The sequence below is a fragment of the Mesorhizobium sp. B3-1-6 genome (assembly GCF_006439555.1).
GTDB lineage: Bacteria > Pseudomonadota > Alphaproteobacteria > Rhizobiales > Rhizobiaceae > Mesorhizobium.
In genome coordinates this window covers 111,541-167,500 of record NZ_VFTM01000011.1, presented here as the reverse complement: position 1 = coordinate 167,500, position 55,960 = coordinate 111,541, and the positions used below count along the sequence as shown (strand labels likewise).

Here is a 55,960-nt window from a genome sequence, read left to right as displayed (position 1 = left end):
CTTATTGGATTGAACGGGCAGCGGAGCGGTTCCAGGAAATAGCTCCTCCTTATAGACCGTACCCGAAACCGACACTGGTGGTCAGGTAGAGTATACCAAGGCGCTTGAGAGAACTATGCTGAAGGAACTCGGCAAATTGCACGCGTAACTTCGGAAGAAGCGTGACCCTTTTCTGCGCAAGCAGAGGAGGGTGGCACAGACCAGGGGGTAGCGACTGTTTATCAAAAACACAGGGCTCTGCGAAGCCGCAAGGCGACGTATAGGGTCTGACGCCTGCCCGGTGCTGGAAGGTTAAGAGGAGGGGTGCAAGCTCTGAATCGAAGCCCCAGTAAACGGCGGCCGTAACTATAACGGTCCTAAGGTAGCGAAATTCCTTGTCGGGTAAGTTCCGACCTGCACGAATGGCGTAACGACTTCCCCGCTGTCTCCAGCATAGACTCAGTGAAATTGAATTCCCCGTGAAGATGCGGGGTTCCTGCGGTTAGACGGAAAGACCCCGTGCACCTTTACTATAGCTTTACATTGGCATTCGTAGTGGCATGTGTAGGATAGGTGGTAGGCTTTGAAACCTGGGCGCCAGCTCAGGTGGAGCCACCCTTGAAATACCACCCTTATTACTATGGATGTCTAACCGCGGCCCGTTATCCGGGTCCGGGACAATGTATGGTGGGTAGTTTGACTGGGGCGGTCGCCTCCTAAAGAGTAACGGAGGCGCGCGATGGTGGGCTCAGAACGGTCGGAAATCGTTCGCTGAGTGCAATGGCATAAGCCTGCCTGACTGCGAGACTGACAAGTCGAGCAGAGACGAAAGTCGGTCATAGTGATCCGGTGGTCCCGCGTGGAAGGGCCATCGCTCAACGGATAAAAGGTACGCCGGGGATAACAGGCTGATGACCCCCAAGAGTCCATATCGACGGGGTTGTTTGGCACCTCGATGTCGACTCATCGCATCCTGGGGCTGGAGCAGGTCCCAAGGGTATGGCTGTTCGCCATTTAAAGCGGTACGTGAGTTGGGTTCAGAACGTCGTGAGACAGTTCGGTCCCTATCTGCCGTGGGTGTAGGAATATTGAAAGGATCTGTCCCTAGTACGAGAGGACCGGGATGGACGGATCTCTGGTGGACCTGTTGTGGCGCCAGCCGCATTGCAGGGTAGCTATATCCGGACGGGATAACCGCTGAAGGCATCTAAGCGGGAAACCCACCTTGAAACGAGTATTCCCTGAGAACCGTGGAAGACGACCACGTTGATAGGCCGGGTGTGGAAGAGCGGCAACGCTTGAAGCTTACCGGTACTAATAGTTCGATAGGCTTGATCGTTCTCATTACTTATATCCATCAAGGCGCAATCCGAAGGATTGTCGCCGGCACAGAAAACAGCTTCTCGATTTGAACGTGCGTTTTGCCGACCTGGTGGTTATGGCGGAGCGGCTGCACCCGATCCCATTCCGAACTCGGCCGTGAAACGCTCCAGCGCTGATGGTACTTCGTCTCAAGACGCGGGAGAGTAGGTCGCTGCCAGGTCTGCCAAGCGCACGTTCATCTCAACATCCGGATCAAACAAATCCGGATGAAAGACAATCTTCTCCTTACGATTTTTAGGCCCGCCAAACGGGATCATGGGCCGCGCAAGCGGCCCTTTCATTTGGTGGTCTCTTGATTCCGGTAAGTTAAACCTTACCTCAAAGGACGCAAGCAGACGCTTGCTCGTAGGTGACGCGGGGTGGAGCAGCCCGGTAGCTCGTCAGGCTCATAACCTGAAGGTCACAGGTTCAAATCCTGTCCCCGCAACCAAACGCAAAACGGCCCGCTCAACGCGGGCCGTTTTGCGTTGGACTGGCACGTAGTCACCGATTCGGCACTCGTTGTGAGGCACATTCCTGCTTGCCGCTGACAAACGAGGTATTTGCGCGCTGTTGTCATCGAGCGCTGGATCTGTCCCGGCTGTAAGTAAGCGATAACGCCAACGTACTTTCCTGCCGGTGCCAAGACACCGAAATGCCATTTACTAGCCCTCAACCAACGACTTCGATGTCGACGGCGAATGCCTCGCCTTTGTGAGTTCTGTGGCGTCGTGATCCGTCAAGAGTTGACAAGAATCCTCGTCTGGCTGTCCCAAAGCATCGGGCAAGCGTAGCCGATCAGCGATCATCGGCGTACCGTCACACGATCAAATTGTCGCCGCTCATTTTCTAAGCCCGCTTGCGCATCGACGCCTGGTGGACCAGCGACGACCAGCTGTTGGAGGAGGCGAGGTGGCAATAGATCATCGCCAGCGCGCCGGATCTGCGGAGGTCGAGGAAAGCCTCGTCGCCAAGCTTGTTCAGCGCAACCTCGTCGATGGTTTGGAAATCGGTGAGATTCAGGGTCTCGCCGCCTTCCAGCGTCACCTTGCTCTGCCGCGCCGCGAACAGGCCGTGCGCGTCGATCTTCTCGACCATGGCGCGGGTGGCGTTGAAATCGTTCTGGAACTGGCTGCAAAAGGCGAGCGCCTGCTTGGTCGCTTCGGTCGGCTCGGTGCCGTTGAAGAACAAAGCGAGCTTGCCGCCATCGTCTCGGAAGGGAGCGGCGAGTTGATCGACGACGCGGTCGCTGGCTCGGTCGATGCAGAGTGTCAGCCGGCCCGTTGTCGCCGACTCATCCGCCAGGATGAAGGGATAGCGCCGCACATAGGCCGGGATGTAGTGGGGTTCGGTCCAGCGGCCGTCGTGATCGACGAACAGGTTCTCGTTCTGGCGCAGGCCAGTGATGATCACCGGCGCCTTGGCCGGGCCTATGAAGACGATCGGATAGGAGCGCATGGCGCCCGGCATTTCTGAGGCCGCCACGGGGATGGAATGCGCCGCGCGGGCAAAGCCGAAATCGGCGCGCGCGATCAGCCCGAGCGAGCCATGGCGTATCGGGTTGAGCGCTTCGGGATTGCTATAAAACACCGGCAGCGCATTGCCGGAGCCGGCTAGCACCGGCGCCTTCTCGGTCTTCGCTTCAGCCATGTTCAGCCTCCTCCAAAAAGCCATGCAATAGCGCAGCTATAAAGGGTTTAGGCCAGCACAAGGGCTGGCGCAACGGCTTCCCGGCACGCTATGAACAGCATGGCGCGCCGGTATTGGCGGCAACCGGTAGTGATTGAAGGTGGACGGGAATGGCATCGGCTACGCAATTCGAGCAGGCGGTCGGGCAGACATTCGTCGTCGAGGCAGGCGGGCAGATGGTCGCGCTGGAGCTCGCTTCAGTAAAACGCGTCGCCAACAGTCCGCGCGCCGGCGGCGGCTTCTCGGCGCTGTTCAAAGGGCCGCGCGAAATGCTTTTGCCCCAGGCGACCTATCGCTTTGTCGGCAGCGAGATCACGCATGACATCTTCATCGTGCCCATCTCCGGCGACCAGGCGGGCTATATCTACGAAGCGGTCTTCAACTGAGATCGGCCGGGCGTGGTCGACTATGTCACAATCCCCAAAGTGCTGGACAAAGCGACCTGTCGCGCGTTGTGCTCGGAAATTCGCGCAGCCACCGGCGAGGCTGCCGGCCTGCTCGGCCGTTCCGATCAGAAGCCGCAATGGTCGCAGGTGCGTCGGACCAGACGTGCCGAAGTTTCGCTTGCCGCGCAGGCGCTGATAGAGCGTCTGCTGGAGCAGCAAAAAACGGTGCTCGAACGGCATTTCGCAATCGCGCTGGGCGCGTTTGAGAAACCGCAGTTCCTCCACTACCAAGAGGGCGATTTCTTCGTGCCGCACCAGGACGGCAACACGCCGATCATTCGCGACGAGTCGCGCTTCCGGAAGATTTCGATGGTGATCTTTCTCAACGGCCAGTCCGACGAGCCTTCGCCGGAGGACTATTCCGGCGGTTCGCTGGTCCTGCACGGACCTTACAGCGGTCCGGAGCTGCGCGTCGCGATGCCGGCATTGCCGGGGTCGGTGGTCGCGTTTCGCTCGGAAACGACGCACGAAGTGACGCCGGTTACGCGCAACGAACGCTTCACCATCGTCTCCTGGTATCGCGGTGCGTGATGGTTGCGGCGCTCACGGGGCCGGACGCAGCATCAGGTCGTAAACGCCCTTGTCTTCGGCCACGGTGAAGCCCAGCCGCAGGTAAAGCCGCATGGCCGGGTTGTGCTTCTCGACATGGATCGAGACCGCCTTGCCGATGGCTGCGGCTTCGTCGATGAGGTCGCTGAGCAGGGCCGAGCCGAAGCCCTTGCCGCGAAACGCCGGCAGGAAGGCGATGTCGATGATGCGGTGCTCGCCTGCCCAGCGCTCGATATAGAGCCGTCCGATATCGCTGCCGGCACGCGTGACCACCAACCAGTCGGCATCGGGGTAGTATTTGCGGTAATGCGCGTGCTGCGCCTGGAACTGCATGTCGAGAAACGCGGCCTTCTGCGCCTCGGCCCAGGATGTCACGGCCAGCTCTTCGAGGCGGGTCGAGGCATAGAGGTGCAACAGAAACGGCAGATCGGCATCCGTTGACCCGCGGAATGTGAGCCCAGCACCCGCCGCGCGCATCCAGCCGGCCGCCCCGCGAAAATGGTTCATCGGCAAATCAGGGGCGTGGTGGGAAGACGCCCTGAAGCGCGATGCAGAAATAGCAGGTGAGATAGGGTTGCATGTTGTTGTGCGGCTGGTCGCCGCCGACTGGTCGCACCGCCTGATCGTTGAGCGGCGTCAACGTGGCTGTCGCCGAGTAAGATTGCCCTGGATTCGTGCGCGCATAGGATCGTGTCGCACTTGGAGCCGCCAGATTGGCTGGATTGATATTCCCCATCAGCGTGTGCCCGTGCTGCGGCATCTCCGATATCAGCAACTGCACCGTCTCCGATCCGCCCTGCTCACCGAGATCGTGCAGCGACAGCCCCGGTCCCTGCCCCGGATGCATCGGCGCGCGGCCCTGCAAATCGGGCAAGCCAAAGTTGGACTTGCCATTGCCGCCATAGGTCGTGCCGAGCAATGAGAACAGCGCGGTGTTCTGCGATATTGGCAGCAGTTGACCGTCGCACCATGCCCAGCCCTTGGGCGCGAAGTTGAACGGAAAGATGCGGATTTCGGCGACGAACGGATCGGCCATGACGTCCTCTTCAAGTCGGCGACGGGAAGATACCGAACAGCGAGATGATGAAATTGATGCAAAGATACGGCTGGAAGTTGGTATGCGGCAGACCGCCGCCGGTCTGCCCGGCGGTCTGCGGGGACATCGGCGTCGTCGCCGGCGCTTCACGGTAGATCTGCGAGGCGCCAACCTGCCCGGTCACATTGCCGGTGGGCGTATTCGCCGCTGCGTTGTTCAACGAGGCGACAAACGGGTGCGTGTGTGAGGGGATCTGTTGGGTCGTCAGCGTGACTTCCTCCACGCCCCCGGTCTCGGCAAGGATGAAACTGTCGCCCTGATGCAGCGGCAGCCGGCCCCTCAGGTCGGGCAATGCGAAGGTGCTCTCGCCGTCGCCGCCATAAGTGGTGCCGATCAGGTTGAACAGGGTTTCATACTCCGAGATCGGCAAGAGCTGTCCTTCGCAGAACATCCAGCCGGCAGGATTGAAATTGCCGGCAAACATTCTCACTTCGCCAACATAGGGTTGTGCCATAATTGCGTTTCCTCAGGTCGGCGACGGGAAAATGCCCTGCAGGGCGATGCAGAAGCTCAGTGTCAGGAACGGCTGCATATTGATATGCGCCTGGCTGCCGCCGACCAAGGCCAGCGTACCGGGGTCCATCGTCGTAGTGGGGTTCGCTGGCGGCGTATAGACGTTGGCGACCGTTGCCAGCAGGTTGCCGGCGGGAGCCGGCACATCGGCATTGGCCGTGGTGGCCATCTCGGCATGGCTATGGACCGGCAGTTCCGAGATCGAAAGCGTGTGCGCCTGCTCGCCGCCCCGTTCGCCCAGCACATGACTGCCGCCGACATGGATGGGGACGCGCCCGCGATAGTCGGGCAGGGCGAAATTCACCCGGCCGTCGCCGCCGAAAGTGGTGCCCAGCAACGAGAACAGCGGCTGGTTCTGGTTGATCGGGAGCAATTGCCCATTGCAAAGCGCCCAGCCTTTCGGAGGGAAGGCAAAAGACATGATTCTGATTTCGGAAAGAAATGGTTCCGCCATCGCACCCCTCCTTGCTGTAAGCATACATTAGCGCAGTGCGATTACATTACGCAACGGCAATAAGGCGTGTAATAAAAAAATCTTTTAACTTCACTTTTACTAAAGTTACGCCCAGCGGCGAAAATGCCACCATCAAGGCACATGCAAGGCAGGACTTAGGGCGCCACTACCGGCGGAAGCGTCGGCAAGCTGTTGACGAAGGTGATGGTCCCGCTGCCACCCGTCGTATCGACCGTTTGCACGCCGGTGTTGTCATCCTGGATGACGCCGAGCGCCGTGCTCTGGCCCGAACCATTCCGCGACAGGTTGAGGTGCGTGCTGGCGTTGAAATTGCTCAACGAAACATCGACCGCATAGTTGGGTGAATGGGTCAGCGTGTTCTTGCTGCCCGCGCCGCCGGTGCCCGAACCGATGACGACATTGGTCGTGCTGGTGTCGGTGGCTGTGGCGCCATTGTCGACCAGCAGCGCGGCAAACGGGAATGAGCTCGTTGGCGACGTCACGCTGTTGCCGTAGATCGTGGCATTCAACGTGGCGCTGCCATCGTTGTTCTGGAGATGGATGCCGTTGTTGCCGACGCCGGTGATGGTGTTGTTTTGGATCAGGGTCGTCATCGTGCCAGCGCCGGCCACGCGCACGAAAATGCCATCCGAATTGGAGTTCACCTTGGCCGGGCCGATCTGGTTGCTGGCGATCGTGCCGGCCATGGTGCCGTTGTCCTGACCCTTGGCGACGAAGATGCCGACGGTATCGAAGGCATTGGCGCCACCGTCGGTCAGAACGTTGTGCGAGATATCGAAGGTGGTCGTCGCAGCGGAGGCAAGGCCGCCCGAGCCGCTGCGGATATCGACCGCCGTGCCGCCGCCGGGGATGATCGCCTGGCCGTTGTGGAACGTGTTGCTGCGCACCACGGCATCCATAGTGCAATTGTTGTTGGCAAGGAACGCGATGAAGTCGGCGCGCGTGCCGGCGAAGGTGCTGTTGGTCAGCGTGTAGTTGGCGGTCGCGCTGTTGTAGACCTGTCCGCGAACATTGTCGTTGCCTCCCGTCGCATCGATCAGGCCGAACTGGATGTTGTCCATGGTCAGCCGGGTCAGCGTGCCGCTGGTGTTGTAGAGGTCGACGTTCTGGTTGTAGCCGCCCGATATGCTGGAGTTGGTGATCGAAGAGGTGCCGAGCAGGTTGTCGAAGCGGATCGAGCCTTCTTCGCGGTCGCCGGCATTGTTGTTGCCGTTGACGCCGTTGATGGTCATGCCGGTCATCGTGAAGTTGGTGACGGTGTTGCCGTAGACGGCGAAGTTCGAGAAGTCGTTCAGCTGCATGTTGGCGAACGATACTCCGGAGGTATTCCTCAGGAAGATGCCGGTGCCGGCACTTCCGCTCACGGTCTGACCGCCGGCGTCTGTGCCGGTCAGGATATCGGCGCCGGTCTTGCTGGAAATCGTGCCGCCCGAGCCGGCCGAGCCGGTGCCGGTTACGGTCAGCCCGCCGCTAGAGCCGGTGCCGTCGAGCACGATGCCGGCGGCGGTGCCGCCGCTCGAGGAGATGCTCTGGAACTTCAGGCCGGAGGCGCCAATCGTCGTGCTGACGACATTGAGCGCGGTCGCCTGGCCCGAATTGATGGTGCTGCCGGAGGCGGTCGCGCTGACCGTGCCGCCGCCGGTCGCGTTGAAGCCGATCGAGTTGCTGCTCGAGGTGTCGATGGTCAGGGCGCCGGTGAAGCTGATGGTCGAGCCGGTGTTGGCGTTGAGGAAAACGCCGTCGCTCGAGCCGGTCGAGGAAACCGCGCCGCTGAGTGTCACCGTGCCGCCAGTGCGGTTCTGGATATCGATCGTGCGGCCGCCGCTGGTCTTGGTGATCGAGCCGCCATAGGTGACGGTTGCCGTGCCGCCGGAGCCCAGGAAGGCGACGCCCGACGCGCCGGTCAGCGAACCGGTGCCCAGGTTCACCGTGCCGGTGACATTGGTAAGCGCGACGTTGTTGGTGCCGCCGCCGGAGGTGGTCGAGGTGAAATTGATGCCGGCCGCGATGCCGTTGAGGTTGACCGCTTGGGCGGCAGTCGTGCTGATCGAGCCGGTGGTGACATTGAGCGCGCCGCCGTTGGTCGCCGTAAAGGCCGTGTTGGCGCTGCCCGTCATGAGGGCGAGGTTGGCGAAACTGACGGTCGAGGCCAGGCCGCCATTGTTGATCGACACACCTGTGCCCGCGGCGTTGAAATTGACCGCGCCGCTGAAGTTGACCGTATTTACGCCGGTCGCGCCGGAGATGACGATGCCGCTGCCGCCAATGGTCGACGTAACCGTGCCGGCAAAGCCGAAGCTGCCGCCGGTGCGGTTGGTGATGCTCACGGCGGTGCCGGCGACGTTGGCGATCGAGCTCGCGCTGTCGAAGGTGAAGGCCGCACTGCCACCGACGACGGACACGCCGCTGCCGCCTGTCGTGTCGACATTGGTGCCGGTGACCGTTCCGGAGGCTGCGCCAAACTTGATGGCAGTGCCGCCAGCACCGGTAGACAAGAGGGAGAGATTGGTCAGCGTCGTGGTGCCGGCAGCGCCGGTGCCGAAGTCGATATCGGTGGCCGTGACGTTCCTGATCGTCATGTTGCTGATCGTGGCGTTCGCCGTGCCGGAGCCGCTGATGCCGATCGCGGCATTGGCGCCTGTGCCGTCGTTGCCATTTATCGTAAAGCCGTCGATGATGTTGCCGTTGCCGGCCAGGGTGACGATGCTGCTGCCATCCGCGCTCGTCAGCGTCGCCGCGCCGTTTGGCGTCTGGTCGACGATCGAGATGTTGTTGCTGGCCAGCTGGATCGTCGACGGCACCGTCAGCGCCAGATCGATGTTGCCGTTGCCGAAGCCGCGCACCTGCTCGTTGGCCGCGAGTGCCAGCGTGTCGTTCCCGTTGCTGCCCGCCGCCGTGATGACGCCGCCGTCGTTGACCAGCACGATGATGTCGGTTGAAACCGCCGCCGCTTCCGCAGTGGTCAGCGTCGCCAGATTGTTCTGGTCCTTGCCGCTGCCGTCGCCCGTGGCGCTGGCGCCGACGAAGTAGATCCTGCCGACGCCGAAGCCGAGGCCGGGACTGGCGGCGAAGTTGACATCCTGGAAGTCGTAGGTGCCGGAGACCGGCGCGCTGGAGGCGTCGATGCCGACATTGGCGCTGATGGTCGAGGCTTGGTCAATCGCCTGCTCGCCGTCGCCATAGATGAAGTTGAGGTTGCTCGCCGAACTGAGGAAGACGCCAGTGTTGACACCGGCGATGCTCGAACTCGCGCCGTTCGGGTCGGTGTCGCCGAGACGCACGGTCTGGCCGCCGGTGGCGCCGCGCAGATCGACGCCGATCGAGGTCCCGGCCGCGGCCGCATTGGTGACGTCGAAATCGTTGGCGGTAACGGCGGCATTGATCGTTGCGCCGTTGAGATCGAAGGCCACGGCGGCGCTGTTGTTCAAGCCGATATCGAGGTCGTTGAAGGACAGCGCCGCGCCCAACGTGGCGGATACATCGACACCACGCGACGTGATGCCCTGCAGGTTGACCGTGCCGAGCGCGATCGTGCCGCCGCCCGACGAGGCTATGTTGGCAAGCGAAACGCCGCTCGCGGCGCCGTTGGCCGAGACGGTCGAAAAATTCAGCGATGTGGCGCCCACCGTCACGCCGCTGAGGTTCAGCGCGGTTCCCGAGGTCGTGGCGATGGTGTTGGCGCTACCGCCGGTGCCGACATTGACCGTCCCGCCGCCCGTGGCCGTGAAGCCGGCGCCGCTTGTGGCGGTGATCGCCAGCCCGCCATTGGTGAAGTTGACCGTGCCGTTGGTGTTGCCGGTCAGGCTGACCGCGTCGTTGGTGCCGGAGCTGATCTGCTTGCTGGCGCCGGAGAAGGTGATGGTGGCCGCCGTGCCGTTGTTGATGTTGGCAACGACGATGTGGCCGCCATTGGTGGCGGAACCGTCCGTCAGATTGCCCGACAGCGTCACCGAACCGCCGGTCAGTTCCTGGACCGAGACCGCCGCGCCGTTGCCGTTGGAGGCGATATTGCCGGCATAAGAGATCGTCGCATTCCCGCCGCTCTGGTCGGTGGCCGAGCCGACATTGAAGGCGGCGCCCGAGCCGGTGTTGGTCAGCGTGCCGTTGCCGAGATCGAGCGAGCCCGCCACCTGCTGCAGGTTGATGCCGTTGGCCGCGCCCGAGAAACTGGCGTTGACCGAGGTGAAGCCGCCGCCGAGGGTGGCCGAAGTGATGTCGACGGCGGTTCCGTTCGAGGTACTGACGCTGCGCGTGCCGGCACCCGTCACATTGACCGTGGTGGCGGCCGGCGGGGCGCTGCTTGCGACGCGGAAGCCGCTGCCCGTGGATGTGGTGATGCCCAGCGTGCCGTCGAAGGTGATGGTGGTGGCGCTGGCGGCGTTCTCGATGTTCACGCCACGGCCGGCCGAGGCCGAATTGTCGATCGTGGTATTGCCGAAGATGTAAGTGCCGCTCGAATTGAGAACCTCGATGCCGGCGCCGCCTGAACCGGCGACGTTGACGGCGTCGAGATCGACATTGCCGCCGCTGGCGCCGCTGATCAGCACGCCCTGGGCGGCCGCATTGGTCGAGGTGACGCTGTTGAAATGGACGCCGCCAGCGCCGATCGCGCCCTGCAGCGACAGCGCCGTCTGGCCGGTCGCGTTGATCGTCGTCGAGCCCGCATTGGCGACCGTGAGCAGGTTCAGGCCCGAGAAATCGAGGCCGGTATCGGCCGAGGTGGTGATGTCGAGGCCGCCATTGAAATTGACGGCGCCGGCGGCGGTGCCGCCCGAGATCGACACGCCGTTGCCGCCGGTGATCGTCACCTGGTCGGTGAAGGTCACCGCGCCGCCGGTGCGGTTGGCGATGTTGATGCCGCCGCCGATCAGCGTGCCGGGCGTCGCGCTGTTCGTCAGGATGCCGCGCGACACCTGGATGGTGCCGGAGCCGCCGTTCACGTCGAGCAGCGTGCCTAAAACGTCGATGTCGTTGTTGATGACCGAGAGATTGCCGGTCAATCCCGCGATCTTGATGACCGTCTGGCCCGCCGCCACATTGCTGATGGTGACGCCTTCGATGGTGATGCCGCTGGCATTGCTGAAGCCCGGCGCGCTCTGGTCGATCAGGAAAGCGGAGCCGCTGGCGCCGCTGAAATCGAAGGCGGTGTGGCGGACGGCGTTGTCGCCGAGCAGGTGCATGAAGTCGCCGGTGCCGGTGACCACGGCCTCGTCGCCGGTGATGTTGCCGCCGGTGGCTCCGAGGTTGCCGTGGACGTTCACCGGCTGGATGGTACCGATCGAGACGACGTTGCCATTGCCGAAGCCGGTGATCGTCTGGCCCGAATCGAGCGTGAAGGCGCTGGCGCCGACATCGATCGGACCGACGAAGGCGAAGTTCTGGGCGCCGGTCAGCGCATCGGCGGCGGCAAGCGAAATGGTGCTGACGCCCATGCTGAGATTGCCGGTCGTGCCGGCATTGATGAAGCCGCCCGACTGCGAAACCAGCGTGACCGCGCCAGGCGCCGAGGCCAGATTGGCGCTGCCGGTGAAGAACACGTCGTCGAAATCGTAATCGCCTAGAGTCGGATCTAGGCCGACCGCGTTGACGGTGTAGCCGTTCGTCGCCGCGGAGATCGAGGATTCCAGCCCGTCGGTAGAATCGCCGTCGCCGAAGGTGAAGGTGGCGTTGGCCGAGGTGGCGGTGGTCTGGCCGGACGACAGATCGACGCCGACGCCGACATTAGCGATCGAGGACCCCTGGAAGAAGGTGATGACCTTGTTGCCGGTCGTCGAGGACAGGTCGATGCCGCGCGAGGTGAGGTCGCCGAGGCCAGTGATGATGGCGGCGAGGCTGAAATCGGCCGCAGTGGACGAGCCGCTGAAATCGATGCCGGTCTGGTTAGCGCCAACATTGCTCACGGTGGTCGTACCGAACAGGACGTTGGCATTGGTGCCGCTGAAATCGATGCCGGCCGTGTTGGCGGCCAAGCCCATCGTCACAGTGGTGCCGCCCGAGAACGTCACCTGGCCGTCATTGTTGGCGATCTCGATGCCGTTGCCGCCCGCGCCCGAGATTGTGACGCTGCCGAAGCCCAGGTTGGCGCCGCTTGCCACGTTCGAGACCGAAAGGCCGTTGCCGGTTGCATTGGTGATCGACAACAGCGCCATGTCGTTGAATGTGGCGTTGCCGGCAAGCCCGCCGATCACCGCGCCGCCGCCGCCGGTTGCCGTCAGCGTCTTGCCGAGGCCGAAGGTGATCGCCCCGCCCGTCGGCGCCGTCGTCGTGCCGATGGCGAAGATATTGCCGGTGCCGGTCGAGGTGACGTTACCCGTGAACGCGACAGAGCCGCCGGTGGTGCCGTCGACCTTGATCGCCGTGCCCGGCGCGCTTGCCGAGCTGGAAATGTTGGCCGAAACGGTGATCGCCGCGCTGCCGCCGGACACCACGACGCCGTTGCCGGTGCCGGAATTGGTGATGGTGCCGCCGATCGAGATGGTGCCGGTGTTGTTGGTCAGGTTGACGTCGTCGCCGGAAACGCCGGTGGTGAAGAGGTTGCCGACGTTGACGGTGGCAGCGCTGCCCTGAACGACGAAACCCGGGCCATTGCCGACGACGGTTGCGATCGTGGTCGTGCCGTTGAAGGTATAGGTGCCGCTGGCGACATTGGTGAGGCGGATGGCGTCGCCATTGACGCGGCTGATGTCGACGCCGCCAAAGGTGACGTTGCCACCGCTGGTGTTCTCGATGACGATACCGGTCGGCACAGTACCGCCGGAGCCGTCGACGGTGACGCTGTCGAAGGTCACCCCGCCGGCGCCGATGGTGAGGCCGCTGGCGCCGCCGAGCTGGATACCCTTTTCGGTGACGCCGCCGCCCGTGGCGATGGTGTTGGTGCCGGTGACGTTGAGCGTGCCGCCATTGATGGCGCTGAAGGCGAAGCCGCCGTCGGTGGTGAGGTCGAGCCCGCCGTTGAAATTGATCGTGCCGCCGGCATTGCCGGTGAGATCGATGGCGTTGGCCGCGCCGGTGCTGGCTGTGATCTTGCCGCCGAAGGTGGCACCGCCGCCGGTCATGGCGTTGATCTTGACCGCGCTTGCCGCGCTCGTCTGGTTGATCGTGCCGTTATAGGTAACGGTGGAAGTTGCCGTGTCGATGTTGAAGGCCACACCGGACGTGCCGGCGATCGAGCTCGCATTGTCGAAGGTGAGCGCGCCGGTGGAACCGCCGGTGACGCTGACGCCGGTGCCGGCGCCGGTGATGTCGAAATTGTTGAAGGTGCCGGTGCCGCTGAAATTGCTAGCCAGGAGGCCGGTGCCGCTGACGCCGCCCATCGTGGTGTTGGTGACGTTGATAGCGCCCGATGCGCCGGTCAGATCGATGCCGGTGACGGCGCTGGTGATCGTCACGCCAGTGATGGTTGCCGCGTTTACATCCGATCCGTTGATCGCCGAGCCGGAGCCGGAGTTGCTGATGCTGAGATCGGCGACGCGGTTGCCATTGGCGAGGTCGATGGTGCCGCCGGCCGAATTGTTGAGCGTGGCGGCGCCATTGCCGAACGGATCGGCCTGTGTGCCGGAGGCAACGACATTGGTGCCGGTGACATTGGCCGGTGGCCCGCCGAGAGAGACCGTGTTGCTATTCGCGAACGAGACGAGCTGCTGACCATCGGCAAGCGTGAAGCCGTCCGCATCGGTGTTGATGTTTCCAGTGCCGTCGTTGATGAGCACGAAGACTGTGTTCGCGTCGGTGGTCAGGTCGTCGGCGGCAGCCGCGTTGATAAGATCGCTGACGTCCGCGCCGCTGCCGGTGCCGGTGTCGGCCGCGCCGACGAAGATGATGTTGGCAGCATCGAACAGTTGCGGCCCGACGAGCGCCGTGCCGTTGAAGGCATAGGTGCCGCTGCCGGCCATCAGGCCGCGCATGTCGAGCGAGGCGACCGTGCCGGTGATCGAGGCGCCACCGGCGGCACCGAAGGAGAAGGTGGTGTTGGCGGTGGTGCCGGCAGCACCATGCGTGCCCATCTGCACGCCGGTGCCGGCCGTTATGATCCCGCTGCCGATGGTGACAGAGCCGCCGGTGGTGCCGGAGAGGTCGATGCCGGTCGAGGTGCCGGCGCCCGCGATGTCGAGCGTCGTGGCGGTGAAGGTCGAGGAACTGCCGGACAGATCTAGGCCGGTCTTGCCGGTCGGGAGGTTGGTGATGTCTATGTTGCCGAAGGCGATCGTGCCGTTGGTGCCGAAAACATCGATCGCGTTCTGGCCTGGCTGGTCGATGGCGACGTCGCCGAAAGTGACGGCGCCGGAAGTGGTATCGAGAATGATGCCCGAGCCAGTGAGGGCGGTGACGGTGACCTTTCCGCCGAAGCCCACCGTTGCCGAACTGTTCTGAATGACAATCCCGTTCGGCACGCCAGAGATCGTCGTCGTGCCGGTGATATCGAAGCTGCCGGTAACGTTCGAGAGAGCTATCCCGGTGCCGCCGGCAGTATGGGTGAGGCTGGTCAGCGTGACGTCCAGCCCGATCTGCGAGGCACTGAACCCTTGGCCGGAATTGCCGGAAATCGTCCCGCCGGTCGTCGTCAGTTTGCCGGTGCCGGTGGAGCTTGCATCGACGCCGCTGCCGGCATTGTTCTGCGAATTGAGCGTCTGGAAATTATAGGTTCCATCGCCGGTGATCGACAAGCCATCGGCGCCGTTGCTGTTTAGCGTCGTGGTGCCGTTGAAATTGTAGGTGCCGGCCCCCTGCAGGGACAGGCCCGCACCAGTATTGCCGGTCGAGGTCAGGTCGGTGGCAGTGGCGCTACCGGTGCCGTCGAACAGCACACCGGCAAGGCCGGCGCCGCTGACCGACATGCCGGTCAGCGTAACGCCGGTGACGCCGCTGCCATGGATGCCATTGGCGCTGCCACCCGAAATATTGAAATCGAGCAGCGAGCTGTTGTTGGCCAGCGTTACAACGTCGCCCGCGCCGGTGCTGGTAAGCGTCGCGGCGCCGTTGACATCCGAGACAACCTGGTCGTGCTGGACATTGTCGCCGGTGACGTTGATCGGGACGCCGCCGAGCGAGAAGCTGCGGCCATTGCCGAAGGAAGCGAGCGTCTGGCCGGCGCTCAGCGTGAAGCCGCCGCCGGCATCGATCGGCGTGTTGCTGGCGTCGTTGACCAGCACGAAGATGGCGGTGCCGTCGGTGTTGGCATCGGCCGTCGCGATCGAGGCCAGATCGAGAAGCGAGGAGCCGTCGCCTGTTCCTGTCGCGGCAGCGCCGACAAAGATCACATTCTGTGTGTCGAAAAGCTGCGGCCCGCTGAAGGTGGTCGAACCGAAGGCATAGGTGCCGAGCGTCTGATTGAGGCCGCGCGCGTCGAGCGAGGCGGTGATGCCGGCGATCGAACCGCCGCCGAAGGTGAAATTGGCATTAGCCGAATCGGCCGGCGTACCGGCAATGCCGAGGCGAACGCCGGTGTCGACATTGGCAATGATACCGCCATTGGTGATGGTGATGACCGCACCGCCGGCGCTGGGCGAGGTGAGGTCGATGCCGGCGGAGCCGGCCGCGCCGGTACCGGTAAGATTGAGCGACTGCGCGGTGAAATTGGTCTGGCTTCCGGAGAAGTCCAGGCCGGTGCCGGCTCCGAGCCCGGAAATGACGATGTTGCCGGCGACCACAGCGGCGTTGACGCCGCTGAACGACATGCCGTCGGCGCCGGGATTGGTGATGGCGATGTCACCGAAGCGGATCGATGCCGGCGAGTTGGTGATCGCGACGGCCGGGCCGGTGGTGTTCGAAATATTCGTCGCGCCATTGACGGTGAAGCTGCCCGACACCTGGTCGAGGATGACGCCCGACACGCCGCCGCTCTGGGTGATGGAATCAAGCACGACATGGGCGGTGATCGGATCGATGAAGACGGCGGTGCCGCCATTGCCGGAGATCGTGCCGCCGGTGGTGGTGAAGCTGCCGCCGCTCGACGTGCCCTGCACCGTTATGCCGCGGTCGGTGTTGTTCTGGGCATTGACGGTGGCGAAGGTGTAGGTGCCCTGTCCGGTTATATCGAGGCCGTCATCGGAATTGCCGTTGAGCGTCGTCGTGCCGGTGAGGTTGTAGGTGCCGTTATCCTCGATGTGCAGGCCGTCGAGGCCGTTGCCGGTCGCGGTGAAATTGGACGCGCTGACGCTGGTGGAATTACCGGTGAAGTCGGCGCCGTTGCCGCCGGCGCCGCTGACGGTGACATCGGTCAGCTTCGTGCCTGCGGCATTGTTGCCGAAGATGCCGTCGCCGCCGCCGGTGATGGTGATGTTGCTCAGCGTGTTGTTGCTCGCCAGAGTGATCACGGGGCTGGCGGCGTTGGTGCCTTGGATGGTGCCGTTGCTGCCGCCGAAATTGTATGTGCCGACGCTGCCGTCGGCGAGCTTCGCCTGGACGCTGCCGCCGCCGCCAATGACGGTCTGGCCGGCGGTGAGATTGACACCGCCGGTGGTGATGTTGCCGCTGCCGCCGAGCGCGACGATGAAGCCGTTGCCGCCGGCCTTGGTGACGGCATCATCCAGCGTGGTCGGATCGCCGATGGTGCCGAGGCCGAGCGAATTGCCGCCCTCGGCGAAGAAGAAATTGCCGAAGGCCGCATTGGTGGCAGCGTTGATGGCCACCCGCGTCGTCGTGCCGTTGACCCTGTCCTGGTTCTCCAGCCTGACGCCGATGTCGCCGCGCACGCGCTCATTGAGACGCTTGCGCAGGCCCGGGCTGACCGTGGAGACGAGATCGGGATCGTCATCGACGGAACTGCCCTTGCCCGACACGTTGAACGGCACCGTCAGCCGGACGCTGCCGGCGAACTGGGTGTCGTCGCGGTTATCGTTGCGCACCTCGCCGGTGAAGGTCAGCGACGTGCCTTTGCCGACGACGTCGCCGAAGGTGTACTCGATCCCCGCCTTGGCCCCGGTGATCGAATGGTCGTCGCCGTTGGGATCGGCGAAATGGTAGGCGCCGACGTCGAAGCGCAGCGACTGGTTTTCCGGCAGGTCGATCGGCGCCTGGACGCCGACCTCGCCCTCGATGCCCCAGGCCGCATAGGTGCGATGGTCGATCGTCGAAATCTGTTCGAGCAGCTGGTTGCCGACGAGCGACAGCGTCGAATCGATACCGGTCGAGCCGCGGTCCTTGCTGATCGGCAGGTAGACATTGACATGCGCGTCGTATTTCGAGGTGATCGCCTCGAGGCCGAGCGTGGTGGCGACGAACTGGTGGCTGTCGTCGTTCTGGATGTTGAGATAGGCGTAGCCGCCGACCATCAGATCCGGATTGACGATGCGGCGCACGCCGAGGCCGACATCCTGGCCGAAGCCGTTGTCGAAATCATATTTCGAGCGGACGTCGAGGAAGAGGACCGATTCGAGGTTCTGCTTGATCGGCAGGAAGCCTTCGAGCGCCGAATAGCCACTGTTGCTGTTGGCGCCGATGATGGCACGGACCTGCGGCTGCCATAGCCCGGCATCGTCGGCATGCGCGGCCAGGCCCGACAATGCGAGAGCGACAGTGGTCAGCGCGGAGGTGCGCAGCAAAATGCCTGAGCGGCGGGATGCAGCCAATGCTCCGCCGCGTCGCCGCATTTGGCGCTCAGCGGTCTTCCCCCGACGTTCAATCAGCCCTGTGCGCGAGCGCATCTACCCGTCCCGGCTGCCGCCATGCTCTTCCACTGGGATAGCGGATAGCTAATGTATTGCATAGTATTGCACGGCAATTCACGGTGGCGATACGGTATTAACACAGAAATTAGAGTCCTGTTGCAGTAGGGCAACATTGACTTTGCGTCCAACGACTCGGACTCGATTAAGCCGGCTACAAACCGAGAGATGTGACAATTGGAGTATATTAGTGAGATTTAATGTACTTGGAAGGCAAAGATACCTGCCCGTCGGCCTCGGCGCGCTTTTGCTGGCGACCGGCCTTGCCATGGCCGAAGATACCAAGCCGGCAGAGACGAAACCCGCGGACGCCAATCCCTGGGTGGTCAATTGCTCGTCGGGATCAACGGGCACCGAACTGCAATGCCAAGTTTCGCAGAATCTCACCGAAGCGAAGACCGGCCAGCGGGTTCTGACTGTGACGGTGCGCCGCCAGCAGGGTACCCCAGGCTTTGCCATGCTTTTGGCCCTGCCGCATGGCCTGTTCCTGCCATCGGGAACTTCCTACCAGATCGACAGCGGCAAGAAGGTCACGATCGCTATCCAGACCAGTGACCAGAACGGCGCCTATGCCGCGACGCCGCTGGCGCCGGATCTGCTCAAGGCGATGCGATCCGGAGCGACGTTGAACGTCGGCATGGAATCGGTAACGCGCAAACCGGTGACCATTCCGGTTTCGCTCAAGGGGTTCGGCGCGGCGGTCGACAAGCTCGAAGCGACCAAGTAAGGCGGCGCAAAATTGCCCGGTTGCGAGCTCGAAGCCGGCCGGGGGGCGGCTGCTGGTTCGAGGCTGGCCGCGCCCGTGTGCATCTGGTGTGGAGGCCGCCTTTTGCCCTGCCAAGAAGGTGCACCCGGCGTTTGTGGTTGACGAGCTCCAAAGCTTCGCGCGCGTCTCAACACGGCGGGATTTTGCGTGCAAAGACGACGAGCCGATTGATGGTTTTTACCGGACGTACGTGTCCGATCCGTTTGGCAATCGGATTGAGTTAATGGGAGTCGCGGGACAATGGTGCGGAGCCAGGCGCGGATACTTATGATAGCAGAGGACCGCTACCTCGTGAACTCACTATGGGGGGCGCGCTCTGGGCAGGTTGCCATACAGCGCTGTCACGGAATTCGTTTGCTGAAAGGATCTTCCTTAAGGATCGCCGGCGCGCTTGAATCCAGTCCCCGCAACCAAACTCAAAACGGCCCGCTCAACGCGGGCCGTTTTGTTATTCGGCTGTGAGGGCCGGTCGATTTGAACTCTCAGGGGCCTGCAATAAGGGCAAAGCCGACCCCCCCCCGGGACAGAGAAGCCAAATCCTGGCCTCGCTACCAGCTTCGATTGCAAAACGCCGGCAACTCAAGGAGTCGCCGGCGTTTTGCTTTCGTGGCGCAGTTCCGCTCAGACGGAATCGTCAGGCGGGCTTGTCGTCGGGATGGCCAAGCTCGCAGAACCAGCCGCCGAGATATTTCACCGACGGCTTGTTCGGATCGGGAACAGGGGTTTTGGCCTCGACCGCGGCGCGAAATGGCTCGGCGCTGTCCTGCGGGATGAACCCAAGGTGGTCCGCGCCGCTGTTGTCGACCATCTTCAGCCTGTTGTTGGAAATGCCGAAGGAGATCGTGTGGCCGACGCGCGGCGCGGTCAGCGACGCTTCGACCAGGCGCACGCAATCGGCGAAGGAGAGATATGACCACAGCATGCGCCGGTCGGCCGGTTCGGGGAAGGACGAAAAGATGCGCAGGCACACCGTCTCGATGCCGAACTTGTCCCAATAGAGCCGACTGAGACTCTCGACGAAGTTCTTCGACACGCCATAGAGGCTGTCGGGGCGCACCGGCGCGTCGACGCCGATATGCGCCTCGATCTCGTGATAGCCGATGGCATGCACCGACGAAGCGTAGACGACGCGCTTCACGCCGTGTTTCCGGGCGCCTTCATAGATGTGGTAGGAGCCGCGGATGCTGGAATCGAGAATGGTCTGCCATTCGCATTCGAGCGGCGCGCCGCCGAAATGGACGATCGCGTCGCAATCCTTGGTCGCGGCGATCGTGGCTTCCATGTCGGCGAGGTCGAAGACCGCTTCCTCCTCGTGCGGCGCAAGGTCGCCGAAGGGTTCGCGGCCAGCCAAGCGGATCGTCTTGGCCAACGGCGCCAGCCCCTTGCGCAGTTGCGAGCCGAGCCGGCCGGCGGCGCCGGTGATCAGGATACGTTCGTAATGCGGCATCACTTACTCCACTTGCGCGACGGCGGCGTTGATCCGCGCGATCGCCTCGGTCAGCACCTCTTCGCTCGTCGCGGTCGAGATGCGGAAATAGGGTGACAGTCCATAGGCGACGCCAGGCACCGACGCCACCCGGCCTTCGTTGAGAAGATAATTCGAGACGGCCGCGTCGTCCTCCAGCACGACACCCTTGGGCGTCTTGCGGCCGATCAGGCTGGCGCAGCCGATATAGGCGTAGAAAGCGCCTTCCGGCGGCGACAGCGTCAGGCCGTTGATCTTCCGGATGCCGTCGACGACCAGGTCGCGGCGCGCCTCGAAAGCCTGGCGGAAGCGGGCGACTTCATGCTGCGGGCCGTTGAGCGCGACGACAGTCGCTGCCTGCGCGATCGAGCAAACCGAGGTGCAGGATTGGCTCTGGATGGTCGACATCGCCTTGAGAAGTGGTGCCGGCCCAGCCGCGTAGCCGACGCGCCAGCCGGTCATCGCATAGGATTTCGAAACGCCGTTGACGATCAGCGTGCGCTCCTTGAGCTCGGGGCAGGCCTTGCCGAAGGAAACGAACTCGCGTTCGTCGAACAGGATGTGCTCATAGATCTCGTCGGAAAGGATGAGCACCTGCGGATGCTTCGCCAGCACCGCGCCCAGCGCCTTCAGATCGGATTGCGAATAAACCGCGCCGGACGGGTTGCCCGGCATGTTGAGGAAGAGCCACTTCGTCCTTGGCGTGATCGCCTTTTCCAGCAACGCCGGCGTCAGCCGGAAGCCGGTGGTCTCCGGGCATTCGACAACGACCGGCGTGCCGCCGAGCAGCTTCACCATTTCCGGGTAGGAGACGAAATACGGCGCCGGCAGGATCGCCTCGTCGCCGGTCTCGAGCGTCGCCATAAGCGCGTTGAAGATGATCTGCTTGGCGCCGTTGGCGACGACGATATCATCGGCGGTGTAGTCCAGCCCGTTCTCGCGGCGGAATTTGCCGGCTATGGCTTCGCGCACTTCGACCGTGCCGGCGGCGGCCGTGTAGAGTGTCTGGCCGGCCTTGGCGGCGAAATGAGCGGCATCGACGATGTGATGCGGTGTCGGAAAGTCGGGCTCGCCCAGGCCGAGATCGATCACGTCGACGCCCTTGGCGCGCAGCGCCTTGGCGGCCTGCGAAGCAGCCATCGAAGCCGAAGGCTTCACCGCAGACAGGCGCGAGGCAACATAGCTCATCAGTCGTTCTCCGTGATGTAACCCTTGGACCGGTCATTGGCTCGCGCGGCCGCATTGCGTTTGGCCGGATCGCCATAGCCGCCGCCGCCCGGCAGTTCGAGGATCAGCCGGCGCCCTGCCGGCACATGCTGCCAGCCTTTCGGGCGCATCTTCGTGCCGTCGTCGAGCTTGACGACACCAGCGACGCCCGGCTTGCCGCCGTTGCGTCCGTGGGCCGGATGATTGACGCGGTCGAACATGGCCGAGAAGTCGAATTCATGGCCATCGGTCGCTGCGATCTCGATAACCTGCCCCAAGCCGCCGCGGAATTCGCCGTCGCCGCCGGAGTTGGGCCGCAGCTCCTTGCGCCAGATGACGATCGGCCCGGTATGTTCGGTCGCTTCGATCGGCATGGTGTGGACGCCCGACGGAAAGGCCGTTGCCGACAGGCCATCGAGCTCGGGGCGGGCGCCCATGCCGCCGGAGTTGAACATCAGCACCTCGGCGCGTCGGCCGGATGCGCCGGCAACGGGGCGCGCCGAAATATGGATGTTCCAGAGCGCGCCGGCGCCTTCGGCAAGGATTTTTCCGGGCAGTGCCTTGGAGAATGCGCCGAGCACCAGATCGGGAACCATGTGGCCGAAAATATGCCTGAGCGCCACCGGCGCCGGCCGCACCGCGTTCAGGATGTTGACCGGCGACGACACGGTGAAGAAGGCGAGCGAGGCGGCATTGTTAGGAATGTCGGGCGCCACCATGCATTTCAGCGCATAGCAGGCATAGGCCTTGCTGTAGATGATCGGGCAGTTGATGCCCCACCGGCTCATCGGATCGGTGCCGGTGAAATCGACTTCGACATGGTCGTCGCGGACCGAGACCGTGGCTGCAAGCTTTACCGGCTCGTCATAGCCGTCGGTCACCAGCTCGTTCGACCAGCTTCCCTTCGGTAGCGCCTCGATGCGCTCGAGCATCGCGTCGCGGGTGCGCGAGAAGATGAAGTCGCCGAGCCCGCCGAGCGAGGCCAGGCCGATCTCCTTCATCATGTCGACCAGGCGCCGGTGGCCGACCTCGTTGCAGGCGGCCAAGGAGTAGAAGTCGCCGACGACCTGGTTGGGCTCGCGGACATTGGCGCGCAGGATGCGGACGAGGTCGAGGTTGACTTTGCCCTTTTCCGCGAACTTCATGATCGGGATCTGGATGCCTTCCTCATAGACCGACTTGCCGTCGGCGCCGAAGCCGCGGCCGCCGACATCGACGACATGCGCGGTGCAGGCGAAGAAGGCCACGAGCTCGCCGTTGAGGAAGGACGGCGACACCATGGTGATGTCGTGCAGGTGGCCGGTGCCGAGCCAAGGGTCGTTGGTGACATAGGTGTCGCCTTCGAACATCTCCTCGCGCGGGATTGCGTGCATGAAATGCAGCACCGCCTCGGCCATGGTGTTGACGTGGCCCGGCGTGCCGGTCACCGCCTGCGCCAGCATCTGGCCGCGCGGATCGAACACGCCGGCCGACAGGTCGCCGGATTCGCGCACGGAGGTCGAGAAGGCGGTGCGCAGCAAAGTGAGCGCCTGCTCCTCGACCACCGAGATCAACCGGTTCCACATGACCTGCATGCGGATTTCGCCAATGCTGTTCATGCCTGGGTCGCTCATGCCTGGCTGCCTTTGCGGATCAGGAGTATCGCGCCGTCGCTCTGGACGACGGCGTCGAAGCTGGTGGTGACGACGGTGGACGTCTCGCGCTCCACAATGACGGCCGGACCGACCACGTGATCGCCGGCGCAGAGCGTGTCACGCTCGACAATGCCATAGCTGCGCAGCGCGCCGCTGACCGGATCGAACACCGCGCGCGCCGTTGTCGGCTCGCTGGTCTTCTTGCCGGTGATGAGCTCATGTCTTGCGCCTGCGGGTCGAACATCCGTCGCCTTGACCGACCAGGTGACGATCTCGATCTCCAACCCGTCCAGCCCTTCGATGGCGCGGCCGAAGAAGCGCTGGTAGTTCGCCTCGAAGAGCTCCTTGAGTCTGGCCACGGCATCGTCGCCGAATGGTTCGTCCGCCAGCGGCACGGGGATTTCCCAGCCCTGGCCGGCATAGCGCATGAAGGCGGTGATCTCGCAGACGATTTTTCCGCTGGCGCCGGTGCGCACGAAACCCTCGGCGGAGGCTTTGAGGTCGGCGAGGAGTGCGTTGACTTCGACGGGCTTGAAGCGCGACAGGCGCGTCAGCTTCGACGCCAAGGCTTCGTAGCCGAACGGCGCCTTGAGGAAGCCGATCGCCGACCCGACACCGGCGCCGCGCGGCACGATGCATTGGTCGATGCCGAGCTTTTCGCAGAGCCTCGCGGCGTGAAGCGGGGCGGCACCGCCGAACGCGATCATCAGATTGTCGGAGATGTTCTTGCCGTTTTCGACGGCGTGGACGCGGGCGGCATTCGCCATGTTCTCGTCCACCACCTCGCAGATGCCGAAGGCGGTCGCGATGGCATTCAGCGACAGGCGCTCGCCGACATCGCGCAGGATCGCCTGCTCGGACGCGGCGGTGTCGAGCTTGATCGCGCCCCCGGCAAAATTGTCGGGGTCCAGCTTGCCGAGCACGAGGTCGGCGTCGGTGATCGCCGGACGCTTGCCGCCGTGGCCGTAGCAGGCTGGGCCGGGTTCAGAGCCGGCGCTTTCCGGTCCGGTCTGAATGCGGCCCATGGCGTCGACCCAGGCGATCGAGCCGCCGCCGGCGCCGATCTCGATCATCTCGATCACCGGGATGGAGATCGGCATGCCCGAGCCCTTCGAAAAGCGGTAGGTGCGGGCTACTTCGAAGGTCCGCGCCGTGCGCGGCGCAAAATCCTCGATCAGGCAGATCTTGGCGGTGGTGCCGCCCATGTCATAGGAGACGACCTTTTCGAGCCCGAAGCGCCGGGCGATGTCGGCGGCGAAAATAGCGCCTCCCGCAGGGCCGGATTCGACCAGGCGAACCGGGAATTCCGCAGCGGTTTCGACCGAGATCAGGCCGCCGCCCGAATGGATCATGAAGACCGGGCAGTCGGCGCCCATGTCCCTCAACCGCGTCTGCAGGCGGGCGAGGTAGTCAGCCATCTGCGGCCGCACATAGGCGTTGGCGCAGACCGTGTTGAAGCGCTCGAACTCGCGCATCTGCGGCGAGACCTCGGCGCTGATCGAAATCGGGATGGTGAGTTTCCTGGAGAGGATCTCGCGGGCGCGACGCTCGTGGTCGGGGTTGGCGTAGGCGTGGATGAAGCCGATCGCCACCGAGCCGAAATTGCCGGCGGCGATCCGGTCGGCGATCTCCTCGAGCGCGGCTTCGTCGAGCGGCTGCAGCTCCTGTCCCTCGGCGCCGATGCGGCCCCTGACTGTGAAGCGGTCCTCGCGCGGGATCAGCGGCGTCGGCAGTTGCAGGTTCAAGTCATACTGCTCGAAGCGGTTCTCCGTCCGCATCTCGATCACGTCGCGAAAACCTTCGGTCGTGACCAGCGCGGTCCGGGCGCCGCGCCGCTCGATCAGCGCGTTGGTGGCGAGCGTCGTGCCGTGGATGATGATGCCGATCTCGGCTGCAGAAATTCCGGCATCGCGGATCACCACGTCGATACCGTCGAGGATCGCCTGCTCGGGCGCCGCATAATTGGTCAGCACCTTGGTCGAAAACATCGTTCCCCTGACATCGAGCGCGATGTCGGTGAAGGTGCCGCCAATGTCGGCGCCGAGACGGATGTCGTCTGATCTGGAGGTCATGCCTTGGCCTTCTGCGAAGCGAGCGCGGCGTCGCGCATCTGGGAAAGGGTTTGCCGGGGCGTGAGCGCTTCGGGCGAGATGGCGATGTCGAGGACGGCGCCCGTTGTCGAGGCGAGCGCCCGGTCGAAGGCGGCGGCGAAATCCCCGGTCGATTCGACGCGCTCGGCGTGAAAACCATAGGCCTTCGCCAGCGCCACGAAGTCCGGGTTTTCCAGCGAGGTGCCTGAGACGCGGGCCGGATAGTTGCGTTCCTGATGCGCGCGGATCGTACCGTAAATGCCGTTGTTGATGATGAGCACGATCGGCTGCGCGCCGGCCTGCATGGCGGTGCCGAGCTCCTGGCAGTTCATCTGGAAATCGCCATCGCCGGCAAAGCAGACGACAGTGCGGTCCGGATAGGCGACCTTCGCGGCGACTGCCGCCGGCAGGCCGTAGCCCATGGCGCCGGATTGCGGCGCGAGCAGCCGCGCCTGCGGTCCGAACTTGAAGAACTTGTTCGGCCATACGGTGAAATTGCCGGCGCCGTTGGTGAGGATGACGTCGGCCGGCAAGGTCTCGCGCAGCCAGGCGCTGACCGCGACCATGTCGACCGGGCCGGGCTGTACGGGTGCCGCGAAGGCGCCTTCATAGGCCTTGCGCGCCGCCGCGCGCCAGCCGGCCCAGCCGCCCTTCACCGGCGTCAGGGCCTTGGCGAAAGCATTCGGGCCGGCGTGGATACCGATCGCGGGCACATAGATCTTGCCGATCTCGCGGTCGGAGCCGTGCGCATGGATCAGCTTCTGGCGCGGCACCGGAACGTCGAGCAGCGTGTAGCCGTCCGTCGTCATCTCGCCGAAGCGGACATTGACGGCCAGGATCACGTCCGCATCGCGGATCAGCATCTTGACATGCGCCACCATGCCGACGCCGGCTTCGCCGACGAACACCGGCGAATGGTTGTCGAACTGGTCCTGGTAGCGGAAGGCGGCAACCACAGGGATGTCTGAAGCCTCGGCGAAGGCCTGGAGCGCGGCGCGTCCATCGGTCGTCCAGTTGGCGCCACCCATGAGCAGCACCGGCTTCTCTGCCGCAGCCAGCATCTCAAGCGCCGCCGCGACGGCGTCCCGCGACGGAGCGGCTTCGAAAATCGAAGCAGGGCCGCTGAGCGGCGCGGCCTCGGTCATGGTCGTCAGCATGTCTTCGGGCAGCGCGACGACGACGGGGCCGGGCCGGCCGGTCAAGGCGGTGGTCCAGGCGCGCGCTACGATCTCGGGAAGTCGCGCAACGTCGTCGATCTCGACCGCCCATTTTGCGACGGTCCCGTAGACCGCCCGGTAATCGATCTCCTGGAAGGCTTCGCGGCCTTTCATGTCGGTGCCGACCTGGCCGACGAAGAGGATCATGGGCGAGGAGTCCTGCATGGCGGTGTGGACGCCGATGCTGGCATTGGTCACGCCCGGGCCACGCGTCACGAAGCAGATGCCCGGTGTGCCGGTCAGCTTGCCATAGGCGGAAGCCATGAAGGCCGCGCCGCCTTCGTTGCGGCAAAGCACGTAGTCGAGCTTGCCATGGGTATCGTGCAGCGCGTCGAGGACGGCCAGATAGCTCTCGCCGGGAACGCCAAAGCTCTTGATGGCACCCAAGGCAATGAGGCACTCGACAAGAAGGCGACCGCCATTGCGGACCATGCTTCGACATCCTCTTAAAGCTGGCGGCAAGCGGATCGGGCCCGCCCTTGCAACTATACCTGCACCGCGGCGGGCCGGCGCGAAATCAAGAAATGCGATCCATACGAAAGTTTTTCTTTGCTATGGAATCCGCACCAGAACACCGGGGTTCATCGTGGCCTGCGGATCGAATGCGCGTTTGAGCCGCGCCATCAGGCTACGCTCGGTGGAGCCGCGGTTACGGTCGGCCATGGCGATCTTGGCGTGGCCGAGCCCATGCTCGGCGGCAAAGCTGCCGCCCATGTCGGTGGCTAAGGCAGCCAGCGCCTCGGCGAATGCCCCAGCCTCGCCGTCGAAATCGGCGCGGCCTTCCGGCGGCGACAGATTGTAGTGGATGTTGCCGTCGCCGAGATGGCCGAACGGGTTGATCCGCACGCCGGGAAGAATGTCGTGGCATAGTTTCGCGCCGGCCTCGATGAAGCGGGCGATCGCGCCCGGCGGCACGGAGATGTCGTGCTTGAGCTGCTCGCCCTCCAGCCGCTGGCCCTCCGGCTGCTCCTCGCGCAGCCGCCAGAACTGCGCCCGTTGCGCGCCCGAATTGGCCAGCGCGCCGTCAACGACCAGGCCTTGCTCCATGCCCCATTCCAGCGCCGAAGCCAGGATCTCGTCGAGAGGGACGCGCGTCGAGCCCGACGCCACTTCGACGAGCAGATAGACGTCGCCCCTCGTCTCCAGCTGATAGGCAAGATCCGGCAGATGCTTGAGCGCGAGCGTCAGGCCGACGTCCGAGAAGAACTCGAGGCCGGCCAGGAATTCTCCGGCCTCGCCGCGCAGGAAGGCGCCGAAGGACACGGCGGCGGGGAAGTCGGACATCACCAAGAGCGCGCTCGCCTGCTGCTTTGGCGTGGGATAGAGCCGAAGCACGGCGCGCGTCACTATGCCAAGCGTGCCTTCCGAACCGCAGAACAGCTTGCGCAACTGATAGCCGGCATTGTCCTTCTGCACGGCGCGAAGACCGTCCCACACCGTGCCGTCCGGCATCACGACCTCGAGGCCGAGCACCAGATCCTGCATCATGCCGAAGCGAAACGCCTGGCTGCCGCCGGCATTGGTGCCGATCAGGCCGCCGATCCTGGCGCTGCCTTCGGCCCCGAGATGCATCGGAAACATCAGGCCATGCGGTTCCAGCGCCTCATGCAGCGCGGCAAGCACGACGCCCGCGTCGACGATGATCGATCCGCTCTCCGGGTCCGGTTCGCCGATCGCCGTCATGCGTGAAAGCGAGACGATCGCCGCGTTCGCCCGATCGGCGACGGCGCCGCCGCACAGGCCGGTGTTCCCGCCTTGCGGGATCACCGCCACGCCTGCCTCCCTGCATATGTTTACGACTGCCGCCACCTCCGCGGTGCTGGCAGGCCTGGCAATCCCAAGAGGCGCTACGCCATAGCGGTTGAGCCAATCGCGGTGGTAGGGTTCGGCATCACCACCGGAAAGCCAGCCTTTCGGCCCGAGGATTGCTTGCAATGCGATAACGAGATCAGCCATCTGGGTACCTGAGATGTGGATGAGCCGCGTATAGACAGTAAGGCCGTACGGCTCAATGACCCAGGACCTGCGACAGGAATTGTCGCGTGCGCTCGTTCCGGCAAGAGGTGAAGAACTCCTCCGGCGGCGCCTCCTCGACGATCTCTCCGCCGTCCATGAAGACCACCCGGTCGGCGACACGCCGCGCAAAGCCCATCTCATGCGTGACGCAGATCATCGTCATGCCGTCGGAGGCGAGCGTCACCATCACGTCCAGCACTTCCGATATCATTTCCGGATCGAGCGCCGAGGTCGGCTCGTCGAAAAGCATGATCTGCGGCTGCATGCAAAGCGCCCGCGCAATCGCCACACGCTGCTGCTGGCCGCCGGAGAGCTGGCCGGGAAACTTCATCGCCTGCTCGGGGATGCGGACCTTCTCAAGATAGCGCCGGGCAGTCGCCTCCGCTTCCGTGCGCGGCAGCTTGCGCACGATCATCGGCGCGATCATGCAGTTCTCCAGCACCGTCATATGCGGGAACAGGTTGAAGTGCTGGAACACCATGCCGACTTCGCGCCTGATCCCGTCGATATTGGCGACATCGTCGTTGAGCTCGGTGCCGAGCACGGTGATGCGGCCGCCATCGTGCTGCTCGAGCCGGTTGATGCAGCGGATCATGGTGGACTTGCCGGAGCCGGAAGGACCGCAGACGACGATCCTTTCGCCCCGCCCGACGGACAGGTTCACCTTCCGCAGCGCATGGAATGTCCCGTAGTGTTTGTCGAGGTTCTCGATGCGGACCGCCGGTCCGGAAGCTTTACCCGGATTCATGTCTACCGCCTCCTCACCGTTCACCGACCGACATGCGGCGCTCGAGAAAGGCACCGTAGCGGGACAGGCTGAAGACGAAGACGAAGTAGATGAAGGCGATGAAGGCGTAAACCTCGACATAGGCGAAGCGCCATTCGCCGGTGCCGTAGGCGGCGTTGCCAGAGGCCAGGATCTCGAAGAAGCCGACGATGACCACCAGCGAGGTTTCCTTGAACGAGATCACGAACTGGTTGATCGTCGCCGGCAGCGCGTTGCGCATAGCCTGCGGCAGAAGGATGCGGCCGATGCGCTGCCAGTAGCTCATGCCGAGAGCCATGGCGGCTTCTTCCTGTCCCGCCGGCACGCCTTGCATGCCGCCCCGCACGATCTCGGCCTGGTAGGCCGAGAAGAACAGGGCGGAGCCGAGGATGACCCGATAGAGCTTGTCGCCCACCAGCCATTGCGGCAGCGCGAAGGGCAGGACGATGGCGAAGGTGAACAGGATCGAGATCAGCGGCAGCGATCGGACCCCGTCGATGATGAGCGCGGTGGTCCGCGATATCCAGGGAAGCTCCGAGCGCCGCAGCAGAGCCAGGCAGATCGCCAGCGGGAAGCCGATCAGACAGGTGGTGACGAAGATGAAGAGGGTCAGCGCCAGGCCGCCCCAGGCTTCCTCGCCGACGTAGGGCAGTCCAAGCACGCCGCCCTTCATCAGCACATAATAGAGGGCCGTGCCTGCTCCCCAGACGAGCGCGATGCGGCGGCCCGTCCAGAAGGCCGGGATGCAGCTCAGCACCGTCATCACCACGACGGCCACACAGGCCAGCGCCGAGCGCCACTGCTCCTCGAAGGGATAGAGGCCGAAGAAGATAATGCGCCACCTTGCCGCGATGACAGACCAGCAGGCGCCGGCCGCCGCCTGGCAGGCCTCGGGTCCGCCGCTGGTCGTGAATACGGCCGAGAAGACTGCCCAGCTGAGCAGCTTCCAGACGACGAACGCCATGATCGCCAGCGACATCAGCGACAGCAGCGCCTGGAGCGGCGTCGCGAAGAAGCGGCGCTTCAGGTCTTCGACCTTTCCCGGGGCAGGGGGAGCGACAACGACCATCTCCATCTCTCACGCCCTCAGTTGATTGCCCTTCAGGGCAATGGCTTTGTTGATGCAGTTGAAGATGGCGGCAAGGCTGAGGTTGATGGCGAGGAAACCCGCCATCAGGATGCCGATCACTTCCAGGGTCTGGCCGGAATGATTGATGGTCAACGCCACGATCATGAAGAAGTCGGTGAAGCCGACGGCAATGCCCATGGTCGTGGCCTTCATCAGCCAGACATACTGGTTGGCAAGGATCGGCAGCATGGCGCGCAGCGCCAGCGGCAACCGCACAAGCGTGAACACGCGCCACGGGCTCAAGCCCAGCGAAAGCGCCGCTTCCATCTGGCCTTTGCCCACCGCCTTGAAGCCGCCGCGCACGATCTCGGCGATGTAGGAACCGCCATAGATGGCGATGGCGATCGCCAGCGCGGAAAACTCCGGCGGAATACGCAGGCCTCCCTTGAGATTCAGGCCTTGCAAGGCGGGGAAGTCGAGAAGTGGCAGGTCCGGCAAGCGACCGAGCGCCAGGATGACGGCGGCGGTGGCCAGCGCCGTCGCCGCCGCGGCCAGTTGAATGCCGAGCCGCTCGCCGAATGGTTGGCCAAGGCGCGACGTCCTGCCCAGCCAGACGGGAAGCGCGATTGCCGCGATCACGGCAAGCATCGCCGCCGCAAACGCGATGGCCCCGACATTGGGGATCGGCAAGTAGAGGCCGCGGCTGGTCAGCAGCATGCCGAATGCCTCATGCGCGGCGCGCGGCGTCGGCAGGTGCGTGATGACGGCGTACCAGAAGAAGACCTGGAGGATCAGCGGGATGTTGCGGAAAATATCGACATAGGTGCGGCCAAGCAGCCGCGCCAATTCGTTCGAGGACGTTCGTGCCAGGCCGACGATCGTTCCGACCAGCGTCGCCAGCATCAGCCCGACGGTGCCGAGGAACAGCGTGTTGATGATGCCGATGAGGAAGAACCACCAATAGGGATCGTTGGCCGTGGCGGGCAGCAGCGAGAAGTTCACGTCCCAGCCCGTTGACTTGTAGAGGAAGTCGAAGCCGGAGGTGATCCCTTGCTCGGCAAGGTTGCGCCGGGCGATGACCACGCCGGCGAGCACAAACGCCGCAAGCGCGCCGACATAGAAAACCTGCAACAGCGCGTTGCGGACCTTCTGATTTCTCAGCAGGCTGACCATCGGCCTATCTTTCTCGAATTGCTGCCGGCTCCGCCCGGCGCAAGCCAGGCGAAGCCCAGAGCAGGATAACTTCAGACGCGGATCAGTCGATCACCAAGGGGATCAATCGATCACCAGCGGGAACAGGACGCCGCCATTGTTCCACAGGTTGGTCAGCTCGCGATCCATCTTGTAGGGCGAATCCTTGCCGAGATCGCGATCGAAGATCTCGCCGTAATTGCCGACCTTCTTGATGACGTTGTAGGCCCAGTCGTCGGAAAGCCCGAGACCCTTGCCCATGCCCGGCGTGACGCCGAGGAATTTCGCCACCTGCGGCGAGGTCGGCTTGGCCTTGATCTCGTCGACATTCTTGGAGGTGATGCCTTCCTGCTCGGCGAAGATCAGGGTGCTCAGCGTCCAGTTGGCGATGTCCACCCAATTGTCGTCGCCTTGGCGCATGATCATCACTTCGGGCTCGACCGCGAGCACGTCGGGCAGGATCACATGGTCCTCGACCTTGCTCTTGGCGATGCGGGCGATGGCCAGCGTCGGACCCCACTGCGCGTAGAGATCGCAGCGGCCGGAGAAATAGGCTTGTTCCAGCTCTTCGGTCTTTTCGATCAGCACCGGCTCGAGCTTGATGCCGAGCTTCTGGGCATAGGCGGCGACCTGCTGCTCCTGCGAGGTGCCGGCGGGGATGCAGATCGTGCCGCCATTGGCGTCCTTGAGCGACTTCAGGTTCAGCTCCTTATGCGCCATCACCTTGGTGGTTCCGAGGTAATAGGACATGGAGAATTGCAGGCCGAGCTCGGTGTCGCGGCTGAGCGTGCCGCCCGAGGCCTTGATGATGATGTCGACGTCGCCCGACTGGAGCGACGGCCAGCGCTGCGCCCAGCTGATCGGAACGATCTTCAGCTTCGCCGGATCGCCGAACACGGCTGTGGCCACCGCCTTGCAGAGGTCGATGTCCATGCCCTTCCAGTTGCCCTTATCGTCCACCTCGGCAAAGCCGAGATAGGAGCCGTCATGGCCGGTGCAGTTGAGCACGCCGCGCGCCTTGACGGTTTCGAGCGTCTTGCCGCCGGCGGCTTCAGCGGGTGCGGCCAGATGAACGAGGCCCAGGGCCATGGCGGTGGCCCCCCATTTGATCATTTTCATTTTGATTGTCTCCACTGTTGAGGTTGTTCCGTTTCTTGTTGTTGGAGCCCGTAGGATGTCTTTCGGAGCTCGGTCTCTAAGCCGCTTGTCAGTCGGAAAGCGGGGTCGGTTTCGGCAAGGAGATCTTGAGGTCGCTGCGCCAGTCTTCCTGGCCCAGCCATCGATGGAGCGCTGCCACCGCCTTCACGCGCAGATGGCCGCGCGGTACGACCAGGTAGAAGCCGGGGACTTCTTCCGGCTTCATATCGGCGATGGCGTCGCGGCCGATCGGCGCGACCAGCGCGCCGGAGCGAAAATCTTCCTCGGCGTCGATGACGGAGACGAGGCCGACGCCGATGCCCTGCAAGGTCGCACGGCGCATCGTCGCCGCGTCGTCGAAGCTGATGCTGCGGTCTCCGTCGGTCAGCTCCACGCCGAGGTGCCGCAATATGTCCGGCCACAGGCGCTTCGACTTGACCGTGTCGAGCAGCGTGAAACGCGTCAGGTCATGCGCCGACTTGATCTTCTCGCCGATCGCCGGCGTGCAGCAGATGATCTTGGGGTCAGGCACCAGCAGCGTGACCTCGTAGTCGGGCCAGTTGCCGTAGCCCCACTGTACCGTCATATCGATATCGTCGCGGCCGAAGTCGGGCAGGTCGACCATCGTGGTCAGGCGCAGGTCCGCTCCCGGCAGCATCTCGCGGAACAGCGAAAGCCTTGGCAGCAGGTAATGCGTCGCGAAATACGGGCTCGCATTGAGGTTGATGCGGTCGCGGTAGTTCGACTTGGTGACGCGGCGCACGCCTTCGGAGAACTCGTCGAAGCCCGCCTTGACGTAGTGCGAGAGCAGGATCGCCGACTCGGTCAATTCGATGGACCGGCCCCTGCGCTCGAACAGCGTCACCTGAAGCGTGTCTTCCAGGAGCTTGATCTGCTGCCCGACCGCCTGCGGCGTGACCAGGAGCTCGTCGGCCGCCTGCCGGAAGCTCTTGTGCTGCGCGACGGCGTGGAAGACGCGAAGCGCATTCAGCGAAGGAAGGCGAAGCTTGCCGGTCATGGTAATTCCGCCTCCTTTCGTTCGAGCTCTGTCAATCATGCACTGCCATATGTCCGGCGACGCCAGGCCGCTGGGACGCTATGCGTAGATGTAACCGCCTGAAACAATTACGTTTTCTCCGGTCATGTAGGTGTTCTTCGGGCCGCCGGTCATCAGCACCCATTCGGCGATCTCGCTGGGCTCGGCGCCACGGCCGAGCGGACTTGCCTTGGCCAGTTCCTCGAGGAAGCCGAGTGCCTTGGCCTTCTCGGTGGCCATGCCGGCCGGCGCCACGGAGTTCACCAGGATGCCGTCCTTGGCGGCATAGTGCGCGAAGGACCGCGTCAGGCTGACGACGGCTGCCTTCGTCGCTGCATAATGGGCGTTCTGCGGATGCGCCTTGAAGGCGTCGACGGAAGTGAGATTTACGATCCGCCCGCGCACCTGATCCTTCGGCTCCTGCGCCTGCATATGGCGGACTGCCGCCACCATCATATGGTAGGTGCCCTTGATGTTGATGCCGTTTGAGGCGTCCCACTCGGCGTCGGTGATCTCGAGCAGCGGCCGACGCGGATAGATGGCGGCGCAGCTGATCAGCGTGTCGACGCGCCCGAGCTTGGCCACGATGGCGTCGAAGGCGGCGTGGCATTGCGGACCGACCTGGATGTCGCCAGTCGCCGCCGCGGTCGGCAGGCCCCTGGCCTTCGCCGGTTCGAGCGCGCTCTCCGCGGCCTGCTGGTTGATGTCGATGATGCCGATCTTTGCCGCCCCGGCTTCGACAGCCATCTTGGCCAGGAGCGCGCCGAGGCCGGCGCCGCCACCAACGATCAGAACGGAAAGATCCTTCATTCCAGTTTTCCCTACTTGGTGCCGCTGGGCGAGGTCGGCCAGGTCGGCATGATGTCGAAACGAGTAACGTCGGCCCATGCCGGCAGCGCGAGCACCGCGACGACCATCCTGGCCACGTCATCGGGCTGCACCACCTTGCTGGCGTACATGGCGGCGCGCGCCTTGGCGTCGAGGATGTCCTGGTAGAGCTGCGTCTCGACACGGCCGGCGACGATCTCGGTGACGCGCACGCCGGACGGGGAGAGGTCGGCGCGCAGCGCGGCGGCAAAGCCGGAGATCGCAGCCTTGGTGGCCGCATAGACGGCAATGTTGGAGAATGCGGCGTGGCCGGCAACGGAGCCGGTGAACAAAATGTGGCCGGACTGCCGCTCGCGCATCTGCGGCACGACGAGGCGGGTGAGCAGGATCGCCGCGCTGAGGTTCACCTCCAGCGTGGTGTCGATGTCGGCGATCTTCATGTCGGCGAAATTGCCGAGCGGCGGCATGATGCCGGCATTGTTGATCAGCACATCGATGGTGATATCCGCCAGCACCGCTTCCAGCGCCTCACGATCGGTGACGTCGACGGCGATGGGCACGATGCCCGGGCGCTCGGCCTGCAGGTCTTTCAGCGCCGCCTGGCTGCGGCCGGCCGCATAGACGTCGTAGCCGGCGTCGCTCAGCGCGATCGCCATCGCCCGTCCCATGCCGCTCGTCGCTCCGGTGATGAAGGCTGTCGTCACTTGGGCTTCCCCATTTGCGGCTTCCCCATTTGCCTGGTTTTCAGTGTGCGGCGCGGGCCGACGCCGCGAAACCAAGAAAACCAGCAAAAAGGAAAGATAAACTTTCGAAAGCCTTGCTGCCGACCGGAATATTCCAACCTTCCGGTGCGGCGGAAAATGCAGACAGCCCAAGGAAAACAACGTTTTCAGCGCGCGGGAGCGGGCCATTGGCCGCAAACCGAGAAAAAACACGGCTTTCGCGAACGACTGGCTTGGCGCGCGGCGGCGGGGGCGAACGACATCGAAGCCGGCCAAACTATCCGGCTGTCGGCAAGGGCTTTCTCAGGTCGGTGAAAAGCGAGGCGGCGGCGGCTTTCTGTTCTGCTTCGGTGGCCTCGATGCCCGAAGCTTTCGCCAGCGCGCGCACACGTCCCAGGCTGTTCTGCAGATGCTTGCGCATCGCCTGGCGGGCCTTGCTTGCGTCCTGGCTTTCGATGGCATCGACGATCGCTTTGTGCTCGCTATGGATGCGCGCGTAGTAGCTGTCCTTGAGCGCGGGCTCGACCACGTAGCCGAGCTGGAATCGCGGCACGATCATCGGCCCGAGATAGCTCAAGAAGCCATGGATGAATTCATTGCGCGCAGACTTGGCGATGGCGAGGTGGAAATCATAGTCGTAGTGGATCTGGACGGCGGCGGGGTCCGCATGCCGGGCGTCGATCTCATCCATCATGGCGCGGATGTCGCTTGCCTCCTTGTCGGTCCGCCGTTCCGCGCAGAGCCCGGCGGATTCCACTTCGACGCTCAATCTGAGCTCAAGCAACGCGATGGTCTCCGGCAATGTCCGCAGCGCCTCCTCCGGAATCGAGAAATTGCGCGGCGCGGGCGTTTCGCTGACGAACATGCCGCGCCCCTGTTGCGGCACAACCATGCCCTCTGAGCGCAGCCGCGCCACCGCCTCGCGCACGACGGTGCGACTGACGTCGTATTCGGCGCAAAGTTCCGCCTCCGTCGGCAGTTGAGCGCCGGGAAGCAGCGATCCGGAGCGGATCTTTTCGGACAGGCTCTCCGCCACGACGGTGGACAGCGGCTTGCGCTTCGTCATCAGTCTCCCCTCGAGCAATTCCAGGAAAAGCGTGTAGCGGTTTTCCGTCCGGAATCGCGTAGAAACAAAGAGATAGAGCGGTTCGGCGTTTCCGTGAAAAGCTGAAACGCTCGACCCAGATTCGGGGATGATGCCCGAACCGGCAGGACCATTCAAACCGCCGCGGTGACGATCAGTTCGACCAGCATGCCGGGCTTGGCCATCCGGCCTTCGCCGGAGGATCGCGCCGGCGCGTGCTCCTTTGGCATCCAGGCATCCCAGACCGTGTTGACCTCGTCGAAATCGCGCACGTCGTCCAGCCACATCTGGACGTGGAGGATGCGCGTCTTGTCCGTGCCTGCCTTGGCAAGCAGCGCGTCGATCTTGCCGAGCACCTCGCGCATCTGGTCGGCCGCCGATTGGCCGGGCCGAGCGACCTGGCCGGTGAGGTAGAGCGTCCTATTGTGGATGACGCCGTGATGGATGCGGGTGTCGAAGTCGAAGCGCTGAATGTCGCTCACTTGTTCTCTCTCAGATTGCCGGCGTCTGCCGGATGGGATTGCCTTGCAGGTACTGCGCGTATGGCGCCTGCACGAGCCAGCCGGCATCGACCGGAAGCGTGACGCCGGTGATCGATGCGGCGCGGTCGGAGCAGAGAAACAAGGCAGCCTCGGCGACGTCGCGCGGCTCGACGAAGCGGCGCAGCGCAGTCGTAGCCTGGATGGCTTGCGGGTTGCGCTCGCCCTTGGCGATCTTTGCCTTCAGCCCGTCCGACAGCGTGTAGCCGGGCGCCACGGCATTGACGCGAACACCACGCGGGCCGAGCTCGGCGGCCAGCATTTGCGTCAGCGCCAGGACAGCATGCTTGCCCGGCGTGTAGGCCGGCAGCGACAGTGGTGCGAAAGAGGCAAGCGAGCCGACATTGAGGATCGCGCCGCGCCCGGCGGCCGACATCATCCGGCCGAACACCTGGCAGCCGAGCAGCGTGCCGCGATAGTTGATGCGCCACATCCGCTCGTCTTCGTCGAGATCCTGGTCGAGGACGTGCTTGCCGCTCTGCAGGATACCGGCGCAGTTGACCACGACATGCGGCGTGCCGAACGCATTGCTGACGTCTCGCGCCAAGCCTTCGACCGAGGCGGGATCGGCGACATCGGTTTGCACGAAAATGGCGCTTGGCGCGCCGGCGCTCTCGCAAGCGTCGGCGGCTTCCTTGCCTCGGACAGCATCGCGGCCGGCGACGACAACCTGATAGCTGTCCCCGGCGAAGCGCTCGGCGATCGCGCGGCCTATGCCGGACGTGCCGCCAATGACGATGGCGGTCGGTGCGTCAGCCATTGCGGCGATCCTTGCGCTCGATGTCGAAGAATTCGGCCATGGCCTCGACCTGGAAATCCATCATCGGGCGTCCCGGCTGGATGCGGCAGCCGATCTCCTTCGCCGCCTTCAGCAGCGCCGTTTCGGCTGGCTCCATGATGATGTCGACGACCGTCATCTGCGGCGTCAGCTTGCTGACGTCCATCGGCAATGGATCGCTGGCCTTCAGCCCGGACGGCGTGGCGTTGATCGCCATATCCATGCCGGACGGATCAGGTTCTCCGACCTCGATGCGGCAGTTGGGAAAAGCCTTGCCGACCAGCAAAGCGAGTTTTTGCGCGCGCTCCTTGTCGATGTCGGCCAGACGGATTTCCGCCGCGCCTTCTTCGGCAAGGCAGTAAGTCAGCGAGGCGCCCGCGCCGCCGGCGCCGACCTGGAGGATGCGCTTGCCGGTGATCCGGTGTCCGCCGGCCTTCAGTCCTTCGACGAAGCCGACGCCGTCGAAATTGTCGGCATACCAGGTGCCATCCGCCTGCCGCCGGACGGAATTCGCGCTCTGCACGCGCGAAGCGCGATCATGGGCGGCGGCGCATTTGTGGAAGACCGGAACCTTGTACGGCACCGAGATGATCACGCCCCGGATGTTCTCGGCCGCCGTGATGCCGGCCCAGAACGTGTCGAAATCCTCCGGGCGGCAACTCAGCGGCACCATCAGGCTGTCGAGCCCCTTCTGCTCGAAGATATCGTTGAAGATGCCGGGGCTTTTCGCATGGCCTACGGGATGGGCCAGCATGACGAAGACATCGGCCTTGCCGGTTCCGCGCATCATTATTCCTTTCCGTTTGAGAGTTCGTGATGACTGAGGATTTCGAGAGCTCGAACGAGTGAAGAATGGTCGGCCTCCGCGCCGCCCGCCCGGGCCGAACAGGCATTCATCAGCTGTTGTGCCGTTGCGGTGCTCGGCAAGGCAACGCCGAGCGTGCGGGCGCTTTCCAGCGCAAGATTGAGATCCTTCTGATGCAGCCGGATACGAAAACCCGGCGCGAAGCTGCGGGCGATCATGCGTTCGCCATGCACCTCCAGGACCCGTGACGAGGCGAAGCCACCCATCAGCGCGCCGCGCACCTTGGCCGGATCGCAACCGGCCTTGCTGGCGAAGACCAGCGCCTCGGCGACCGCCTCGATGTTGAGCGCGACTATGATCTGGTTGGCGATCTTGCAGGTCTGGCCGGCGCCGTTGTTTTGCCCGATCAAGGTGATGTTCTTGCCGAGCTTCTCAAAGATCGGCAGCGCCCGCTCGAACTCGGCGGCCGGCCCGCCGACCATGATGGTGAGGCTGGCCGCCTTGGCGCCGACCTCACCGCCGGAGACCGGCGCATCGAGATAGCCTGCGCCTGCCTGCCTTATCTTCGCGGCGAAGCCGGCCGTGGCGATCGGACTGATCGAGCTCATGTCGATGATCAGCTTGCCGGCCGAAATTCCCTCCAGCACGCCGTTCTGCCCGAACAGGACGCGCTCGACGTCTGGCGTGTCGGGCAACATGGTGATGACGAACTCGGACGCCCGCGCCACCTCGGCGGGAGAGGCAACCACCGATGCGTCGAGGGCCTCCGGCAGGGGAGAGCGATTGAGGACGGTGACGATCTCATGCCCGGCATCGGCGAGATGCCGAGCCATCGGCGCGCCCATGACGCCAAGTCCGATGAAGCCGATTTTCATAGGCAACTCCCATGCGGCGCCGAAGCGCCTTGCAGCTCAAGCTAGGCATATGATATAGGACATCATACAAATTTCAATGCACCTTCTTCACGAGTGGAGACCGATCGCATGCAGGAGCGCGTCAATTCGCTGAAGGCGGCCGTACAGGCCGGCCGGGCTCATATCGGCATCTGGTGCTCCCTGGCTTCGGCGCTCACCACCGAAGTCGTCGCAGGCTCCGGGGCGGGCTGGCTGCTGATCGATGGCGAGCACAGCCCGAACGACCTGCGCAGCATCATGGCGCAACTGCAGGTCGCGGCGGCGTTTCCCTGCGAAGCCGTGGTGCGCTTGCCATCCGACGATCCCAATCTGATGAAACAGGCGCTGGATGTCGCCGCCCGCAGCCTGATGATCCCGAATGTGCGCACGGCCGAGCAGGCGCGCGCAATCGTCGCCGCGATGACCTATGCGCCGGGCGGCTTCCGCGGTTTCTCGGTCGGCCACCGCGCCAATGCTTTCGGTCGCATCGCCGGCTACCACGCCAAGGCGCGCGAGCAGCAATTGCTTGCCGTGCAGATCGAGGACGGGGCTGGTGTCGCGAACGCCGCCGAAATCGCGGCGGTGGACGGTGTGGACGTTCTGTTCGTCGGGCCGGGCGACCTCTCCACCAATATGGGCGCGATGGGCAATCCTGGCGCCGGGCCTGTGCAGGAGGCGATATCGTCGGTACGCAAGGCCGCCGCCTCGGCAGGCAAGGCCAGCGGCATCCTGGCTCCCGTGAAGGCCGATGCGGACCGCTACCTCGCCGACGGCTTCACCATGGTGGCGGTCGGTTCCGATCTCGGCTTGCTGGCGCGGGGTTCGGACGCCCTGGTCGCCTCGTTCAATCGGTAGGCATAATCATGGCAATCCCCCCATACAAAGCACCGTCGCGCAACGCCTATGACATCGTCATCGTCGGCGGCGCGGTCGTCGGCTCGTCGACGGCCTATTGGCTGAGCCAGGCGCTGGGCAGCGGCGCTTCGATCCTCGTGGTCGAGCGCGACTCAAGCTACGAATTCTCCTCGACTGCGCTTTCCACCAGCGCGATCCGTCAGCAATATTCCAATCCGATCAATGTGAAGATCAGCCAGTTCGGCATCGAGATCATCCGTGGTTTCCAGGAGCGGATGGCCCCGTTCTACACGAACGAGCCGGCGCCCGATCTCGGCTTCAAGGAGCACGGGTACCTCTATTGCTGCTCGCCCGAGGGTGTGGAGGCGGCGCGCGAACGAGTCGAGCTGCAGCGCAGCCTCGGCGCCCATACCGTCTTCCTCGAACCGGGCGCCTTGAAGGAACGTTTTCCGTGGCTGAATGTCGACGATCTCGGCGGCGGTTCGTGGGGCGCTCGCGAAGAGGGCTGGTTCGACTCCATGGGCATGTTGAACGGTTTTCGCCGCGCCGCTCGCGGCAGCGGTGTCGAATATATCGACAATGCCGTGACGGCGCTGGACGTCGTTGACGGGCGGGTCGTCTCGGTGCGGCTCCCGACGGGCGAGACGGTCGCTTGCGGCACGCTGGTCAACGCGGCAGGTCCGCGAGCCCAGCAGGTCGCCGCCATGGCCGGGCTGTCCATTCCGGTCGCGCCCTACAAGCGCTACAGCTTCGTTTTCGCCAGCGCCAATGCGATCCCGGGCCGCATGCCCAATGTCATCGACCTTTCAGGCACATTCGTGCGGCCGGAGGGCGAGCTTTTCCTCACCGGCAACACGCCGCAGGGCGATGGGCCGGCCGACTACGACGACTTCGAAATGCATTTCGAGGAGTTCGACGACCATATCTGGCCGGCGCTCTGGCACCGCATCCCGGCTTTCGACGCGCTGAAGGTGCAGACGAGCTGGACCGGACATTACGAATACAACATGCTCGACCACAACGGCATTGTCGGCTTCCACCCGCAAGTGAAGAACTTCATGTTCGCCAACGGCTTTTCGGGGCACGGGCTGCAGCAGTCGCCGGCGGTCGGCCGTGCGGTGTCGGAGCTGATCATCCACGGCGCGTTCCAGACGCTGGACCTTTCGCCATTCTGCTATGAAAGGATCGCGCGCAACGAACCGTTCCTCGAGGAAGCGGTGATCTAGAATCATGCAGATTGCCGGATATCGCAAATCTACGGGCAGACAGACAGGGAACGAATTGCAGCATGCCTGAGCGAGGCGTTCGCTGCCAATGCAAGATCGTTACAGCGGGACGCCATCAGATAATCCGCGCGGCCAGGCGCCCGGCCCGGTATTTCAGGATTGCGGCGGTGACCCACGCACCTCAAACACTTTCGAGATAGGTCTCGATCTCGAAGTCGCTGACGTTGAGCGCGAAAGTGTTCAGCTCCTGGCGCTTGCAGGCGATGAAGGCGTCGCGCAGCACGTCCGGGAATATCTCCGCAACACGCGGACCGGTCTCGAAGGCGGCGATCGCCGAGGCCCAATCGGGCGGCAGCTTGGCGAGTGTCAGCCCCTGGCCCTCGCCGCCGGTCGGCTCGCCGGGCGAGAGCTGGCGCTCGATGCCGATCAACGCCGCGCCGAGGATCGCCGCCAGCACCAGATAGGGATTGGCGTCGGCGCCGGAGACGCGATGCTCGATGCGGCGCGCGGCCGACGGGCCGCCCGGAATGCGTATCGCCACCATGCGGTTTTCATAACCCCAGGCGACGGCGGTCGGCGCATAGGAACGCGGCCGCAGCCGGCGGTAGGAATTGAAATGCGGCGCGAACACAAGTGTGCTTTGAGCCATCGCGGCAAGCAGGCCGCCAACCGCGTGGCGCATGGTGTCGGAGCCCTGATCCGAGCCGTCGTCGAAGATGTTGCGGCCGTCCTTGTCGAGGACGCTGAAATGGACATGGAAGCCGTTTCCGGCGCGTTCGCCATAGGGCTTGGCCATGAAGCAGGCGGCGAAGCCATGTTTGCGGGCAATGCCCTTGACGGTGCGCTTGAAGAGCACGGCGTCGTCCGCGGCGCGCAGGGCGTCGGGCACGTGGTTGAGATTGATCTCGAACTGGCCGACGCCGTTCTCGGCGATCGCGGTGTCGACCGGAATGTCCTGCATGCGGCAGGCTTCGTAGATATCGTGGATGAAGGCTTCGAAATCGTCGACCTCGTCGATCGAAAGCGCCGCGTCGGAATCGAGACGCCGCCCGGTTACCGGCGAAACCGGTCCGACAGGCCGCTGCGAGGTCGGATCGACAAGGTAGAATTCGAGTTCGGTCGCGGTGACGGGCGTCAGGCCGAGGGCGGCGTAGCGGTCGAGGATGCGTGCCAGCGCGCGGCGCGGATCGCCGAGGTAGGGGGCGCCGCTGTCGTCCGCCAGCCAGACCGGCAACAGCGCCGTCGGGTGCGCGGTCCAGTTGACGGGCAGTATGCCGCGCCCCGTCCAATGGCAAAGCCCGTCGGCGTCGCCGGTCGAGAACACCTGGGCGTTGCCTTCGATGTCCTCGCCCCATATGTCGAGCCCGATGGCCGAGTAGGGCATGCGCAGCTTGCCTTCGAGCGCTTTGCGCGCCTGCTCGACCGGAATGCGCTTGCCGCGCATGATGCCGTTCAGGTCGCACACCGCCGCCCGCAGGCTCTGGATGTCCTTCCTGCCGTCCAGCCACTTCAAAACGTCCGCAATCGCATCGCTCAATTTCCAGCCCTTTTCTAGGTGCTGTAGCCCTGTCGGCTACGATATCCAATTTTCAGCTTGTGAGTTCGTGAAGGCCAACACGGCTGCTGCCGGGTGGTTTTCCTTCATTTTTTCAAGTCACTAGCTGGGATATCGGGCGGCATTTCGGGTCCAAATTGTGCGATCTGCGATCGCAACATAGCGACCCGATTGGCGAAAGCCAAGCCGGATTCGAGACCGGCTTGCCCGTCAGTGGCGCAGTTCCGGAAATTTCACCTGGCCGAGGATGTGGGCCGCGCCCTCGGCGATATCGCGCACGATCGCGGCGCGCGCCCTTTCGCCGTCGCCGGCCTCGATCGCCGCCACGACCTCCTCGTGATAGTCGATGCCGAGAATGCCGGCCAGGTCATCCTCGAAGCCGATATGCAGGTTTCGCAGGAAGGGGCCGACCTGCATCCATACCGTCTCGATCAGGAAGAGCATCTGCTCGTTGCCGCAATGGCGGTAGATCGAGAATTTGAAGTCATAGTTCTTGCGCAGATAGTTATCGATCCCGCCGCCGCGGGCGGCTTCCGTAAGCTCGGCGCAGTGGCGCCGGATCGCGCGCAGGTTGTTGCCGTTGATGAGTTTCGTCGCGAGCTCGGTGGCCGTGCCTTCCAGGATCGTGCGCACGGCGGTCAGTTGCTGGAAGCGGTCGGCCGAAATCAGCGGTACCTCGACGCTGCCGTTCGGCATCGGGCTCAGGGCTCTCAGCGCCTGCAGCCGCATGAAGGCGCTGCGCACCGGCATGTCGCTGGTGCCGAGCTCCTTGGCGAGCTTGCGCGAGGTCAGCTTCTGGCCAGGCTGGAGTTGCCCCGACATCAAGGCGCGCACGAGCTCCAGATAGACTTTCTCATGCAGGGGAACGGTATCGACAGCGGTCAGTCCGAATTGCGATTTGTCGGCCATTGGCGATGCGTTACTTCATCCGTCCTGAGATCTGTTTCGTCAGCTGACCCGCCGCCGGGATAGCTGGCCGGTCGTTTCGGCCGCACGATAGACGCTCAACGCGAACCGCCGCAAGGGCGGCCGGCGTTGCTATCCGATCCGCGCGTCGATGATCTCGACGAAGCGCGCGAAGAGACCCGCCTGCGACTTGATCTTGAGCTTGCGGTAGATGTTGCGGCGGTGGACCTTCACGGTCCCGGGCACGATCCTGAGCGCTCTGGCGATCGATTCCGTGGAATGACCCTGAAGCACCAGATCGACGACCTGTTTTTCACGTGAGGTCAGCGACAGGCTCTTCCAGATATGCGCGCGATCGAGTTCGTTGGCCGTTGCGATGGTCTCGCCGGAGGGCTGGGTCGAGACCTCTTCGGCAGGCAGGGACGGCCAGTGCTGCCTGCAGAAGCCGATCACCGCCGGCGCCATGTCGCGCAGCAGCCTGGCATCCGCCGTTCCGAACGGCCCGGTGGCGCGCAGCCGCATCAGCGACAGCACCAGCGCGTCCTTGCCGGCCAGCGGCACGAAGAAGCCGACTTCCTCGGCAAGGCGGGTCTGGCTGTAATAGGACCGGTAATATTCGCTGGCATAGAAGCGGTCGGGCGCAAGCTCGCGCATGCGCCAAAAGCCCTCCTTGCGCTCGACGGCGGCGTGATGGAAGGGGTCGAGCAGATAGGGTCCTTCCTGATAGAGCGCGACGAAGATGTGGCTTTCCGTCGGCGAGAAGGTCTCGAACAGGAGCGGCGGCCTCGCGGCGCCGCGATAGCCGAAGATCACGCAGTGGTCGAAACGGACGTGCCCGCGCAGCCAGCCGACGATAGCCTTGCCGAAATGGTCGCCGCCGGTCTCGCGCGACGCGGCGATGACGGTGGCCAAGGCGTTGTAGTCGTCACTGCGGGAAGCGGCCAATTCATACCCCTCTAAACGATAAAATCGGCTAAATATACCACCTGCGAGGTATATACTAGGCGGCATTGCCTCTGCTAGCGTCAGGGCATTGCCTCACGCTGTCGCTGGAGCCCGTGGCTTGACTGCAGTGCCCGATATCGAATTTCGCGCGGTCACCAAGCGCTATGGCGCGGTCACCGCGGTCAGCGGCATCGACCTTGCCATCCCACCTTCCGCCTTCGTCGCGCTGCTCGGCCCCTCAGGCTGCGGCAAGACGACCTGCCTTCGCATGATCGGCGGCTTCGAGCAGCCGAGCGAAGGCCAGGTGCTGATCCGCGGCCGCGACATGGCCGGCACACCGCCCTACCGGCGGCCGGTCAACATGGTGTTCCAGCAATATGCGCTGTTCCCGCATCTCGATGTCGAGGAGAACATCTCCTACGGGCTGCGCCAGGCGAGACCCAGGCTGTCGTCGCGCGATATCTCCTGGAGGGCCGGCGAGGCGCTGGCCATGGTGCAGCTCGCCGGCTACGGACGCCGCAAGATCCACGAGCTTTCCGGCGGCCAGCAGCAGCGCGTGGCGCTCGCCCGCGCCCTGGTCAACAAGCCGGCGGTGCTGCTGCTCGACGAGCCGCTGGCGGCGCTCGACAAGAAGCTGCGCACCGACATGCAGATCGAGCTGCAGAACCTGCAGCGCGAGATCGGCATCACTTTCGTGCTGGTCACCCACGACCAGGAGGAAGCGCTGTCGATGAGCGACTTCGTCTGCGTCATGAATGGCGGCCGCGTTGTCCAGATCGGACAGCCAAGCGAAATCTATGACGAGCCGGCCGATCTGTTCGTGGCGGATTTCGTCGGCAAGACCAATCTCGTCAGCGGCAAGGTGGCCGGGCTCTCAGGCGATTTCGTCGATGTCACGCTCGCCGACGGCACTGTGATTTCGGCGCGCAAGCGGGTGCCGCTCAGCCGCGGCGAGGCCGTCTCCGTCAGCCTGCGGCCGGAATCGCTCAGCCTCTCGACCCCTGGAGAGGGCAGCCTGAACGGCATCGTCCGCAACCGCATATTCCTGGGTTCGACGGCGGAATACGCGATCGAGGTCCCGGGCATCGGATCGCTGCTCGCCAAGGCCAATCACGTGATCGGCCAGGGCAATCTCTTCAAGCCGGGCGAACCCGTCGCCATCGGCTTTGCCGCCGGAGCGCCGCTGGCGTTTCCGCACGCCAACAATAACGGGACCAACCAGAGGGAAGACCAACATGCCGAAATCCTATCGTGACGGACTGCCGATAAGCCCCGATAAATTCGTCGACCAGTTGATGCGCCTGAAGCGCGGCTCGATCAGCCGGCGCGATTTTCTCGGCCTCACCGGCCTCGGCGTCGCGACCGCGGTGATGGCGCGCGAGCTCGGCATCATGCCGACGCCAGCTTTTGCCGCCGAGGACCTCGGCGACCGCATGTCGATCGCCACCTGGCCGAACTACCACGACCCGCAGACCTTCGAGAATTTCAAGGCCGATACGGGCGTCGCCGTCGAGGTCAACGTCTTCGGCTCCAATGAGGAGATGCTGGCCAAGCTGCAGGCCGGCGGCTCGGGCTGGAGCCTGTTCGTGCCGACCAACTACACCATCTCGACCTACAAGAAGCTCGGCATCATCGAAGCCCTCGACATGGCCAAGCTCGGCAATTTCGATGGCAAGTCGGAAGATGCACGCTTCACCGCCGAGGGCACAATCGACGGGACGACCTACGCTGTGCCGAAGAACTGGGGCACGACCGGTTTTGCCGTGAACACCAAGAAGCTCACCAAGCCGATGTCGAGCTGGAAGGAATTCTGGGACACGGCGATGGCCGAAGGCGACGGCCGCACGATGGTGCACGACTATCAGCTGACCACGATCGGCAATGCGCTGAAATATTACGGCTATTCCTTCAATTCGCTGAAGCAGGACGAGCTCGCCAAGGCGGAGGAACTGCTGCTCAAGGTCAAGCCGCATCTGTTCGCGGTGTCGAGCGACTATCAGCCGGGAATGCGCGCCGGCGATGCCTGGATGACGATGTGCTGGACCAATGACGGGGCGCAACTCCATCGCGACATCCCCGAAATCGCCTATGTGCTCGGCAAGGAAGGCGGCGAGATCTGGACCGATTTCTACGCGATTCCGAAGGATGCGCCGAACAAGCCGGCCGGCTACGCGCTGCTCAACTACCTGATGAACCCGAAGGTCGCAGTGAAGGAGCATCTGGCCAATGGCGCGCCCTCGACCGACGCGCGCGTCAACGCGCTGCTGCCGAAGGAAGTGCTGGACAATCCGATCCTCTATCCGGCCGCCGACCTGTTGAAGCCACTGGAGTTCGGCGCCGCCGCGACGCTCACCGATCCGGGCCGCGCCGAGCTGATGGCGCGCTTCAAGTCGGCTTGAGCGGGAACGGCCACAAACCCGAACCAGACAATGCGACCGGCGGACGAATGTCCGCCGGCTCCCAACCGGCTTTATCGATGCGCGGCAGTCTCTTTCGCAAAAACCTCATGACGGCGCTGCTGCTTGCTCCGGCGGCGCTGTGGCTGGTCGTCTTCCTGGTGCTGCCGTTCGTCGCCATCGCCATCTTCAGCGTCGGCGAGCGAGCGCCCGAAGGCGGCTACCAGGCAGCGCTGACTTTTGCGCAATACGCCAACCTGCCGGCGCGGGCGACCGCGTTCTGGAACACGATGGTGCTGGCCCCCGCCGGAGCGCTCGCCTGCCTGCTCGTCGCCTATCCCGTCGCCTATTATCTGGCGCTGCGGGCACCGGATCGCTGGCGATTGATCCTGCTCGCGCTGATCGTCATCCCGTTCTGGACCAGCCTTCTGATGCGCACCTATGCCTGGATGTACATCCTCGGCGGGCGCGGCATCCCGGCCCTGCTCGCCTATGTCGGCATGGAGGATCTGCGGCTGATCAACACGCCGGGCGCGGTTCTGCTCGGCATCGTCTACGGCTATCTGCCGCTGATGATCCTGCCGATCTATGTCAGCCTGGAGCGGCTCGACCGCCGGCTGCTGGAGGCTTCCGCCGATCTGGGTGCGACGCCGCTGTCGACCTTCCTCGGTGTGACGCTGAGGCTGTCGCTGCCCGGCGTCATGACCGGCTTCTCGCTGGTGATGATCCTGCTGCTCGGTGAGTACCTGATCCCGACGCTGCTCGGCGGCGGCAAGGTGTTCTTCATCGGCAACGCGCTGGTCGATCTCTTCCTGCAATCGCGCAACTGGCCGTTCGGATCGGCTATCGCCATCACGCTGGTGCTGGTCTCGGTCGTGGTGCTGATCGTCGCCAATCGCATCTCGACCCGGCTCTCGGGCGCACGCCGGGTGGACCTGATCTGATGCGCGCCTTCGTCTTTGCCGTCTTTGCCTTCCTCTATCTGCCGATCGCGCTGGTCGTGCTGTTCTCCTTCAATGCCGGGCATCATGCCAGCGAGTTCACCGGCTTCTCGGTGCAATGGTACGGCAAGGCGCTGTCCAATCCCTTCCTGGTCGAAGCGCTGAAGAACAGCCTGTTCATCGCCACGACGAGCGCGCTGCTCGCTGCCTTCTGCGGCACGGCCGCGGCGCTCGGGCTGAAGCGCGTCGGCGCGCGGACGCGGGCGCTGTTCGACGCGCTGCTGGGCGCCGCGATCGTCGTTCCGGGCGTCGTCATCGGCATCTCGACGCTGGTGGCGCTGGTGCAGCTCTTCGCCGTCCTCAATCCTTTCCTCGCTTCGCTGTGGCCGACCGACCAGCCGCCGCGGCTCTCGCTCGGCTACGGCTCGATCATCGCCGCGCATGGATTGTTCTCGATGGCGCTGGTGACGATGATCGTCGGCACGCGGCTCAGCAGCCTCGACCGCAATCTGGTCGAGGCCTCGAGCGATCTCTATGCCACGCCGCTGACGACGTTCCGATCGATCGTGCTCCCGCAGATCATGCCGGCGGTGATCGCCGGCTTCCTGCTCGCCTTCACCTTCTCCTTCGACGACTTCATCATCGCCTTCTTCGTCGCCGGCGCGCAGACCACGCTGCCGATCTATGTCTTCGCCTCGATCCGGCGCGGCGTGACGCCGGAGATCAACGCCATCGCGACGATCGTGCTCTGCGCATCCGTCCTGCTCGTGCTGCTTGCGCAATGGCAGCTTGGCCGTCGAAAGCCATCGCCTTGAAAGACCAATCCATGATCCTGAAAGACCGTATCGCCGTGGTGACGGGCGCGGGGTCGGGCATCGGGCGCGCCGGGGCGATGATCATGGCCAGGGAAGGGGCGCTCGTGGTAATCGCGGACCGCGATCCGGCGGCGGGCGAAGCCACCGCCTCCGGCATCCGCGACGCCGGCGGCCGCGCCGAGGCTGTCGCCACCGATGTCGGCAACGACACGGCCGTCGAAGCACTCATCCAGGGAACGCTCGGCAAGCATGGCCGGATCGATATCCTGCACAGCCATGCCGGCATCCAGGTCGGCGGCACGCTGACGGAAGTCGGCACCGACGGCATGGACGCCTCATGGCGCATCAATGTGCGGGCACAATTCCTGGCGGCGAAGACCGTCATGCCGGCGATGATTGCCCAAGGTGGCGGCGTCATCCTCAACACGGCGTCCAATTCCGGTGTCTTCTACGACCGCGAGATGATCGCCTATGCCACGTCAAAGCACGCCGTGGTGGCGATGACCAGGCAGATGTCGCTCGACTACGCCAGGCACAATGTGCGCATCAACGCGCTCTGCCCGGGCTGGGTCGACACGCCGTTCAACGAGCCGTTCATCGCCCAGATGGGCGGCCGCGACGCGATCGAAAACTATGTCCGCACCAAGATCCCGATGGGGCGCTGGGCGAACGCGGAGGAGATCGCCGAAGCGATCCTGTTCCTCGTCTCCGACCGCTCGTCTTTCATGACCGGGCAGGCGCTGGTCGTCGATGGCGGCGAGAGCATCGGCTGATCTGGTCCAGCAAAGCGGGCTTGCGCCGGCGACGATGATCGGTCAAACCATAATTCCACCTTTAGTGAGACCCGTCATGCAAGTTGCAAAACAGCAATACCGCGAAAGGCATCCGATTTTTGCCTGCGGTATTTCGTTTGCGCGCTCGGGGTATCGCTGATCATGCGCTGCTGCCGTCACGAGAACCTGCAGCGCGCGGAGGAGACCAAGGTCGGCTCGCATGTCGTTCGCGACGGCTGGACCGAAGGCGTGCAGGGCGCTCCGCACCCGGCCTTTCGGCCGGTCATCAGGCGGGCGTCCGTTCTCGGATAACACAGCTTAGATAACGCCCTACCCGGAACGGACATGCCCGCCGAAGCGATCTCTCCTTCGTACGGACATGACCAATGCCTGACAATCTGAACACCTCATTCCCCGGCGCGGACACGCAAGGCTGGCTGAAGACGCACGCGATCAACGAAGTCGAATGCTTCGTGCCCGACGGCAACGGCGTGCTGCGCGGCAAGACCTTGCCGGTCGCGAAATTCCTCAAATCGCTCGAGGACCGCTCGCTCTATCTGCCGAGCAGCGCCTTCCTGGTCGCCATCGACGGCCGCTATTCCGGCTCCATCGACGAGGGCTTTGCCTATTCGGACCCCGACATGCGCATGGTGCCGGACACTTCCACGCTGTGCGTCGCGCCCGGCAGCGCTGGAAAGGCCTATGTCTTTGCCGACACCTTCCATATGGACGACCGGCCGTGGATGGCCTCGCCGCGCCATGTGCTGAGGTCCGTGCTCGACCTTTACCGCCGGCGTGGCTGGCGCGCAGTGATGGCGCCGGAGCTCGAATTCTATCTCACGGCGCCGAACCCCGATCCGGATCGCCCGATCACCGCGCCGACCGGGCGCAACGGTCGGCCGGAAAGCGTGCAGCACCCTTACGACATGCAGGCGATGGAGGAGTTCGAAGCAGTGACGCGACGGATCTACGAACATGCCGCCGTCACAGGTCTGCCGCTCGACACGCTGATCCACGAATCCGGCACGGCGCAGCTCGAGATCAATCTCCTGCATGGCGATCCGCTGGTGCTTGCCGACAAGGTGCTGTTGTTCAAACGCCTGGCGCGCCAGGCGGCGCAGGCGAATGGCATGCACGCCACCTTCATGGCCAAGCCGATCGCCGCGCAGGCCGGCAGCTCGATGCATCTGCACATGTCGATCGTCGACGAAGCGGGCGAGCCCTTGTTCGCCGGCGAAGACGGCGAGGACACCGGGATGTTCGCGCAGTTCATCGGCGGCCTGCAGAAATACATCCCCGAAATCATGCCGCTGTTCGCGCCCAACGTGAACTCCTACCGGCGCATCCGACCGAACCACAGCGCTCCCGCCAACATCGAATGGTCGCACGACAACCGCTCCTGCGGCCTGCGCGTGCCGATGGGCGGGCGCGCCGCGCGGCGGATCGAAAACCGGCTGCCGGGGGCGGATGCCAATCCCTACCTCGCCATGGCCGGCTCGCTGATCGCCGGCTATCTCGGCATCGAGGAGAAGCTTACGCGCTCGGAAGAGGCCTTTGGCAATGCCTATAAAAGCAAGAGCACACTGCCAAAGACGATGGAGGAGGCGCTCGACCGCTTCGCGGCCTGCGAGCCCGTGCGGGCGCTGCTCGGCGAGGATTTCTTCCAGACCTATCTGCGCGTGAAGAGCGTCGAGCTCGACCTGTTCCAGAGCGTCGTGACGTCCTGGGAACGCGACCATCTGTTGCTCAAGGTGTGACCATGGCTTCGCGTTCGACAGGTTTCAATTCCGGTCTCGATATCGGCAAGTCCTATTATGTCGCCACCGCCCATCCGGCGCCCGACCATCCCGCACTTGCCGGCGATGTCGAGGCCGATCTGGTAGTGGTCGGCGGCGGCTGCACCGGCCTTTCGGCGGCGCTGCATGCGGCCGAGCGTGGTCTTAAAGTGGTGCTGCTCGAAGGCGGCAAGATCGGCTGGGGCGCCTCGGGTCGCAATGGCGGCCAGATGATCCCGGGCCTGCGCAAGGGCGCCAGGGGCCTGGTCAAGAGCTTTGGGCCGGAACGGGCAAAGGCGCTGTTCGACCTCGCCTTCGAGGCGCGCGGGCTGGTGCTCGACATCATCGAACGTCACGGCATCGACTGCGATCTGCGCCAGACCGGCCATCTGGTCGGCGCCGTCAGCGCTTCGGATGTGCGCGACTTCGAGCAAGAGGCCGAATGCCTCGCCAAGGTGATGAAGTTCACCGATGTCGAGATCCTGTCGGCTTCGCAGGCGCGTCAGATGGTGGATACGCCCTATCAGGGCGCGGTCTACGAAAGGCTCGGCGGCCATATGCATCCGCTGAACTACACGCTGGGGCTTGCCCGCGCCGCGTCCGCCGCCGGCGTCGTCATCCATGAGAACTCGGTGGCCGTCCGGCTGGAACGGGAGCCGTCGATCCGGGTGTTCACCGACAAGGGCTCGGTCCGCGCCAGGCATGTGGTGCTGGCCGGCGATGCGCTGCTCAAGGGATTGGAGCCGCGCGTCAACAGCCGCATCATGCCGGTCGGCAATTACATCGTCGCCAGCGAACCACTGGAGGGCGCACGCAATGTCATCCCGGCCAATGTGGCGGTGTCCGACACGCGCTTCGTCGTCAACTATTACCGGATGTCGGCCGATGGCCGCCTGCTGTTCGGCGGTGGCGAGCGCTACACGCCGTCACCGCCGGCCGACATCGCCGGCTTCGTGCGGCCGCATATGGAAAAGACCTTTCCGCAGCTCCAGGGCTGCCGCATCGATCATGCCTGGGGCGGGCTGGTGTCGGTGACGACGTCGCGCCTGCCGCATGTCGGGCATTATGGCGAGGTCTATTTCGCGCATGGCTATTCCGGCAAGGGCGTCATCCTGTCGACGCTGTCGGGCAAGCTTTTGGCGGAAGCGATCACGGGCGATGCCTCGCGGCTCGACCTGTTCTCGACGCTGACGCCGCTGCCGTTCCCGGGCGGCACGGCGCTGCGCGGTCCGCTCTATGTGCTCGGCATGCTGTGGTACGCCATGCGCGATCGGCTCAGACACTGACGCTGGCTTTCCTGTCCCCGGCATGGCTAATGTCTCCGCGCCGGGGCCTTGAGAGGGAAGAGCGATGAATATCGAGCCGGGCCGGCTGACGAAGAAGGAGCGCCATGAGCTGATCCTGTCGGAGGTGCGGCGCTCGGCCTCGATCCGCATCTCGAAGCTTGCGCGCCGGATCGGCGTCGCCGGCGAAACCATCCGCCGCGACCTGATCGAGCTCGGCGAGGCGGGGCTCATCAACCGCACCTATGGCGGCGCCACCATTTCGCTGGTGACGTCGGAACCGGTGATCGCCGAACGCGGCCTTACCATGGTCGAGGAGCGGGCTCGCGTCGGACGCGGCGCCGCCGGACTGGTCGAGCGAGGCCGCATCGTGATGATCGATGGCGGATCGACCACCTACGAGGTCGCGCGCAGCCTGTCGCAGCTCGGCCGGGATCTGACGATCATCACCAACTCCGTCGGCGCCGCCTCGGTGGCTGGCGCCAACCCCAGTTTCCGCGTCATCCTTTGCCCGGGCACCTATGACAGCCGCGAGGCCGCCGTGCTCGGCGAGGATACGGTCGAATTCGTGCGGCGCTACAATGCCGACGTCGCCATCATCGGCGCCTCGGCGCTGAATGCCGAAGGCCCGAGCGACATGATTTCGGGCGCCGCGGCGGTGAAGCGCGCGATGATGGGAAGGTCGCTGTCGACGATGCTGGTCGTGACCAACGACAAGTTCGGCCGCAGCGGCCTCGAACGCGTGTGCGCGCTGAGCGAGATTTCCGACGTCGTCACCGACAGCGAGCCGACGGCGGCACTGCGCGCCGCGATCGACGAGGCAGGCGGCGAGCTGCACGTCTTTGCCGAGAGCTAAAGCGCGTCGCGATCTTTCAGATCCGCTCCGTGCGCTTTAGGGCTTTGATTTTACGCATGTCTTTGTCCCGAAACCGGTTCCCCCTTTCGGGAGACATGCTTTAATTTCGTGGCTAAGCGTCTCGATTGGTCAGCGCGATGTGGCAGCAGCCGGAGCCGTGGCCCGGTGTCCAGGTGACATTGGCGAAGCGCACGCCGGTCGCTTCGAACAGGCCGCGGTCGAAGGCGCCGGCGATGCGGCAGAGCGTGGCGAGTTTCTCCTCGCCGACGCCGGCCTCGACCCAGGCATCCTTCAGCGGGCAGCGCTTCACCTTGAAGGCAATGTGATCCTGCCCTCGCTCGACATCGGTGGGATACATGCGCCCGCCATCCGGGCTGACGGCGAGAAACGCTTCGCCGATCGCCGGCGCGTCATTTGGGCCGAAGCCGGCGAAGGCTGCCGCCGCGACCTCCCGGCCGCGCTTCTCGATGCTGCGGATCATCACCGCCTCGGCCCTCTCGGCGCCGAGCTCGGCGGTCAGTTCGTCGAGGAAGAGGCGGTAGAGGTCGGCGCGGTTGCGGAAGGCGGAGTCGAGCTCGCCCGACAACTTTTCGGCTCTGGCGGATTCGAGATCGGTCATGGTGAGTCCTGATTGGTTCTGACAAGCTTCGGCGTCGCCGCCACCAGCGCCTTGCCGATCGCCGATTGCGGGTTGGCGATGACGGCGCGGGCATCGCCGCTCTCGGCTATCCTTCCGGCATCGAGGATGATGACGCGGTGCGCCACGGCACGGATGACGCCGAGGTCATGGGAAATGAACAGATAGGCGATCCGTTCCTGCCGTTGCAGGTCGAGCAGCAGTTCAAGGATCTGCCCGCGCACCGATACGTCGAGCGCCGACACCGCCTCGTCAAGCACGATCAGCGACGGCCGCGTGGCGAGGGCGCGGGCGATCGCAACGCGCTGGCGCTGGCCGCCGGAAATCTCGTGGATAGCGCGGCTGGCAAGGCTGGCGTCGAGGCCGACACGTTCCAGCAGCGCCGCGATCCGGCGCGGGCGCTCCGCGCGCGAGGCGATGTTGTGAACGCGCAGGGGATCGTCCAGCACGCGCGCCACCGTGGCGCGCGGATTGAAGGCGGCGAGCGGATCCTGAAACACCATTTGCAGGCGGGCGCGGCGCGCGCGCAGCGCGGCGCCCGACAGCGCGAGGAAATCCGGGCCTTCGAAGTCGATGCGGCCGGCATCGGGCTCGATCAGACGCAGCACCAGCCTGGCGATCGTCGATTTGCCGCTGCCGGAGGGACCTGCCAGCGCCAGGGTTTCCGCCGCCTCGATCTCGAAGGACACGTCGTCGACCGCCGCGAAAGGCCTGCCGCCACGATGGTAGCGCTTGGCGAGACTGGAGACGGCAAGCACGGTCATGCCGAGGCGCCTTGCCGGCCGAGCAAAGGCTTGGCGTCGAGGCCGAGATGGGCATCGAGCAGGGACCGCGTATAGGCATGGCGCGGCGCATTGATGATCTGGTCCGTCTCGCCGAGCTCGATCAGTTCGCCGTGGCGCAGTACCGCGATACGATCGGCAAGCGAGGCGGCGAGCGCGATGTCGTGGCTGATGAAAAGCAGCGTCATGCCGTCCTCGGCCACCAGCCTGCGGATCAGGGCGACAATCTCGGCCTGGACGATGGTATCGAGCGCGCTGGTCGCTTCGTCGGCGATCAACAGTCTGGGGCCGGCGGCAATTGCCGCGGCGATGGCCACGCGCTGCTTCTGGCCGCCGGAGAGCTGGTGAGGGTAGGCGTGGAGGGTGGCGCCAGGGTCGGGCAGGCGGACGCGTTCGAGGAGGGTTTTGGCCCTTGCGAGGGCCTGCGACCAGTTCAGGTTAAGGTGGGTGTGGGCGACTTGGGCGATTTGTCTGCCGACTGTCATAACCGGGTCGAGACTGGAGGAAGGGTCCTGGAAGACAAAACCGATGTCGCGGCCGAGGCGGGGTGCCTGGTTTTCGCCAATCGTGGATAGGTCGCGTTCTGTCGCGCCCCCCTCTGTCCTGCCGGACATCTCCCCCACAAGGGGGGAGATTGAACTGTCGCGTCTGCTTTCGCCAATGGCCGGCGTTGCAAAAGGAGAGCCGGCGACGGAACTGCTGATCTCCCCCCTTGTGGGGGAGATGTCCGGCAGGACAGAGGGGGGCGCGAAGGAACGGGACGATCGAGGTTTCTGCCACTCAATCGAACCTTCGATCTTGGCCGACCTCGTCAACAACCCCGCAACCGCCAGCGCGAGCGTGCTCTTGCCCGAGCCGCTTTCGCCGATGATCGCCAGGCGCTCTCCGGCTTCTACATCCAGACTCACGCCCTTCAGCGCCGGCACACCATCGGGGCCATAGCATATCGTCAGATCGCGGATGGAAAGCAGCGCCGTCACGACAGGCTCCTGCGCACGGCGGTGCTTTCCACCACGCCTTCGCCGGCGAGATAGACGCCGAGCACGGTCAGCACCAGCGCCACGCCGGGAACGATCGACAAAAACGGCGCGGTTCGCAGCACCGTACGTCCCTCGGCGATCATGCCGCCCCAGGTGACGCGGTTGGGGTCGCCGAGGCCGAGGAAGGAGAGCGCTGCCTCGGTGAGGATCGCTGCCGCGAC

The 55,960-nt window shown here is 64.3% G+C and carries 44 protein-coding genes, 1 tRNA gene and 2 rRNA genes (2 of these 47 running past the window's edge); 16 read left to right on the top strand and 31 right to left on the bottom strand.

The annotated features are described in order from the left end of the window. From FJ414_RS12530 to FJ414_RS12520, 3 genes are all read left to right on the top strand, one after another. Window positions 1-1,318: ribosomal RNA gene (locus FJ414_RS12530) — 23S ribosomal RNA — on the top strand; it begins 1,480 nt to the left of the window's first position. An 89-nt stretch (window positions 1,319-1,407) separates the two neighbouring features. Beyond that, a 5S ribosomal RNA gene (gene rrf, locus FJ414_RS12525) occupies window positions 1,408-1,522 on the top strand. 193 nt (window positions 1,523-1,715) lie between these two features. Next, a tRNA-Met gene (locus FJ414_RS12520) sits at window positions 1,716-1,792 on the top strand. A 398-nt stretch (window positions 1,793-2,190) separates the two neighbouring features. On the opposite strand, the gene FJ414_RS12515 is transcribed toward FJ414_RS12520, so the two are convergent. Beyond that, window positions 2,191-2,991, bottom strand: coding sequence for a SapC family protein (locus tag FJ414_RS12515; protein ID WP_140644690.1), 801 nt, complete (start codon window positions 2,989-2,991; stop codon window positions 2,191-2,193). Between the two features lie 149 nt (window positions 2,992-3,140). Here FJ414_RS12515 and FJ414_RS12510 point away from each other — a divergent pair, with 149 nt between their 5' ends. Both FJ414_RS12510 and FJ414_RS12505 read left to right on the top strand, forming a co-directional pair. Then, a complete protein-coding gene (locus FJ414_RS12510; protein WP_140644689.1) occupies window positions 3,141-3,416 on the top strand; it encodes a hypothetical protein in 276 nt (91 codons plus the stop codon). Between the two features lie 12 nt (window positions 3,417-3,428). Further along, on the top strand, window positions 3,429-4,007 hold the full coding sequence (locus FJ414_RS12505; protein WP_140644688.1) for a 2OG-Fe(II) oxygenase: 579 nt from the start codon (window positions 3,429-3,431) through the stop codon (window positions 4,005-4,007). Between the two features lie 12 nt (window positions 4,008-4,019). Here FJ414_RS12505 and FJ414_RS12500 read toward each other — a convergent pair whose 3' ends face one another. The 5 genes from FJ414_RS12500 to FJ414_RS12480 form a co-directional block, all read right to left on the bottom strand. Next, window positions 4,020-4,532, bottom strand: a complete 513-nt coding sequence (locus FJ414_RS12500; protein WP_140644687.1) for a GNAT family N-acetyltransferase — start codon at window positions 4,530-4,532, stop codon at window positions 4,020-4,022. Between the two features lie 7 nt (window positions 4,533-4,539). Next, a complete protein-coding gene (locus FJ414_RS12495; protein WP_140644686.1) occupies window positions 4,540-5,061 on the bottom strand; it encodes a tail fiber protein in 522 nt (173 codons plus the stop codon). Window positions 5,062-5,071: 10 nt separating this feature from the next. Beyond that, the gene (locus FJ414_RS12490; RefSeq protein WP_246672381.1) at window positions 5,072-5,545 is read right to left on the bottom strand and encodes a tail fiber protein; all 474 of its coding nucleotides are present in this window, start codon (window positions 5,543-5,545) and stop codon (window positions 5,072-5,074) included. Between the two features lie 42 nt (window positions 5,546-5,587). Beyond that, complete coding sequence (locus tag FJ414_RS12485) at window positions 5,588-6,088, bottom strand: tail fiber protein (RefSeq protein ID WP_140644684.1); 501 nt, start codon at window positions 6,086-6,088, stop codon at window positions 5,588-5,590. Window positions 6,089-6,243: 155 nt separating this feature from the next. After that, window positions 6,244-17,676: a hypothetical protein gene (locus tag FJ414_RS12480; RefSeq protein ID WP_246672380.1), complete on the bottom strand. Its 11,433-nt coding sequence runs from the start codon at window positions 17,674-17,676 to the stop codon at window positions 6,244-6,246. A gap of 286 nt (window positions 17,677-17,962) precedes the next feature. On the opposite strand from FJ414_RS12480, the gene FJ414_RS12475 reads away from it, so the two are divergent. After that, entirely contained in the window at window positions 17,963-18,499 is a 537-nt protein-coding gene (locus FJ414_RS12475) for an invasion associated locus B family protein (RefSeq protein ID WP_246672379.1), read from the top strand. Window positions 18,500-19,172: 673 nt separating this feature from the next. Here FJ414_RS12475 and FJ414_RS12470 read toward each other — a convergent pair. The 18 genes from FJ414_RS12470 to FJ414_RS12385 all read right to left on the bottom strand — a co-directional run bounded on the left by FJ414_RS12470 (window position 19,173) and on the right by FJ414_RS12385 (window position 38,996). After that, window positions 19,173-19,985 carry an NAD(P)-dependent oxidoreductase gene (locus FJ414_RS12470; protein WP_140644682.1) on the bottom strand — a complete coding sequence of 271 codons (813 nt, stop codon included), beginning with the start codon at window positions 19,983-19,985 and terminating at the stop codon, window positions 19,173-19,175. A gap of 3 nt (window positions 19,986-19,988) precedes the next feature. Next, entirely contained in the window at window positions 19,989-21,191 is a 1,203-nt protein-coding gene (locus tag FJ414_RS12465; RefSeq protein ID WP_140644681.1) for a pyridoxal phosphate-dependent aminotransferase, read from the bottom strand. After that, window positions 21,191-22,822 carry a hydantoinase B/oxoprolinase family protein gene (locus tag FJ414_RS12460; RefSeq protein ID WP_246672378.1) on the bottom strand — a complete coding sequence of 544 codons (1,632 nt, stop codon included), beginning with the start codon at window positions 22,820-22,822 and terminating at the stop codon, window positions 21,191-21,193. Before FJ414_RS12460 ends, FJ414_RS12465 begins: the two co-directional genes overlap by 1 nt. Next, window positions 22,819-24,915, bottom strand: a complete 2,097-nt coding sequence (locus tag FJ414_RS12455) for a hydantoinase/oxoprolinase family protein (RefSeq protein WP_140644680.1) — start codon at window positions 24,913-24,915, stop codon at window positions 22,819-22,821. The genes FJ414_RS12460 and FJ414_RS12455 overlap by 4 nt, the downstream gene beginning before the upstream one ends. Beyond that, window positions 24,912-26,582: a thiamine pyrophosphate-binding protein gene (locus FJ414_RS12450; RefSeq protein ID WP_140644679.1), complete on the bottom strand. Its 1,671-nt coding sequence runs from the start codon at window positions 26,580-26,582 to the stop codon at window positions 24,912-24,914. Before FJ414_RS12450 ends, FJ414_RS12455 begins: the two co-directional genes overlap by 4 nt. Window positions 26,583-26,702: 120 nt before the next feature. After that, complete coding sequence (locus FJ414_RS12445; RefSeq protein ID WP_140644678.1) at window positions 26,703-28,106, bottom strand: FAD-binding oxidoreductase; 1,404 nt, start codon at window positions 28,104-28,106, stop codon at window positions 26,703-26,705. A gap of 52 nt (window positions 28,107-28,158) precedes the next feature. Next, window positions 28,159-28,914 (bottom strand): amino acid ABC transporter ATP-binding protein, encoded by a 756-nt coding sequence (locus tag FJ414_RS12440; RefSeq protein WP_140644677.1) that lies wholly within the window; start codon window positions 28,912-28,914, stop codon window positions 28,159-28,161. Window positions 28,915-28,927: 13 nt separating this feature from the next. Beyond that, on the bottom strand, window positions 28,928-30,001 hold the full coding sequence (locus FJ414_RS12435) for an amino acid ABC transporter permease (RefSeq protein WP_246672377.1): 1,074 nt from the start codon (window positions 29,999-30,001) through the stop codon (window positions 28,928-28,930). 9 nt (window positions 30,002-30,010) lie between these two features. Beyond that, window positions 30,011-31,174, bottom strand: a complete 1,164-nt coding sequence (locus FJ414_RS12430) for an ABC transporter permease subunit (RefSeq protein ID WP_140644675.1) — start codon at window positions 31,172-31,174, stop codon at window positions 30,011-30,013. Window positions 31,175-31,276: 102 nt separating this feature from the next. Further along, on the bottom strand, window positions 31,277-32,311 hold the full coding sequence (locus tag FJ414_RS12425; RefSeq protein WP_140644674.1) for an amino acid ABC transporter substrate-binding protein: 1,035 nt from the start codon (window positions 32,309-32,311) through the stop codon (window positions 31,277-31,279). Between the two features lie 88 nt (window positions 32,312-32,399). Then, window positions 32,400-33,347, bottom strand: coding sequence for a LysR substrate-binding domain-containing protein (locus tag FJ414_RS12420; protein ID WP_140644673.1), 948 nt, complete (start codon window positions 33,345-33,347; stop codon window positions 32,400-32,402). Between the two features lie 78 nt (window positions 33,348-33,425). After that, on the bottom strand, window positions 33,426-34,175 hold the full coding sequence (locus FJ414_RS12415; protein WP_140644672.1) for an SDR family oxidoreductase: 750 nt from the start codon (window positions 34,173-34,175) through the stop codon (window positions 33,426-33,428). A gap of 11 nt (window positions 34,176-34,186) precedes the next feature. Next, entirely contained in the window at window positions 34,187-34,897 is a 711-nt protein-coding gene (locus tag FJ414_RS12410) for an SDR family oxidoreductase (RefSeq protein ID WP_140644671.1), read from the bottom strand. Window positions 34,898-35,192: 295 nt separating this feature from the next. Further along, on the bottom strand, window positions 35,193-35,981 hold the full coding sequence (locus tag FJ414_RS12405; protein WP_140644670.1) for a FadR/GntR family transcriptional regulator: 789 nt from the start codon (window positions 35,979-35,981) through the stop codon (window positions 35,193-35,195). Between the two features lie 152 nt (window positions 35,982-36,133). Further along, a complete protein-coding gene (locus FJ414_RS12400; RefSeq protein ID WP_140644669.1) occupies window positions 36,134-36,481 on the bottom strand; it encodes a RidA family protein in 348 nt (115 codons plus the stop codon). A gap of 10 nt (window positions 36,482-36,491) precedes the next feature. Beyond that, window positions 36,492-37,298 (bottom strand): SDR family oxidoreductase, encoded by an 807-nt coding sequence (locus FJ414_RS12395; RefSeq protein ID WP_140644668.1) that lies wholly within the window; start codon window positions 37,296-37,298, stop codon window positions 36,492-36,494. Next, window positions 37,291-38,106 carry a shikimate dehydrogenase gene (locus tag FJ414_RS12390; RefSeq protein ID WP_246672376.1) on the bottom strand — a complete coding sequence of 272 codons (816 nt, stop codon included), beginning with the start codon at window positions 38,104-38,106 and terminating at the stop codon, window positions 37,291-37,293. Before FJ414_RS12390 ends, FJ414_RS12395 begins: the two co-directional genes overlap by 8 nt. Then, entirely contained in the window at window positions 38,106-38,996 is an 891-nt protein-coding gene (locus tag FJ414_RS12385; RefSeq protein WP_140644667.1) for a 2-hydroxy-3-oxopropionate reductase, read from the bottom strand. The genes FJ414_RS12390 and FJ414_RS12385 overlap by 1 nt, the downstream gene beginning before the upstream one ends. Before the next feature lie 108 nt (window positions 38,997-39,104). Here FJ414_RS12385 and FJ414_RS12380 point away from each other — a divergent pair, with 108 nt between their 5' ends. Together FJ414_RS12380 and FJ414_RS12375 are read left to right on the top strand one after the other, a co-directional pair. After that, the gene (locus FJ414_RS12380) at window positions 39,105-39,869 is read left to right on the top strand and encodes an aldolase/citrate lyase family protein (protein WP_140644666.1); all 765 of its coding nucleotides are present in this window, start codon (window positions 39,105-39,107) and stop codon (window positions 39,867-39,869) included. Window positions 39,870-39,877: 8 nt separating this feature from the next. After that, entirely contained in the window at window positions 39,878-41,095 is a 1,218-nt protein-coding gene (locus FJ414_RS12375; RefSeq protein ID WP_140644665.1) for an FAD-dependent oxidoreductase, read from the top strand. Window positions 41,096-41,276: 181 nt separating this feature from the next. On the opposite strand, the gene FJ414_RS12370 is transcribed toward FJ414_RS12375, so the two are convergent. The 3 genes from FJ414_RS12370 to FJ414_RS12360 all read right to left on the bottom strand — a co-directional run bounded on the left by FJ414_RS12370 (window position 41,277) and on the right by FJ414_RS12360 (window position 44,501). Next, entirely contained in the window at window positions 41,277-42,632 is a 1,356-nt protein-coding gene (locus FJ414_RS12370) for a glutamine synthetase family protein (protein ID WP_140644664.1), read from the bottom strand. A 228-nt stretch (window positions 42,633-42,860) separates the two neighbouring features. Continuing rightward, complete coding sequence (locus tag FJ414_RS12365) at window positions 42,861-43,559, bottom strand: GntR family transcriptional regulator (protein ID WP_140644663.1); 699 nt, start codon at window positions 43,557-43,559, stop codon at window positions 42,861-42,863. 129 nt (window positions 43,560-43,688) lie between these two features. Further along, window positions 43,689-44,501: a LuxR C-terminal-related transcriptional regulator gene (locus FJ414_RS12360; RefSeq protein WP_246672375.1), complete on the bottom strand. Its 813-nt coding sequence runs from the start codon at window positions 44,499-44,501 to the stop codon at window positions 43,689-43,691. 118 nt (window positions 44,502-44,619) lie between these two features. On the opposite strand from FJ414_RS12360, the gene FJ414_RS12355 reads away from it, so the two are divergent. The 8 genes from FJ414_RS12355 (at window position 44,620) to FJ414_RS12320 (ending at window position 53,340) form a co-directional block, all read left to right on the top strand. Next, a complete protein-coding gene (locus tag FJ414_RS12355) occupies window positions 44,620-45,756 on the top strand; it encodes an ABC transporter ATP-binding protein (protein ID WP_140644661.1) in 1,137 nt (378 codons plus the stop codon). After that, a complete protein-coding gene (locus FJ414_RS12350) occupies window positions 45,737-46,900 on the top strand; it encodes a spermidine/putrescine ABC transporter substrate-binding protein (RefSeq protein WP_140644660.1) in 1,164 nt (387 codons plus the stop codon). The genes FJ414_RS12355 and FJ414_RS12350 overlap by 20 nt, the downstream gene beginning before the upstream one ends. Window positions 46,901-46,947: 47 nt before the next feature. Continuing rightward, window positions 46,948-47,841, top strand: a complete 894-nt coding sequence (locus FJ414_RS12345) for an ABC transporter permease (RefSeq protein WP_181181599.1) — start codon at window positions 46,948-46,950, stop codon at window positions 47,839-47,841. Beyond that, window positions 47,841-48,653: an ABC transporter permease gene (locus FJ414_RS12340; RefSeq protein ID WP_140644658.1), complete on the top strand. Its 813-nt coding sequence runs from the start codon at window positions 47,841-47,843 to the stop codon at window positions 48,651-48,653. The genes FJ414_RS12345 and FJ414_RS12340 overlap by 1 nt, the downstream gene beginning before the upstream one ends. Window positions 48,654-48,664: 11 nt before the next feature. Next, entirely contained in the window at window positions 48,665-49,426 is a 762-nt protein-coding gene (locus tag FJ414_RS12335) for a glucose 1-dehydrogenase (RefSeq protein WP_140644657.1), read from the top strand. A gap of 386 nt (window positions 49,427-49,812) precedes the next feature. Next, window positions 49,813-51,183 (top strand): glutamine synthetase family protein, encoded by a 1,371-nt coding sequence (locus tag FJ414_RS12330; protein WP_140644656.1) that lies wholly within the window; start codon window positions 49,813-49,815, stop codon window positions 51,181-51,183. A 2-nt stretch (window positions 51,184-51,185) separates the two neighbouring features. Further along, window positions 51,186-52,487: an FAD-binding oxidoreductase gene (locus tag FJ414_RS12325; protein WP_140644655.1), complete on the top strand. Its 1,302-nt coding sequence runs from the start codon at window positions 51,186-51,188 to the stop codon at window positions 52,485-52,487. Window positions 52,488-52,551: 64 nt separating this feature from the next. Next, entirely contained in the window at window positions 52,552-53,340 is a 789-nt protein-coding gene (locus tag FJ414_RS12320; RefSeq protein ID WP_246672374.1) for a DeoR/GlpR family DNA-binding transcription regulator, read from the top strand. A 112-nt stretch (window positions 53,341-53,452) separates the two neighbouring features. Here the strand turns inward: FJ414_RS12320 and FJ414_RS12315 are convergent, their stop codons facing one another. The 4 genes in view from FJ414_RS12315 to FJ414_RS12300 are tightly spaced (each overlapping or abutting the next) and all read right to left on the bottom strand, a layout consistent with a single transcriptional unit that may run on beyond the window. Further along, window positions 53,453-53,959 carry an L-2-amino-thiazoline-4-carboxylic acid hydrolase gene (locus FJ414_RS12315; RefSeq protein WP_140644654.1) on the bottom strand — a complete coding sequence of 169 codons (507 nt, stop codon included), beginning with the start codon at window positions 53,957-53,959 and terminating at the stop codon, window positions 53,453-53,455. Beyond that, window positions 53,956-54,741, bottom strand: coding sequence for an ATP-binding cassette domain-containing protein (locus tag FJ414_RS12310; RefSeq protein ID WP_140644653.1), 786 nt, complete (start codon window positions 54,739-54,741; stop codon window positions 53,956-53,958). The genes FJ414_RS12315 and FJ414_RS12310 overlap by 4 nt, the downstream gene beginning before the upstream one ends. Further along, a complete protein-coding gene (locus FJ414_RS12305) occupies window positions 54,738-55,739 on the bottom strand; it encodes an ABC transporter ATP-binding protein (RefSeq protein WP_181181598.1) in 1,002 nt (333 codons plus the stop codon). The genes FJ414_RS12310 and FJ414_RS12305 overlap by 4 nt, the downstream gene beginning before the upstream one ends. Continuing rightward, a protein-coding gene (locus tag FJ414_RS12300) for an ABC transporter permease (RefSeq protein WP_140644652.1) crosses the window boundary here: on the bottom strand, window positions 55,736-55,960 show its end. The gene runs 606 nt beyond the window's last position; 225 of the gene's 831 nt are visible here — the last part of the coding sequence; the start codon falls outside the window, past its right edge; its stop codon occupies window positions 55,736-55,738. The genes FJ414_RS12305 and FJ414_RS12300 overlap by 4 nt, the downstream gene beginning before the upstream one ends.

Coding starts and splice junctions, on each gene's coding strand:
- FJ414_RS12395 (WP_140644668.1), bottom strand. CDS start 37,298: ATGGCTGACGCACCGACCGCCATCGTCATTGGCGGCACGTCCGGCATA.
- FJ414_RS12490 (WP_246672381.1), bottom strand. CDS start 5,545: ATGTTTGCCGGCAATTTCAATCCTGCCGGCTGGATGTTCTGCGAAGGA.
- FJ414_RS12420 (WP_140644673.1), bottom strand. CDS start 33,347: ATGACCGGCAAGCTTCGCCTTCCTTCGCTGAATGCGCTTCGCGTCTTC.
- FJ414_RS12455 (WP_140644680.1), bottom strand. CDS start 24,915: ATGACCTCCAGATCAGACGACATCCGTCTCGGCGCCGACATTGGCGGC.
- FJ414_RS12380 (WP_140644666.1), top strand. CDS start 39,105: ATGCAGGAGCGCGTCAATTCGCTGAAGGCGGCCGTACAGGCCGGCCGG.
- FJ414_RS12450 (WP_140644679.1), bottom strand. CDS start 26,582: ATGGTCCGCAATGGCGGTCGCCTTCTTGTCGAGTGCCTCATTGCCTTG.
- FJ414_RS12375 (WP_140644665.1), top strand. CDS start 39,878: ATGGCAATCCCCCCATACAAAGCACCGTCGCGCAACGCCTATGACATC.
- FJ414_RS12485 (WP_140644684.1), bottom strand. CDS start 6,088: ATGGCGGAACCATTTCTTTCCGAAATCAGAATCATGTCTTTTGCCTTC.
- FJ414_RS12330 (WP_140644656.1), top strand. CDS start 49,813: ATGCCTGACAATCTGAACACCTCATTCCCCGGCGCGGACACGCAAGGC.
- FJ414_RS12335 (WP_140644657.1), top strand. CDS start 48,665: ATGATCCTGAAAGACCGTATCGCCGTGGTGACGGGCGCGGGGTCGGGC.
- FJ414_RS12315 (WP_140644654.1), bottom strand. CDS start 53,959: ATGACCGATCTCGAATCCGCCAGAGCCGAAAAGTTGTCGGGCGAGCTC.
- FJ414_RS12365 (WP_140644663.1), bottom strand. CDS start 43,559: ATGGCCGACAAATCGCAATTCGGACTGACCGCTGTCGATACCGTTCCC.
- FJ414_RS12325 (WP_140644655.1), top strand. CDS start 51,186: ATGGCTTCGCGTTCGACAGGTTTCAATTCCGGTCTCGATATCGGCAAG.
- FJ414_RS12425 (WP_140644674.1), bottom strand. CDS start 32,311: ATGAAAATGATCAAATGGGGGGCCACCGCCATGGCCCTGGGCCTCGTT.
- FJ414_RS12350 (WP_140644660.1), top strand. CDS start 45,737: ATGCCGAAATCCTATCGTGACGGACTGCCGATAAGCCCCGATAAATTC.
- FJ414_RS12390 (WP_246672376.1), bottom strand. CDS start 38,106: ATGATGCGCGGAACCGGCAAGGCCGATGTCTTCGTCATGCTGGCCCAT.
- FJ414_RS12320 (WP_246672374.1), top strand. CDS start 52,552: ATGAATATCGAGCCGGGCCGGCTGACGAAGAAGGAGCGCCATGAGCTG.
- FJ414_RS12470 (WP_140644682.1), bottom strand. CDS start 19,985: ATGCCGCATTACGAACGTATCCTGATCACCGGCGCCGCCGGCCGGCTC.
- FJ414_RS12500 (WP_140644687.1), bottom strand. CDS start 4,532: ATGAACCATTTTCGCGGGGCGGCCGGCTGGATGCGCGCGGCGGGTGCT.
- FJ414_RS12415 (WP_140644672.1), bottom strand. CDS start 34,175: ATGAAGGATCTTTCCGTTCTGATCGTTGGTGGCGGCGCCGGCCTCGGC.
- FJ414_RS12310 (WP_140644653.1), bottom strand. CDS start 54,741: ATGACCGTGCTTGCCGTCTCCAGTCTCGCCAAGCGCTACCATCGTGGC.
- FJ414_RS12430 (WP_140644675.1), bottom strand. CDS start 31,174: ATGGTCAGCCTGCTGAGAAATCAGAAGGTCCGCAACGCGCTGTTGCAG.
- FJ414_RS12405 (WP_140644670.1), bottom strand. CDS start 35,981: ATGACGAAGCGCAAGCCGCTGTCCACCGTCGTGGCGGAGAGCCTGTCC.
- FJ414_RS12460 (WP_246672378.1), bottom strand. CDS start 22,822: ATGAGCGACCCAGGCATGAACAGCATTGGCGAAATCCGCATGCAGGTC.
- FJ414_RS12515 (WP_140644690.1), bottom strand. CDS start 2,991: ATGGCTGAAGCGAAGACCGAGAAGGCGCCGGTGCTAGCCGGCTCCGGC.
- FJ414_RS12465 (WP_140644681.1), bottom strand. CDS start 21,191: ATGAGCTATGTTGCCTCGCGCCTGTCTGCGGTGAAGCCTTCGGCTTCG.
- FJ414_RS12440 (WP_140644677.1), bottom strand. CDS start 28,914: ATGAATCCGGGTAAAGCTTCCGGACCGGCGGTCCGCATCGAGAACCTC.
- FJ414_RS12340 (WP_140644658.1), top strand. CDS start 47,841: ATGCGCGCCTTCGTCTTTGCCGTCTTTGCCTTCCTCTATCTGCCGATC.
- FJ414_RS12385 (WP_140644667.1), bottom strand. CDS start 38,996: ATGAAAATCGGCTTCATCGGACTTGGCGTCATGGGCGCGCCGATGGCT.
- FJ414_RS12435 (WP_246672377.1), bottom strand. CDS start 30,001: ATGGTCGTTGTCGCTCCCCCTGCCCCGGGAAAGGTCGAAGACCTGAAG.
- FJ414_RS12495 (WP_140644686.1), bottom strand. CDS start 5,061: ATGGCCGATCCGTTCGTCGCCGAAATCCGCATCTTTCCGTTCAACTTC.
- FJ414_RS12510 (WP_140644689.1), top strand. CDS start 3,141: ATGGCATCGGCTACGCAATTCGAGCAGGCGGTCGGGCAGACATTCGTC.
- FJ414_RS12345 (WP_181181599.1), top strand. CDS start 46,948: ATGTCCGCCGGCTCCCAACCGGCTTTATCGATGCGCGGCAGTCTCTTT.
- FJ414_RS12445 (WP_140644678.1), bottom strand. CDS start 28,106: ATGGCTGATCTCGTTATCGCATTGCAAGCAATCCTCGGGCCGAAAGGC.